Origin of the sequence: Ignatzschineria sp. RMDPL8A, assembly GCF_029815055.1 — a bacterium.
GTDB lineage: Bacteria > Pseudomonadota > Gammaproteobacteria > Cardiobacteriales > Wohlfahrtiimonadaceae > CALZBJ01.
In genome coordinates this window covers 173,015-230,685 of record NZ_JAPPWA010000002.1, presented here as the reverse complement: position 1 = coordinate 230,685, position 57,671 = coordinate 173,015, and the positions used below count along the sequence as shown (strand labels likewise).

Below are 57,671 nucleotides of genomic sequence, written 5' to 3'. Positions count from 1 at the left end.
CATGAGCTTTCCTGAAGAGGAATATCGCGCCTTTTCTGAGAGTTTCCCCTATGAGACCACCCCCGACCAGCAGCGCGCCATCGATGAGATTATTGAAGATCTTAAAGAGGGCAAAATGGATCGCATTATTTGCGGCGATGTGGGCTTTGGGAAGACGGAAGTGGCGATGCGAGCGGCCTTTGTAGCGGTGATGAATGGCTATCAAGTCGCGCTCCTTGCCCCAACAACCCTCCTTGCGGAGCAACATGGGGAGTCGTTCCAAGATCGTTTTGCCGATCTTCCAGTGAAAATTGCCGCGCTCTCACGCTTTCGTAAAACCAAAGAGACCCGCGAGATTTTAGCCGCTGCCGAAAAAGGCGAGCTCGATATCATTGTCGGCACCCATAAACTGCTCTCCGATGATGTGAAATTTAACAATCTTGGCCTTGTGATTATCGATGAAGAGCACCGCTTTGGCGTGAAACAGAAAGAGAAACTCAAATCGATGCGTGCGGAGGTGAACTTCCTAGCGATGACGGCAACGCCCATTCCTCGGACGCTCAATATGGGGCTTTCGGGGCTTAAATCGTTATCGATTATTGCAACGCCGCCGGAAAATCGGATCGCCATTAAAACCTTTTTAAATGAGTGGAGCGATGAGCTTGTGCTCGAAGCGTGCCACCGTGAATTTAAACGGGGGGGACAGGTCTATTTTCTCCATAATGAAGTGCGAACCATTGAGAGTGTGCGCGAACGATTGGAAGCGCTCTTCCCCGATATCACCATTGCAGTGGCGCACGGGCAGATGCGAGAAACGGAGCTTGAAAAAGTGATGCTCGATTTCCACAGTCACCGCGTCAATATGTTGCTCTGTACCACCATTATTGAGTCGGGAATCGATATTCCGAACGCCAATACCATCATTATCAATCGCGCCGATCACCTTGGCCTTGCACAGCTGCACCAAATTCGCGGACGGGTTGGGCGCTCGCATCACCGTGCGTTCTGTTATCTCATTGTGCCGCCTGCCAAAGAGATGACGAGCGATGCGAAAAAACGGATCGAGGCCATTATGAGTACCGATACTTTGGGTGCAGGCTTTATGCTCGCCAATCATGACCTTGAGATTCGCGGTGCAGGCGAACTCCTTGGCGATCAACAAAGTGGCGAGATTCATTCCATCGGGTTTTCCCTCTATATGGATCTGTTATCACGAGCAGTTAAAATGGTGAAATCGGGACAAAAACTCAATCTTGAAGAGCCTTTTAATCCCACTACCGAGATCAGTATTGGCGTGCCGGCACTGATTAATGAGCTCTATATTGGCGATGTATCCGTGCGTCTCTCATTTTATAAACGCCTTGCGAGCGCCGCGAATCAAGAGGAGATCGATAATATCCATATTGAGATGATCGACCGCTTTGGCCTACTGCCGGAAGAGACCAAATTCCTGGTGCGCTTAACGGAGCTAAAACTTCTCGCGCGTCCGTTAAATGTGAGCAAAATTGAAGCCTCGAAAGAGGGGATTCGCATCATCTTTGGCGATAATCCGCATCTTGATGCCGAGCGCCTCATTGAGCTGATTCAAAAAGAGCCGCACCTGTATCAACTCCAAGGGCAAGAACTATTGCGTTATAAAGTGCCGCTTGAAAATCCGGAGCTGCGCATCAATGCCATTGTGAAATTGATTAAAGCGCTGCTCCCAAAGCCCCATAAGGCCGACTCTGACGCTTAATCTGTCACTGCCTGTAACTGCCTGTAACTTTGAGACTTGAGAATTCCACGATGAAAGCAACCATTTTAGGCATCAGTGCCATCATTATTTGGGGCGCATTTACCGCGCTCATTCGCTCGGTGACCGAGAGTTTCGGCGTCTCTTTAGGCGCTGCAATGATCTATAGCGTCGCCTCGCTGATTTTGATGGCAACGCAAGGCATTCCTAAAATTAGCCGCTTTCCAAAGCGCTATCTCCTCTGGGGCGCGCTACTCTTTATCGGTTATGAGGTCTTTTTATCACTCTCCGTCGGCCTTGCGAAAGATCGCTATCAATCGCTCGAGATCTCGTTAATTAACTATCTCTGGCCGACGCTCATTGTGCTCTTTTCCCTCTGGATCAATCAGGTGCGCCTCTCCTGGATCGCCATTCCCGGCATTGGTCTTGCGTTTTTTGGCGTTCTTTGGGCGCTGATGGGCGATTCTGGCTTTGATGTAAAAGGCTTTGCCGCCAATATCGCTGAAAATCCAGTACCCTATACCCTTGTCTTTATTGCCGCGATCTTATGGGGGATTTATTGCAATATTTCCAAGCGCTATGGCGATGGTCAAAATGGCGTTCCACTCTTCTTTGGGGGCGTTGCCCTTGCGCTTTGGCTTAAATTTTTAATCGGCGATGAGATGCTTATTTTTCCGGATACCCCGCGTCCTTATATTGAGATGATCGTTGCCGGCGTTATTATCGGGAGCTCCTATTCGTTTTGGGAATATGGCATTCAACATGGCAATATGATTGTGCTTGCGACGCTCTCGTACTTTACCCCGCTTCTCTCCATTCTCTTTTCGAGCATTTGGCTTGAAGTTACCCCGACAATGAATTTTTGGCTCGGCGCGATTATGGTGACGTTGGGCTCATTTTTGGCCTATCTCTCCACACGCAAATATAGTGCTAGACAATAGCCCGCGAAAATCAAATTAAAATGGCTCTTTTATATTCAAAATTCGGCTAAACTCAAGGCAACTGGGCATTTATTTCCGCTAATCCTTGAAAATTCGCTATACTGAAAAAATAATTAAAAATCGCCACCGCTTACGGGGCATAATCAATGAAATAGAGAGACAATAGGAGTCTTATGAAACCGCTATCAATTGTTATCTTGGCCGCGGGTCTTGGGTCACGCATGAAATCTGAACTGCCTAAACCGCTTCATAAAATTGGTGGAAAACCGATGCTTGAGCATGTGCTTCAAAGCGCGCGAACGCTCAATCCTACCAAATTGGTGGTGGTGTTTGGTCATCGCGGAGAGGCGCTGAAAGAGGCCTTTAGTGACGCCGATGATATCACGTGGGCGGAGCAAAAAACCTTTGAAGGAACCGGGGATGCCATGCGTTACGCCCTGCCTTACTGCGTGCCGGAGAGCAATGTGCTAGTACTTTATGGCGATACGCCGCTCATCAATCCCAATACACTCACCGAGCTTGTGGGTAAGCTTGAATCGACAGACCTTGCGTGGCTCACCGCAACGATGGAAAATCCCTTTGGCTACGGGCGTATTATTCGCGATCATAACGATCATATGATCTCCATTATCGAAGAGAAAGATGCGAACGCAACGGAAAAGGCGATTTGCGAGATCAATACCGGAATCTTTGCTACCACCTTTACCTTTCTCTATAACGCGCTACCGAAACTCACCAATCAAAATCAGCAAAATGAGTATTACCTCACTGATATTGCCGGCATTGCGGTAGATGAATCGATTAATATTGAGACCATTTCTGAAGATCCTGAACGCATTCGCGGGGTGAACGATCGCATTCAGCTTGCCGAACTTGAAGCCTACTATCAACGTGAAAAAGCGAAAGAATTGATGCGGAATGGCATTACCCTCGATAAGCCGGAAACACTTACGATTAAAGGCACTGTGCAAAATGGGTTTGATTGCCACATTGAAGCGAATGTGGTGCTTGAAGGGCATATTGTCCTTGGAAAAAATGTCCATATCGGCACCGGATGCGTTTTAACCGATGTGGTGATTGGCGATAATACCGAGATTAAACCCTATACGGTGATGATCGGCGCGAGCGTTGGAAAAAATGCGAGCGTTGGGCCATTTGCGCGCATTCGTGAAAAGAGCCAATTTATGGATGAAACCCGCATTGGAAACTTTGTGGAAACAAAAAACACGCACCTTGGCCACGGCAGTAAAGCGAGCCATTTAACCTATCTTGGCGATGCAGAAATTGGCGAGCATGTGAATGTGGGCGCAGGCGTGATTACCTGTAATTACGACGGCGTGAATAAATTTAAAACCACCATCAATAATGGCGCTTTTATCGGTTCAAACTCATCGCTTGTGGCACCGGTTTCAATTGGCGTTGATGCGACGGTTGCAGCTGGAACGGTGGTTGCGAAAGATGTTGCCGATCATGCACTTGCCCTCAATAAGATCGAAGCGAAGCGCATTTCTGACTGGGAAAGACCCGCTAAGAAAAAGTCCTAAAAAATGCGCCTTTGGCTAACAATACGCTATAATAGGTGGTATGATAACCGTTCATGATCGTAGTTAAACTATATTTATCATTAAGGAGTTGAAATCATGAGAAAATTATTCGTTGCTGGTATGCTTGTTGCAGGTTTAATGACTTCTGCAAACGCTCAAGTAGACCCAGAACTCGCAACTGAATCAGGATGTTTCGCGTGTCACAGACAGGAAGTTGGAATTATCGGTCCTAGCTACGACGACGTATACGAAAAATACAAAGATGACGAAGATGCGGAAGACTACCTCGTACATAAAGTACAAAACGGTGGTGCAGGTGTTTGGGGTGATATCCCTATGGCGCCTAACTTCCACGTAGACGAAGATGATATTCGTTTAATGGTTGAGCAAATTCTTCACAAAGCTGAGTAATTTGTACTGCCATAACTCATCATCCAATTGAGTTATATTGATATTGAAGACCCTTTAGAAATGTTTCTAAAGGGTTTTTTTATGCCTGTAATTAAGGCCACTCCTCAAGTGTACCACTTCTAAATTCCGAGCAAATAAAACCCCTTTAGATCGTTTGACCTAAAGGGGCTTTTAGTGGAGCTTTACTTAAGATGTTAATTCGATTCAATTAAGCTTCATTACATTCACCGCACTCCATGGATTGAATGTTTTGTTACATCTATGCCTCTATTATGCGGGGTCTTGTCCCGGTGTGCAACCGATCTTTTCACCACATAGTTTAAAGAAGCATTCGATCACCTCATCATAGGTATCGACAATGTGAAATAAGGAGAGATCTTCTTCGGCAATGGTGCCTTCGCGAAGGAGTGATTTTTCAAACCATTCCACCATCGGTGCCCAAAATTTACGATCCACTAAAATGATCGGCATGGCTGGTTTTTTCTGCGTCTGAATGAGAGTTAACACTTCCGTTAATTCATCAAGCGTCCCAAATCCACCGGGCATACAAATAAACGCTTCCGAACATTCGATAAAGGTCGATTTGCGCGAAAAGAAATGATTGTAGTGAATTTCGATATCTTGATAAGGGTTTGGCACCTGTTCGTGAGGGAGCTTAATATTTAAGCCGATCGTTGGTGTACCGCCCTCTTGCCCACCTTTATTCGCCGCTTCCATAATGCCAGGACCGCCGCCTGAAATAATCATGTAGCCCGCTTCAGAGAGGCGTTTTGCAATCTTGACCGTCATCTCATAATAGCGAGAATCGGGCGCTAATCGCGCTGAGCCGAAAATACTGACCGCAGGACCCATGCCCCAAAGTGCTTTAATCGTATCTTCAAATTCCCGTACGATCTCCGCAATACTCCATTTCCGCGCGATGGGATTATTCACGCCCCACGCCGAAATTCTCGGTTTTTTTCCACTCATAGCGACATCTCACTCACAGATTAAATGATCTAAACGAAATCAGCTGCCCGTTTTGAGCATTTCACAGGAGTGTTTCGGCAAGACGCCATCAATAATCACTTGGGAATAGCCCGAAGAGCAGCATTCAACTCTTCCCTTTATACCATAAACTTCCGCCAAATTACAGGGTGTAATCACCTCGCACGGCGCGCCACTTGCCACATGTTTTCCGGCTTTCATCATGATGACGTGATCGGCGTGACGCAGGGCAATATTAATATCGTGCACCACCACAATGGTGATGATATTGCGCTTTTGCGTCGCTTTTTTCACCAGATCCATCACATGATATTGATAATTTAAGTCAAGCGCACTTAACGGCTCATCTAATAAGAGAAGATCCGGCTTACGAATGAGCGATTGCGCAAGGCCAACGAGCTGTTTTTGCCCGCCTGAAAGCTCATCTAAATAGGCAAATGCGAGATGCTCAATGCCAAGGCGTTCAAGAGTTTTCATCACGCGCTCTTCCGTTGCGTACTCAGCATTTCCCGTCGCTCTAGCGGCCACAATTACTGACTCAAACACATGAAGATGAATCCCCGATGGAATCGATTGCGGCAGATAAACCACTTTTTCTGCCCGCTGACTTAACGGCATGCTCATAATATCTTCTTCATCGAGATAGAGTTTGCCCTTAGCATTCCCTAAGCCCGCAAGCCCGCGCATCAGCGTCGATTTTCCGCATCCATTTGGCCCGAGTAACACGGTAACTTTTCCGCGCGGAATCCGATCGATATTAAGATTATCGATAATGCATTTTTTAAGATAGCCCACTGAAAGATTGGTGATCGACATATGACTCATATGCGCCCCCTATTACGTAAAACGATGGTTAAGAAAAATGGTACGCCCACGAGCGAGGTAACGATTCCCACCGGAATCACAACGCCGTGGAGAATGTTTTTGGAAGCGATCGAGGCGAGCGATAAAATCAATGCGCCAATGAGCGCGCTTCCGGGGAGATAAAAACGGTGATCTTCCCCAAATAAAAAGCGTGAAATATGCGGCGCCACTAATCCAATAAAACTGATTGGACCCACGAAAGCCACCGATACTGACGCCAAAATACTGATGCGGATTAAGGTGCTAAGGCGAAGTTTGCGGATATTGATCCCGAAACTTAATGCACGATCTTCACCAAGTCTAAAAGCTGTTAATTTCCAACTATTACTCATCGACCATGGGAAAATTAAGACCACTAACAGCGTTAAAATCCCCAATTGCGGCCACTCAGCGCGCATGAGATTTCCCATCGTCCAGAAGACTAATCCTTGGAGCGTATCTTCCGTTGCAATAAATTGCATTAAGGATACGAGCGCGTTAAAAGTAAAGACGAGCGCAATTCCGAAGAGCACAATTCCCGAGGTCATCGCCCGAGTGACGCGCGCGACAAGGTCGAGTAAAAGCGCGGACATCAGCGCAAAGATAAACGCATTTGCCGAAACAAACCATTGTGATGGAATCCCCGCAAAGCCAATGCCAAGCACGATTGCAAGCGCTGCCCCAAAGGAGGCGGCCGATGAAACCCCTAAGGTAAAGGGACTTGCAAGCGGATTATTGAGCACCGTCTGCATTTCAGCCCCGGCTAAACCGAGCGCGAAGCCAACGACGATCGCCATCAACGCTTTCGAAAGACGTAAATCCCACACAATGACCTGCGTTTTCGCATCCACAGCACTGGGGTTAAAGACGGCCGTCAAGAACTCCTTTACCGTAATTCCCGAGGGACCTAAGGTAAAGTCAAAAATCAAAGAAGCGATGATACACAGAATCACCGCTCCCATAAGTAAGAATCGCTTGCGGAGCACGCTTTGATAAAAGTCGCTATATCCGCTCACGTTTTTCGATGGTTCAGCTGCCTGCATAGCCCTTATTTAGACTCCAACTCAATCCAAAAGGTCCCTTCAAGATCCACAGGAAGGAATTGATCATAGAGACGTTGTTGTGTCTCGTTTGGATCTAAATCTTTAAACTCGTCCGGATAGAACCATTTCGCCATATTTTGGATCGCGATAATGTTGTAAGGCGAGTTGTAATAGGTGTGCCATAAGCCGTAGACGCGTTTGTTTTTGATCGCGCTAAGGGTTGAGATCCCATTACGATTTAAAACGCTTTCAAGGCCGCTACGCGCCTCGTCTTTCGTCGTTGTCATACCAAAAGGAACACCGCTTAAACCTTTATTCGGTAAAATTGAACCGCTCGCAATATAGACATCGGGGTCTGCAACGATCAATTTCTCAAGGTTGATTTTACCAAGCGCTGCCGGAAGAAGCGGTTTAGAGATATTATTCCCGCCCGCTAAATCAACAAAGTCGCCCATATTCCCGTTACCTGCGGTTGAGCAGCAATCATCGCTCGTACCCGCTTTAAGCTCGATAAATACCGAGGTTTTTTGATCTTCAGGAATTTTGCTAGTGATATCAGTCACTTTTTTGAGCTCACTTTCGTAAAACTCGATATATTTTTCCGCTTCTGCTTCACGCTGGATGGCTTTTCCGAGCGCGCGAATGCTGGGAACGGTATTTTCAAGCGGATGTGAACGGAAATCGATAAAGACTACCGGAACGCTCATCTTTTCAAAATATTTAACTAAGCCGCTCTCAATATCAGGCCCGTGCCCCGATACACCGAAAATCACCACGTCAGGATTGATGGTGAGCGCTTTTTCAGAACTCACGCTCTCGGGCGTTGAGTTACCAATTAGCGGAATGGTATCAATCTCCGGGAATTTCGCTTTATAGACCTCGTAGCTTTGTGGGTCGAGTTTTTTGAAATCGCCCTGCCAGCCTGCGATACGCGCAAATGGTTTATCCCCTTCTAAAAGAGCCACCGCATGCAAGAAGCGCCCTTCGCCAAGAAGAATGTTCTCAATTTTTTTATCATCAGGAATCGTCACTTCGCGTCCAGCAACGTCGGTAAAGGTCACCGCGCTCGCGCTACCCATGAAAAGTGCGCCCGCAAGTGCTACACCGAGTTTGGTCATGAACTTTTGCATTATTCGTGCTCCTTTTATAATGATTCTCATTTGTGATTGTTATTGGCTATGATAATGCAAATGATAATAGTTATCAAACATGATCGATCATTATTGATAAATTTCTTAACCCGTCTGCCCTTTTTAGCCGTGATTCATATAGACATCAAAGCGCGTATTGGGCGATTCTACGCTGTGATGCGGGGATTTTTCGCCCACAAATGGTGCATGACTTGGCCGTTTTACTACCACGCGTTTTGCCCCCGTCTGCAACGCTTTTTCCAGTAAGATCTCACTGTCATGATCCGCGCCAACTCGATTGCGAATGATGCGGAGCTCTTTTTTTACGAGTGCCGATTTCTCTCTCTCGGGATACATCGGGTCCATATAGATAAGGTCTGGCACGGATGCCTCGCTATTTAAATCACCGTTCACATTTTCCGCGATTAAACGCGTTAAATACGCGCCCGCATCTTCAGCGATAAAGGTAAGTCGACTTGCATCAACAGGTTTTTCCGCTTGGAAACGTTTTACCGCTTCACTGAGTAACACTTGCAATACCGGATCACGCTCAAACATCGTCACGGTAAAGCCCGCATGAAGGAGCATCAGAGAATCGCGCCCGAGTCCGGCGGTTAAATCAAAGAGCGTTTGCGGGGTTTCACTACGCCAATCGAGCGCACGCAGTAACGGTTCTTGCGCCCGATTAATGCGCTCATACCGCCATTTTAATTTCGCTGAGAGAAAATCGATCTCTAAATTCCCCGCCTCAAGATCCACCCATTTAAGCATCTCGCCATCCCATAAAAAATGATTGCACTCCTCTTTTTTATGCACCTCTTTCACGTTCACCGCAAGCGTCGGAAGCGTCTCGAGCATGCCCGATTTACGAAATTTAATGGGATAAAAAGCGTCATTACTATTATTAATAGGGGCGGTCATAATTTAAGGCTCAAAGATAAAGAAAGAAAGGCTCGACAAGTGGTTTTTAACTCAAAAACGGTCACAACTCCCGTATTATACAAGACTCAAGATGATCGTTCACCACCCCGATCGCTTGCAAATAGGCGTAGATGGTAATGCTCCCGATAAATTTAAATCCGCGCCGTTTAAGATCGCGACTAATGGTGTCTGAAAGCGGTGTAGTTGCCGGCACGGCATCGATCGATTTCCACGGCGTATCGATCGGCGTTCCATCTACAAAGCCCCAAAAATAATCATGAAAGCCACTTTTTCCAACCTCACCTTTTACCCCGGTAGAGTCTTGAATGGGAAACTCACTGAGATAACAGCGCGCATTGTGAATCACCGCTTCAAGCTTTTTACGGTGACGAATAAGCTCGGGATTACTGAGCCACTCATTTAAAATTGCTTCATCAGCACCGGCTAAAAAATGCGGATCAAACCCGCGAAACGCCTGCCAATACGCTTCCCGCTTTTGCAGCACCGTCCACCACGAGAGTCCTGCTTGTTGCGTCTCTAAAATAAAGAGCTCAAAGAGACATGCCTCATCGTGTTCAGGTCGCCCCCACTCCTCATCGTGATAACGAATATAGCGCGGATCGTTCGTACACCAATCACAACGGATCGGGGTTGCGGCTCCCTCTTTATGGTGCAAATCATTAAGCAGATCGAGCGGTTTTTGGGTCGGCTTTTTGATCGGCTTTTGGGTCAAGTTTGGTATGGACGACATCGGGCACCTCGAGTGCTTCGGGAAGATAACGGAATATCACAAATTTACCATATTTCCCGTGCCCATCATATGCAGGGATTTTTTTGGCGATGCGAAACGGGGTTTTCCGCGTAAGATACTGTTTAATCTCCGGAAGCGGGTAGTAGATCACAAGATCAATCGCCCGAGGATGGCTCTGCTTGGAGCGCCGTATATTCTTAATCACCTCTTTAAAAATCGTCAGTGAAAAGGGATTAAAAAAGTAAAAGCAATTATCGTTTTCACTCACATCGGTACTCTCCGCCTCCCCATACTCAAAGCGAAGCGGCGCCTTTTCATGCCCTTCTTGCCAGCGCTTTTTAAAGGTATAACGATAACTATCGAGATTGACGTAGGCCTCATCGAGCGTCGTTTCATTCACCTCAATCCCCCGCACCGGCACATTAAAACGCGAATGAATATAAAATGACACGCGCCCACGACCGGCACCAAAATCGACGATCTGCACATCGGGCTTTAAGCGATAACGTTTAAAGAGCTGATCAAGCGCCTCATAAGGCGTTGCCTCGTAACGATGATAATGCTTCTCCAGACGATGCCATTCCCTTAATCCTGCGGTACGAATCCCGAGTGCCTGATCGCGCAATTGCTCCTGCATAATGCTCTCTCCTTGATCTAAAATTCCATTTTTACTCGGCAATTTAACCAGTTACCGAGCCATCAAAAAAGGTCTATGCTATCAAATTGTCTACATTATTAAAAATTAGCCCCGATCGAGTGCGCGAAACGCGAGACTTTCTGTTAGATGCGGCGCGGATATTTTCGGTTCGCCGGCAAGATCGGCAATGGTGCGGGCAACTCGTAAAATCCGATGAAAACTCCGCGGGGAGAGATTCAGGCGCTGTTGCGCACGCTCCAATAAGGCCCACTCATTCTCCCCAAGGGCACAATCATCATCGATCTCAGAAACCTCAAGATGGGCATTGGCTTTCCCTCGACGCGCTAATTGAAGGGAACGCGCCGCATCGACGCGTGCTTTAATCGCCTCCGTTGATTCCCCGGTTTCACCGCTTTGTAAATCATCGGTATCGATTCGTGGCACTTCCACATGCAGATCAATTCGATCAAGGAGCGGGCCCGAAATTTTACTGCGATAACGGCGCACCGCAAATTCAGAGCAGCTGCACGCCTCCTCTTTATCCCCGTAATACCCACAGGGACAGGGATTCATGGCGGCAATTAGCTGAAATCGGGCGGGATATTCCACCTGCGACATCGCCCGAGAGATATGAATGCTCCCCGATTCAAGCGGCTCACGCAGCACCTCAAGCACACTGCGATTAAATTCCGGAAATTCATCTAAAAAGAGAATCCCATTATGAGCGAGCGAAATCTCACCGGGTTTTGGATGCGAACCGCCCCCAACGAGCGCAACCGATGAGGCGGTATGATGCGGCGCTCTAAAGGGACGAACGCCGTAATCTTCAGCATTAAAACCTTGCCGGCTGATGGAAGCAATCATCGCGCTTTCCACCGCTTCCTCTCGATTCATCTCCGGTAAAATACCGGCAAAACGGGACGCGAGCATAGTTTTTCCCGTCCCGGGTGGCCCCATTAATAAGATGTTATGACCGCCTGCCGCGGCAATTTCGAGCGCCCTTTTGGCAAAATGTTGCCCGCGGACTTCGGCAAAATCACGCCACTCCATCACCCGCTCTTTGGTAAATTCTTTCGGGGGCATCAGCGTCACATTTCCCTCTTGATCATTGAGATAATGCACCACATCCCGCAAAGTTTCGGCGGTAAAAAAGGCATCGTATTCTAAAAAACTCACCTCATCGGATTCCTGATAGGGCAAAATCAGTGCGCGCGATAACTGCATCGATTGAATCGCCGTCGGTAATAATCCTGCAATCGGCCGTAACTCGCCGGTTAATGCAAGTTCCCCGACCACATCGGTCTCCTTAAGGCGCGACGTATCGAGTTGCCCCGATGCTGACAAAACTCCAAGCGCAATGGGAAGATCGTAACGGCCGCCCTCTTTGGGTAGATCTGCCGGCGATAAATTGACGGTGATTTTACGATTCGGGAACTCAAAACCAGAGTTAATAATCGCCGCACGTACCCGATCTTTACTCTCTTTCACCGCCGTTTCCGGCATGCCCACAATCGCAAACGCCGGTAGCCCATTACTAATATGAACCTCTGCCCGCACACTCGGGGCATTGAGGGCATTTTGCGCCCGCGTATAGATCACCGCAACTGACATAATTCGCTCCTTTTTCGTTTTATAGGTCGTTGTATGGATTGCCTGATTGATCGTCTAATTAAATGCTTATAAATAATTAATCCAAAAATCGCTATTAATTCAACAGGTTAACCATTAGGCTGACCGCTCATCATGACGATATTTGCCTATAAAATCAAATGGATCGACTTTTTATACCGACTGGTCTATAATCAAATTCATTATTTATACCGATCGACCTAATTTAACCATGACTACCAAACGCTCCACCAAAGAAAAACTCCTCGAAGCGGCCGCAATCCTCTTTTACAATCAAGGCATCACCGCAACCGGAATCCAAGCGATTACCGAACGTGCGGGCGTTGCGAAAATGTCGCTCTATAATAATTTTGAATCAAAATCCGCGCTCGTTGCTGCCTATTTAGAGGCACGCCACAATGAATGGCTCGATCTGTATGAAAAACGCCTAACACTCAATAACACCTCCTCCCCAAACGAACGAATTTTAGCGATATTTGATGCGTATGAAGATCACGCGCGATGGGATTATGAGAATGGGTTTCGCGGGTGCGGTCTTTTAAATGCTGCGGCGGAATTTCCTGCGGGTAGCCTTGAGCGGGAGACCGTGCGCCGTCATAAAGAATCGATCGAAAAAATGATCTTTGAGGCACTTTTTGAGCTCACCCATGACTCCGAGCGTGCCCAATTACTCGCAAGACACCTCTCCTTTTTATTGGAAGGCGCCATTATGCGCGCCGGTCTTGAATGCAAAAGCGATAAAACCCATGAAGCCCGGGAGATCGCCGCAAGCCTCCTCGCCGAGATTAAAACGGCTTAACCGCTCTTAATCGCTGATCAACAATAAGGATTTCTATGGCTAAAACGCCCCCTATCGCCCCCACCCGCGCACTTGATAATCGCCTCGGCATTTGGGCCATTTTAATGGCGTCTATTTTATGGGGAACGACGGGAACGGCCGCCTCATTTGGCATTGAGCTAAGCCCGATTACCATCGGCGCGATTGCAACCGGAGGCGGGGGGTTATTACAAGCGATTCTTGCCTATCCCGCCATCAAAAAAAGTAGGAACGTCTTACGACAGCACCCTTGGTTTTTATTTCTTGGCATACTCTCAGTCGCGACCTATCCGCTCGCCTTTTACTCTTCCATGTATTTTGCGGGCGTGACGATCGGCACTGTAGTATCCATCGGCATTGCACCTCTTTTTTCAGCACTTTTTGAGATTGTATTTGAGAAAAAGCCGCTCTCGAAACTCTGGCTCATCAGCAGTCTGATCGGTATTTTGGGCATCACCTTATTAGCCCTTGCAAAAGCGCCCGCAACAGAGACCTTTATGCGAAGCGATCTTGATAAAATCATCGGCATTAGCCTTGGAGTGCTCGCCGGTTTCACCTATGCACTCTATTCGTGGATCGCCAAACAGCTCATCACCGCCGGCGTTCATTCAAAAGCGGCGATGGGATCACTCTTTGGATTGAGCGCTATGCTGTTAATTCCGCTCGCCCTAATAACGGGAAGCGGCTTTTTCGATCATGGAATCAATACCGCCATTGCACTCTATATGGTGTTGGTGCCGATGTTTCTCGGCTATCTACTCTTTGCCTTTGGGCTGCAAACCATCTCAACAAGCCGCGCTGTCACGCTCACGCTCTTTGAGCCATTTGTCGCGACATTACTTGCCATTATTGTAGTTGGAGAGCGTTTAACCGGTTTAGGGATCATCGGGCTGATCGCGATTTTCATCTCCATTGTACTGCTCTCACGCCCCGAACCATCACGAGCGAGTCGGCAGACGAATTAAGATAGACTAATCCAGATACGCATCACGGATTTTATCGAAATCCACCTTCATCTCGTCGCGAAGAAAATGCTCGATACCGCCATGATTTTCGATAATCTCTTTTTCCGCAGTAAGCAGATAATCCGGCTTCACAAATTGGAGCTCGCGATAAAATTCAGGCGCAATGCCCGATTCTTGAATATCGCTCTTAAACGCGCGATAGAGCCGATCGACATAGAGGTTAGATTCAAGATAATTCTCCATAATCGTATCCTCATCAACATTGAGCGCTGATAAAATAAGGTAGCTCGCCATGCCGGTGCGATCTTTGCCCGCACTGCAGTGGTAGATCAGCGTTTCGCCCGCCTCAAGATAATTGAAAAGACGACGATAAACAGTCGGATAATCATTGGGAAAGCTTTTATAAAGGAGATGGAACATCTCATTGGCGGCCTTAATATCGAGATTACGGATCGCCTCAAGCCGTTTTTCACTGAAGAAATCGCCCACATCAATCTCAAGCTCGGAACGGTTAAAAAGAGCATTTAAACGCTCTAACGGCGACTTAATTTTTTCCCCTTTTGAACGAAAATCCACCACCCGATCGATATTATAATTATGGATAGTTTGAAGGTCCTCATTCGATGCAAAATCAAGGGTTGCACTGCGGAATAGCTTACCTGGCTTAACTCGTGCATTATCGCGGGTTTTAATGCCGCTGAGCGTTCGAAAATTAAAGACAGTATCGAGCACAATATGATTCTGATTTAGGGTCATTCAATAGCCTCTTTGATCGCGTGATTCGGTTAACTCATTATAGTAGTTTATCCGCATAACAAAAGTCTGACACGAAAAAGTATGATTAAAGATTAATCAACGCTTGCATTTCAAAAAAGGAGCGTGTATTATCTCAACTCTACTAACGACACACATAGATTGCCTGGGTGGCGAAATTGGTAGACGCAGCAGACTTAAAATCTGCCGACCCTTATTACGGTCGTGCCGGTTCGATTCCGGCCCTAGGCACCATCACACAGTCTGAAAGCCCGCTAAACAGCGGGCTTTTTGCTATCTGGAAATAAGTTTAGCAGAATTTTAACGAGGTAGACTCTGAATTGTTAGATGTTGATTAGCTAGTTTTATAGAGAGCTAAATTAGATCAATCTATCTTTTTATATCAAAAATATTATGTGATGGCACTATGAGTACTGAAGCCTTTTATAATCTCATATAAATCAAACATCTAAATGATTGTTTTCAATGTGTTTTTGGTGTGCCTCATTTACTTCTTGCACAAAGATATTGCCGTACTTAATATCTTTCATACTAATTTCTACGCCTTTAGTGAATCGATGTGAAATTACCACGTAATATGAGTTGAATGCCCAACCTAAAAAGCCTGATGAATATAAAGCCTCATCTAAATCACGCCATTTAATACCATTGACACCCTTCCTCCATGGAAGAATGCCTGAAGAAAACCACACTCCCTCATTATCATAATAAAACATAATCTTGCGCATGGAAAAGAAAACAAAAATCCCAATAATAACTGTAACAATACCCCAAACAACTAGACCAATATAAACTACAATCATATTCTCACTCACACCCAATCTTGTTGGTAAATTCTCCATACTTGCGATCGTTTCGGGTGACAAATAACCTGAAATAAACGCTAGTGCGAAACTAAAAATAATCATCAAAATGAATGCTATGAAAATAGTGCCCAATGGCAAAAAGAAGAAGGCCTTTACATATGAAACCCATGAGAGTTTCCAAACTTTTTCATTTTTCAAAATAACTCCATAATTTTTTATCTATTATCTTAATAAAGATGATTGTATGTTTTTTTAAAGTTGAATGCTATAAAAAATCCTCTCTTTTACAAGCATTTAATTTGGTTGTATCTATTTCTTAGGTATTAACAACGCTTAATAAGCCATAAAGAACCTTCTACTTTTAAATGACCTTTAAAAAAAAGGAATTACAATCGACTTTTATTAACTCAGCCTTGATTGCCCTCCTATTGTGGATATTTAAATAAATATTGATCAATGAAAAGTTGCGCCTACAAATTGGAAATAGCTGTTGATATAGTTTCAACTCCATTTAGTAGAACTCCCAAAAAATGTAGCATGGCAAACCTCTTACCACAATAAATAACAGCGCGTTTTCTAATGGGATACGGGCTATTGCATATCTTTTCCAATCTCGTACAATCACTTAAAGCCCTTGGGGTTTGTAGATGGATTGATAACACGAAAGGAGGGCGCATGAGCAATTTTGATGATGATAATTCCAACGATGAATGGAATCTTTTACAAAAGCTCTTGCTGGTTGGCCTGTTATTTTATCTATTTAAAAAGCCAAAAAGGGGCTCGCGCCCGATTGTGGTGCTCTTTAAGCTGGCGCTATTGATCATTGCCGGAATCTTTCTTTATGATATCTTTCACGCGAGCATGAGCTAATCGAAACGCGGGAAATAATCTGTACGGGAAAGGCTAATTTGCTATGATAACCGAGCAGTTCATTCTTTTTTAACGTCTAATTTTGTAAGAATTTAATCTATGGCAACGAGCAATTTATCCCTTTTTTCCAAACAGACCATCGCTCTCGCGGGGGTTGCCCAAGCGGCAGCCATTGCCGATCAATTAGCGACGCGTGGCAGTGCCCCTGATGCCGAGCAACGCGCCCTTCTTGAGAGTATTTTGGTGACCGAACCTGATACGATTCGCGATATCTATGCCGATCCTGCCGATTTGACCATGGGATTAGAGCTGCTCGAACGGGGCGTTGCCACCCAATCGCGCTATGTGCAGGAATATTTTGCTAGCATGGTTCATCTCCCTTCTCCGCTGTTAGATCGCGATGATTATTGCCAAATTATTAGCCGCGGCATTGAAGATATTAAGGGGCGACTTAACTTTTTTGAGATCACCGATAATACGATTTTAGCGGCAATTGCCGATCTTTATACCCAAACTATTAGCCATCTTTTGCCTCGGGTGATGATTCGTGGCGAAAAAGATATTTTGCGTCAAACCGATGTGCAAAATCGCATTCGTGCAATTCTGCTTGCGGGCATTCGCTCCGGCGTTTTGTGGACGCAATATGGCGGATCACGCTTTAAACTTGGCTTTTCTCAACGAAAAATTGGCGATGAAGCGCGCCGAATTTTACAAAATTTATAAGAACACCAATTAACATTTTAAAAAGCACTCCTAATAGAGTGCTTTTTTACCTTCTCCTGCCGGGATTTCCTGAATAAGATGAGGCACACAAATGCCCGAGACCTTTTCCCGTAGCTCGTGAATGAGCGCAATCGCGCGAGCTTCTTCCACCACAAAATGGCTCGTTCCGCGTGCTAAATCCATCTGGTGGAGATAATACGGTTTAATGCCAAAATCAACGAGAGTGTACATCAGCTCCGACAGCGCTTTAAAATTATCATTCACCCCTTTTAGCATCACCGATTGAGAAATCAGCATCACCCGATGATCGAGTAGGCAATTTATCGCGTCCCGCACCGATTCACTAAACTCTGCTGCGTGATTGGCGTGAATCACTACTAAAATCTGCACTCCTTTTTCCGTACGGAGTGACTTTAAAAATTCGGCGAACTCACGGTCAACTCGCTCAGGATTTAAGATCGGAATTCGGGTATGAATTCGAATAACTTTAATATGTGGAATCTCCGCAAGACGGCGCATAATCGTCATTAAACGGCGATTGGATAAAATCATCGGATCCCCGCCGGTTAAGATCACTTCGCGCACCTCGGGATGAGATTCAAAATAGTGATAAGCCGTATCAAGTTCCGCTTGTGATAAATTCTCACCCTTATGGCCGATCATCTCTTTACGAAAACAAAATCGACAATAAACTTCGCACAGCTGCGTCACTTTTAGGAGCGCACGATCGGGATAACGGTGCACCACCCCTTCCACCGGCGAATGACGATGATCCCCGATAGGATCATCAAGCTCGCGCGGTAAAATGGTTTTTTCCTCAATGGCGGGAATAAATTGACGAGTGAGCGCGCGATACGCGGCGTCATCCACTGAAAACGAGGCGATCTGCGCTTGTAAGGGAGGACCGATCTTTGTCTGAAAATTCTTCTCAACCTCGGCTAATGGCTCGATCGATTCGATCATGCCGGCCGCTTGGAGGTCACTCAAATTCGTCCAATATCGTTTCATTACGCTATACTATCCCTTTTCATTCAGTCAAAACCGCGCACCATCAAACTATGCATAAAAAAGTGATTTGTCTAATGGGCCCGACCGCTTCGGGCAAAACGAGCACGGCACTCTTTCTCGCAGATCATCTGCCGCTCCATATTATATCCGTTGACTCGGCACTTATCTATAAAGGGATGGATATTGGGACGGCAAAGCCCGATAAAACCACGCTCGAACGCTATCCCCACGCCCTTGTGGATATCATCAATCCCCTTGAGCGCTATTCGGCGGCGCAATTTAGGCTCGATGCAACGCGTGAGATTGAATATGCCTTTAGCGAGGGGAAAATTCCGCTTCTAGTGGGCGGAACGTTTCTCTATTTTCAGGCGCTGTTAGAAGGAATCTCCCCGATTCCACAAACGCCGGACGCGATTTTAAATGAATTGCAACAAACGCTCGATACTCACGGTTCTGACTATCTCCACCAAGAGCTCGAAAAGGTCGATCCTGAGAGTGCAAAACGGTTAAATCCTAACGATAGCCAACGCATTATGCGGGCGCTCTCTGTCTATCGAGCTTCAGGCCAAACGCTGACGCATTTTTGGTCATTGCCGAAAAAAGAGGCTCTGCCCTATCCTGCGTTAAAATTGGCGCTCTCAAATTCGGATGTGACGTGGCGAAATGCGCTCATTGCGGAGCGTTATAAAGAGATGATTGAGATGGGACTCGTCACCGAGGTGGAAACGCTGATGAAAACCTACCCGGAGCTCAATCTTGATTATCCGAGCATGCGCGCCGTGGGCTATCGTCAAATCTACGAGCATCTTTTGGGCGATCATACGTTAGACGAGGCGGTGGAACTCGCGATTATTGCAACGCGCCAATATGCCAAACGCCAGCGCACGTGGCTACGCCGTGAAGAGAATCTCACCACCATTGAAGTGGCAAATAATGATTATAAAGGCGAGACACTCGCCAAAGTCACGGCGTTTTTAGAAGAAGACGTTTAGAAAAGAGCGTCTGGACAGACTCTTAGACTCAAATCACTCCTCATCGAGGGACGAGTCAAGATCAAGGGATTTAAGCGCCTCCGGGTCGATGCTATCGGTTTCATCAAAATCGATATCGGTCACAATGGTTTCACCCGGAATAAAGAGCCCAAGGAGCCACTTGCCCCGCTCGCTCAATTCACTTTGAGAGTTTTGGCGATGCTTTTTTAGCACCGTTAAGAGCCCTTTTTCCGCACGGGAATCGGCTTTCACTTCACTAAAGAAATGTTTAAAGAACTGCCCGAGCGCTTTTTTATCGCGGCTCTGCGCGCTGTGTTTACGATTATAGGCGAGATAATAACGCTCGCTCAAGGTTTCAAGATTTGAAGCGGTACGCCAATAAAAATCAGAATCGATGATCGCCTTATAGAGATAGCGATTGCGCTGAAAAAAGTTGGGCGGAAGATCGCTTGCAATCGGCACAATTTGCCCATCACAGAGCGTATTGAGTTTTCGCACGAGTGGATCGGGATGCGTTCCCATCACAAAAACCACATCGAGATCAAAATGGCAGAAATCCTCTGCTAATTCATCGCTCGAGAGTTTATCAATTTTAACGGAATTAATGGGAAGCCCCGCGGCGTTAAAGACATCGCCAACCCGCTCAAACTGGTCTTCCTTATCAAGAACACCAAAGGTATTATCGCGATTGAAAATCCCGGAAAAGCCTTCCCGATCAGTCCGGGCAATGGCGGTAAATGACTTTTCATAGAGCGGAAATAGGAGCTCGAAATCCCGCGTTAGATGGGCGTTATAGACCTGTTCAGAGAGGATAATGAAATCGTATTGCTGAAGCGTGGGCAAGGTTTTCCGTGAAATGGGTTCGGTGGCAATCTCGACATGACACTCATTAAAGGGATGCTCAAGCTCATAACTCAGACAGATAAAATCGGTGAGTTGCTGATTCATATTCGAGCTGGTAGACGCCAAAATCGACAGCCGTTGAGTGCTCGTTTCAGGCGCACTTGTGCCCACATGGCTAAGCGTACCAAACGCCATAAATGATAGCATGCACGCAGCGCCCCAGCGTTGAACCCTCTTTCTCATCAAACCTTTCCTTTTCAATCTGACATAGCGTTATGATATCGCAAAAAAATACCGGTAAGGAAATTTTAGACAAGAAAAAAGCCTAGTGAGATTTCTCTTACTAGGCTTTTAGGTCTGGCTCCTCGACCTGGGCTCGAACCAGGGACCCCTTGATTAACAGTCAAGTGCTACTACCAACTGAGCTATCGAGGAATTAAGGATTCACATTATAGCGTGATTTCCAAAGTTGTCAAACAAATTGATTGATGAAAGATTGATCACTCATCTATCTTAATCGTAAGCTCCACATAATTAAGGTAATTTCCCTCAAATGGAAGCACTTCAAAGGCGAAATGATCGATCTCAATGAGGTCACCCTCTTTCGGAAGCGAGCCAAATTGTTGCATCAAAAGACCACTAATTGTCTCAACATCTTCGGTATCGAAATCTACTTCGAAATATTCATTAAACTCTTTGAGCGAAATCAGCGCGTTGATGATATAGCGCCCATCGTCGAGCTTTTTAATAAAGACCTCATCACTTTGGGTGATATCGTGCTCATCATCGATCTGGCCGACAATCTGCTCAATAAGATCTTCAATGGTAATCAGCCCAGAAACCGAGCCATATTCATCAACCACAAGAGCAAGATGCGAACGCTTCGCGCGGAAATCATTAATCAGCGCCGCCACAAATTTACCCTCAGGCACATATTCAACGGGACGAATCAGGGGATAGATATCGATATCGGTTTCACCCACATGAGGGAGGAGATCTTTTGAGAGCAGAAGCCCCATAATCTCTTCATGATTTTCCGACAGAACGGGAAAACGGGAATGACCGGATTTAATGATTTTTGCGAGCATTTCAGAAAATGGCTCGTCAATGGAGAGCATCACCATTTTCGCCCGCGGAACCATGATATCGCGAACAATAAGATCAGAGCTTTGAACAATCGCTTTAATCATCCGTGCAGAGTCTTCACCAAGGAGCCCAGCTTCGTGCAATTTCTCGCACTTCTCTACCAGTGAGGAGAGAGTTAAATCATCTCCTTTATCAAAGCCTAAACGCCTCAGCCACGACTCACTCTTCTTACTACTATCATCTGCCATCGATTACTTTATTTCCTCAATGAATTAAGAGCTTTTTATTATACACAACTATTTTAGCGAAGATAACGTTTCTATGGAAAAACATTATTTCTCATTACACCGATTATCTTATATAATGACCCCGTATTTCGAACAGTCTAATCGTCTGTTTGAGAGTATATTTTACGTAAAATTAGAAAATAATATGAAATTCACCCCTACCCGATTAACGTTTGGCGCGAAAATTAATCGAGCCGTTCGCTATTTGCTTAGACTTTGTATCTATCTTGTTTTAGGGCTGGCACTGCTCGCTCTTCCGATCTTTGGATACTATGTTCAACAGGCAGACCAAGAGGTTACGCCTCAATTTAAAAATCGTAGCTGGGCACAGCCTGCGCGAGTCTATGCACGCCCGCTTGAAGTGTTTGAAGGCGCGCGCGTTAGCTTAAAAGATGTCGAAAAAGAGCTCGACGATATTCTCTATCGCCCTGAAAAACGGCTCAATCAGCCGGGAACCTATCGTATTCGCGACAATGAGCTTGATGTGTTTACTCGTCACTTTAGTTACAGTGATGGATTTGAGCCCTCGCAAAAAGTGACGATCACCTTTAATAAAGAGAAAAATCGCATCACCGGGGTGAAAAATAGTGAGTCAAATGACGCCATCGCCCTTTTACGCATTGAGCCGATGATTATCGCGTCGATCTATCCGGCGCACAATGAAGACCGAATTTTATTAAAACGGGAAGAGATTCCACAAATTTTAATCGATTCACTCATTGCGATGGAAGACCGTCAGTTCTACAGCCATCACGGGATCAATCCTAAAGCGATTATCCGCGCGATGATTGCGAACGCCAAGGCAGGCCACACCGTTCAAGGGGGCTCAACGCTCACCCAGCAGCTCATTAAAAACTACTTTTTAACCAGCGAACAGACCCTTGATCGTAAAATTAAAGAGATGTTCTATTCGATCGTGCTCGATTGGCGTTTTGATAAAGATGAAATTATCGAAGCTTATATTAATGAGATCTATCTTGCGCAAGATGGCGATCGTGCGATTCACGGATTTGGCCTTGCAAGTGAATTTTTCTTCGGAAAACCAATTGCTGACCTCACCTTAAGTGAGATCGCGACGCTCGTTGGCGTCATTCCAAGCCCAACCCGTTACAATCCGCGCCGAAATCCAGAGACCGCGCTAAAACGCCGCAATCTTGTGATCGATGTGCTTGTGGAGCAAAACCTTATTTCTCAAGAAGATGGCGAGATCGTTAAAGCCTCTCCTCTTGATATCATCAAAAAACCGGTATCGAGCAACACTAAATACCCGGCGTACATTGACGTTGTCTTTAAAGAGCTGAAAAGCCTCTACAGCAATGACGATTTAACGAGTGGCGGCCTCAAGATTTTCACTTCATTCGATCCGACCATTCAAGAATATGCTGAAAAAGCGCTGATCGACACCCTGCCCGTCCTTGAAAAAGAGAAACGTCACCCTGAAGGCACACTTCAAGGAGCGCTCGTTATTGCGAAAAATCAGACCGGTGAGATTGCTGCCATTGTCGGCGACCGTAATCCGCGAGAAGTTGGATTTAACCGTGCGGTACAGGCTCAACGTCAAATTGGATCGCTCATTAAACCCTTTGTCTATCTTAAAGCCCTTGAGGAACCGACCCGTTTCTCGCTGACGACGTTTTTAGATGATGAAACGCCTTTAGAGATTCGTGATAACGGTAAAGTTTGGGCACCGAACAACGTTGATAGGCGCCTCCATGGCTGGGTTCCATTGATGACGGCGCTAGCAAAATCATACAATATCCCCACCGTGCGCTTAGGGATGAGCGTTGGGGAAGAAAACGTGGTGGATCTTCTCTATCGTATGGGGATTGATCCGGCTAAACCGATCTCAGCCGTTCCAGCGCTATCACTTGGATCAGTTGAGATGTCGCCGCTTGAAGTCTCTCAAATTTACTCAACACTTGCGAATATGGGCTACCGTATGCCGCTTAATACCATTCGCGAAGTGACCACGATGGATGGACGAACCCTTGCTCGAAATGAAGTTGCCCCATCACAGGCCGCCGATTCTGCAGCAAGTTACCTTATCAATACGGCTATGATGGAGATTCCAGACTCCGGAACAGCCGGTCGCGTGCGCTGGCAACATGGCATCAAAACCAAACTGGGTGCTAAAACAGGAACCACCAATGGCTACCGTGACAGCTGGTTTGCAGGCTTCACTGGCAATTACACCACCGTCGCTTGGGTAGGACGGGATGACAATAAACCCACCGGTTTAACGGGCTCATCGGGCGCATTAAATCTCTGGGCGAATGTGATGAAAAAATTACCCTTAACGGATCTGACGCTGCCGCAATTAAACGATATTGTCGTAAAACGCGTCGATCTATCCACTGGATTACTTCCCCCTGCTGTACCGTGCGAATCGAGCGTTATCCGCTCTGTTCCATACATCAAGGGATACGAGCCCACGATCTCAACGGAATGTTATGACCCATCATTTAATGATGATTATGATGATTTCGAGATTATTTGGGACTAATACTTAATTAAAAATACCGTGATTTGGTAAGAACCGATCGACTCACGCCGATCGTCTTATCCTAATTTAAAGGACAGAAAGCATGAAAATGAAAAATATTGCAATACTTATTTCAGTATTACTTCTGACTGCTTGTGCTGGCACAACTCCACCGAACGGCCCACGCGTACGTCCAATGGATGGCGGCATTAGCTTCCCTGAAGAAGCTCCTTCCGTTAGCTATGGCTATGGCGCGAATAACGGCCCGAAAGTGCAAAATGAAAATGATTTCTTAGCCACAACACAAGCTTCCACCGCTGAACCGACGTTTTCGGCAGCACCGCCTGTATATCATCAGTCGCCTGACCGTGAATCTACTTGGAGCCCTGCACCGACGCCTGTAACCACAGCGCCTGCGCAACAACCCCAAGCGGCTTACAATCCAGCACCTGTACAACAGTCGGCTCCTGCAATCAAACCGAAAACCGAAGACAGCACCCCGATTCGTGCGTTACTCAATGAAGCGAATGCTGCCGTTAATAATAACGATTTAACCAAAGCGGCCAGTCTCCTCAATCGCGCTGTACGCATTGAGCCCACCAACGAGAGTATATGGTTCGACCTTGCCCAAATTAGCCTCCATCAAAAGGAGTACGCTAAGGCGGAGCAACTCGCTAGCAAATCGATCAGTTTTGCCGGCAACAACCAAGAATTAATTCGCAACAATTGGGAAATTATTGCCTTATCACGCGAGGCCCGTCATGACTACAATGGCGCCCGCGCTGCGAGAGAAAACAAATAAACGCTCAAAAGTTCTTTTGGCCTTTGAAATGAATAGCCCCTGCGATAATTCTCGCTCCGGCTACTCGTTTTGGCTACCTATAATCTTTTGATCAATTTTTACAATGTATATTTACAAAGATTAATGGAACGCCTTTTTCATCGCGACGCGCCTCCGCTCCATCGGTCTGCGTGTCCGTAAATTATGGAAAAAGGGTTCCTCCTACTGGGAGACACCATGAAACGAATGTTAATTAATGCAACTCAAGAAGAAGAGATGCGAGTTGCGCTGGTCAATGGTCAGCATTTATATGATTTAGATATCGAAAACATTGCCAATCGTCAGAAAAAATCCAACATCTACAAAGGGACGATTACCCGCGTAGAACCCTCGCTTGAAGCCTGTTTTGTCAATTACGGCGTTGAACGCCACGGCTTTTTACCGTTTAAAGAGATTGCCCGCGAATATTTAGCTGAAAGCAATAACCAAAACGCACCGCTCAAAGACCTCATCAAAGAGGGAACTGAGGTGATCGTTCAGGTTGAACGCGATGAACGCGGTAACAAAGGAGCGGCGCTCACAACGTATGTCTCTCTTGCCGGCCGTTATTTAGTCTTAATGCCCAATAACCCCCGTGCAGGCGGCGTATCACGTCGTATCTCTGGGAAAAACCGCGCCGATCTACGTGAGCAGATGGAAGATCTCGAAGTGCCGGAAGGCATGGGACTTATCGTCCGTACTGCCGGTATGGGCCGCGTTGCTGAAGAGCTTCAATGGGACTTAAACTATCTTGTGATGCTATGGGAAGCGATCCAAAACGCGAGCAAAGAACCTGCGCCTTTCTTAATTTTCCAAGAGAGTAATATCATCGTGCGTGCGCTTCGCGACTACTATCGCGGCGACATTGGCGAGATTTTAGTGGATAACGAAGAGGTCTATAAAGAGGCGGAAAACTTTATCGATAACATCATGCCGCAAATCCGCGACAAGATTAAACTCTATAAAGACAATATCCCGCTCTTTACTCGCTTCCAAGTGGAATCACAAATCCAAACGGCGTATCAACGCGATGTGAAACTCCCATCAGGCGGCGCGCTTGTATTTGACTATACCGAAGCCCTGGTGTCGATCGATATCAACTCAGGCCGTTCAACAAAGGGTGCGGACATTGAAGAGACTGCACTTAACACTAACTTGGAGGCCGCCGAAGAGATCGCGCGCCAACTTAAACTCCGTGACCTTGGTGGTCTGATTGTGATCGACTTTATCGACATGATCGAAACCAAGCATCAACGCGAAGTGGAAAATCGCTTCCATGATGCCCTAGCGTCGGATCGTGCTCGCATTCAAGTGGGACAAATCTCACGCTTTGGCCTTCTAGAGATGTCGCGCCAACGTCTTCGTGCATCCCTTGATGAAACCTCGCATATCAGCTGCCCACGCTGTGATGGTCAAGGTACAATTCGTAATACCAAATCGCTTGCCCTTGCGATTTTACGCCTCATTGAAGAGGAGTGCTTAAAAGAGAAAACCGCTGAAATTATCGTGCAGGTGCCGATCGATATCGCCATCTATCTTCTAAATGAAAAACGCGACGACATGCTCGATATTGAGACTCGTCTTGAAACGCGCGTCATCATTATCCCCAATAAAGAGATGGATACGCCGCACTTTAATATTACCCGTTATCGCACGAACGACAGCGGTACGATTGGGCAAGATAGCTCAACCCACGTCGTTGTTGAAGAGGTGACCACCGAAGATCTGCGCAATAAAGCGCTTAATCTTAATCGTCAAATTCTCTCAGCGCCCGCGGTTACCGGCATTAAACCCACCACGCCTCCACCAACGGAAGTGCGTGAAGGGGCCGAAAAACCCACAGTGTTGCAGACCATTATTAGCTTCTTAAAAGATCTCTTTGATAAAAAAGAGGAAAAATCCGGTAAGAAAGAGGCGAAAAAAGGCGATAACGCAAAAGAGGACGGCAAAAACAGACGCCGTAATCAGCAAAATGAGCGTCGCAACAATCGTCGTAACAACAATAACGCCAATCGCAATCGCAACGTACGCATGAGCCCAAATCGCAATAATACAATTGAAACCGTTGAGCGCAATGTGGACCAAAAAGCGGAGTTTATCCCAGCGGAAGAGAATCAAGCGCAAGATAACAACCGCCGTGATAATCGTCGCGATAACCGCAATGATGAGCGTAACGACAATCGCAATCAGCGCCAAAATCGTCGTGATCGTCAGGATAATCAGAACCGCCAAGAGCGCAATGATGCCCGCAGCGAACGCGGTGATAACCAAAAAGGTGAGCGCCAAGACAATCGTTCAAATCGTCAAGATCGCGATAATCGTAACGATAACCGCAATGACAATCGTCAAAATCAGAACGAGCGCCGTAATCGCCGTGATGATCGACGTGATGACCGTCAAGAAGGGGAGTCTCGCGATAACGATCGTCGTAACGAACGCAATGATCGCAATGAAGAGCGTCAAGAGCGCGACAATCGCAACGACAACCGTCAAAACAACCGCCGCAATCGCCAAAACGATCGCAATAATGAGGCAAATGAGCAAGAATCGAATGCAAATGCTCCTCAAAAAACCGAGCGTAAAGGTGAAGTGATCGTAGATGTTAATGGTGAAAAACGCACGCGTAAAATCCGTGACGGTCGCCCACGCATTGAAGAGACTGAAGCTCAAGCGCCCGAGACCAAAGGAGCTGACAAAGCACCGGTTGAAGCGGTGAAAGAGACGGCTAACGAGGCTCCAAAAGCGGATACTCCAAAGGCAGAAGATAAAGCGGCAAATGCAAATGCTGCTGACAATGCTAAAAAAGACGATGAGTCTCGTGGCAATCAAGAGCGTAATCGCAGACCGCGCCAAAACCGCAATGAGCGTCAAGAACGTCCTCAAGCGGAAGAAAAAGCGGTTAATGCGGAGAAAGCGGAAACCGCTGAACCTGCAAAAACTGAGGCGCCTAAAGCCGAGACAGCGAAGACAGAGGTGAAAACGGAAGAATCCTCACCGGCTGTTAAGGAATCGTCATCTAAAGCTGATACAACTAAAGAGGTGAAAGCGGCAGAGAAAAAGGTGGACGCGAATGATGCAAACGCCGATAAATCTGCTCAAAAACCTGCCCAAACCAATGAGAAAGCACCTAGCGCTGAACCAAGTCAGTCCGATGCGCCGGAAGCGAAATCATCAAGTCATGATGAGCGCACACCGGAACACGCTGAAAAACCAGCACAAAATGCCGAAACGCCTGAGAATAGTAAGCCACAACAGTAACTTATTAAAAAGGGTAATCAGCCTATTTTGTTAATTCAATAGGGGATTAGATTGAAAAAAAGCGATCTGACCCCTATTATAGAAAGGGTAGCGAGGAGATGAAATTTCCTCCTAAACAGTTTAGATCACAGCAACCAAAAAAGGAGTATCAAATATGACTTTTGATAATGAATTCACTTACGGTATCGCAAAAACAGTTGGCGATAAATTAGATCCATTTGAAGTAATTGCTGCAAAACCAGGTTTTAACGAACCCGAAGAAAACGGCGAATCAGCGTTTGAAACAATCACTGAAAAATCTTTCGAAGGCAAATGGAAAATCATTTACTTCTATCCAAAAGATTTCACATTCGTATGTCCTACTGAAATCGTTGAGTTCAACAAACTTGCTCAAGATTTCGAAGACCGCGATGCAGTATTAATGGGTGGTTCAGTGGATAACGAATTCTGTAAACTCGCTTGGAGACGTGCGCATCCTGATTTAGATAAATTAGGTCACTACTCTTTCGGCGACCCAGCAGGTAGCCTTCTTGACATGTTAGGTGCTCGTGACCAAGCGTCAGGCGTAGCACTTCGTGCAACGTACATCGTTGACCCACACAACGTTATCCAACACGTTTCTGTAAACCCAGATAGCGTTGGTCGTAACCCACAAGAAACTCTTCGTATCTTAGATGCGTTACAAACTGACGAACTCTGCCCATGTAACCGTGCAGTTGGTGGCGAAACTCTTTAATTTGAGTGCCCTGTAATGCCTTAAATAGATATTTATCGACATTACATTCTTAAAATAATAGAGAACGACAAAGCCCGCTTGAGTGATCAAGTGGGCTTTTTTATCGCCTGAACATTAACCAATATTTAAATCCGAAGTGAGAGGGGAAAAAACAAAAGGAGAGAGTTGTGAGATCTGAGATCGACGAATCAATCGTCCTCTTTTTTCTTCCGTGCCCGCGGGTGAGCCGCGTCAAACACTTTAGTGAGATGGCCAAAATCAAGATGAGTATAGACTTGCGTCGTGGAAATATCCGCGTGCCCCAATAACTCTTGCACCAAGCGAATATCTTGGCTCGATTCCAGTACGTGAGTTGCCATCGAGTGCCGTAACAGGTGAGGATGAAGATTAATATTCACCCCCGACTCTTCAGCGTAACGTTTGACTCGAGTACTGATCTGCCGGGCGCTTAACCGATTACCTCGCTCAGATAAAAAAAGCGCCTTCTCAAAGCCTAACACCCCTTTTTCTGCCATCCATTCTTGGCGAATCGGAAGCCACGCTTGAATGGCATCAATCGCTTTGCGTCCCACCGGAACAATGCGATCTTTATCGCCTTTCCCCGCAATGACGCGCACTTCATAATCATCAAAATCGATATGATGAAGATTGAGCGCTTGAAGCTCCGCAAGCCGTAAACCGCTTGAATAAAATAGCTCGCAAATGGCCCGATCGCGCACTTCATGCTCATTTGTGGGCGGGCGATTGAGAATCTTTTCCAACAGATCCACCTCCACAACCGATGGAAGCCGTTTTGACGATTTCGGCGGCTTAACTAATTTAGCCGGATTATGGGAAATGATGCCCCGCTCTACCAAATCATCAAAAAAGAGACGAATTGAAGCGAGCTGCGTCTGCATACTCGAGGATTTAAGGGGTTTTTGCCCAGAGGCGGGCGAGGTTTTAGAACGATAGATAATATAATTCCGAATGACCTTCTCATCGCAGAGCGTCCATTCGGAAATGCTATATTCTTGAAGATAGGTTAAAAATTGCCGGAGCGAATAGGCTTTAATCTCCGCGCTGTGCGGGCTATACGCTTTCCGGTAACGCTCAATATAATCCTCGATATCCGCAAGAAGCAAAGACCAAGGTGATCGGTTTAAATTGTGCGTGTTATCTCTCATAAAGGGCAATGATCGCGCACTCAATTAGTATCAAGCCCGCGATCACATTAACTATAAATCCTAAGGAAGGCCGACCGTACGGCGAAGCGCATCGAGGTTGAAGTATTCGTCGAACTCTTCTTCCGTCATCAGATTACGCTCGAGCACCACAGCTTTAACGCTTTTGCCAGTCTTAATACAGATGCGGCCGACGATATCACCCTCACCATGCCCAATCACAGGATTAAGGTAAGTGATAATGCCCACTGAGTTTAAGATGTAGTTGAGGCAGTATGCTTCGTTTGCGGTGGTGTCTTTTACACATTTATCTTGAAGGGATCGGCATGCATTTTTAAGCAACATAATCGATTCAAAGGTCGCTTGCGCAACGACTGGCTCCATCGCATTTAACTGCAATTGGCTCGCATCCGCGGCAGCAGTTACCGTCACATCATTCCCATATACCTTAAAACAGGCATTATTCACCGCTTCAGGTAACACCGGATTCACTTTTGCCGGCATAATAGAACTCCCCGCCTGAAGTTCAGGAAGGTTGATCTCTTTTAATCCCGCGCGCGGACCTGACGATAATAGACGTAAGTCATTGGCGATTTTGGAGAGTTTAACCGCAAGGTTTTTAAGCGTTGCGTGGAACTTCACAAAATCGGTGAGATCCGATGTGGCGGCAATGAGATTATCCGCTAAACGGCATGGATATCCGGTTACTCGTGATAACTCTTCAATCACCACTTTGCCGTAACCTTTTGGTGTATTGACACCGGTACCAATCGCTGTACCACTTAGGTTCACCGATAAGAGCGAACGGCGTGTTTCACGCACATCTTCCACCGCGGTGGTAATAAGATTTGCAAAGGCGGCATACTCTTGCCCAAGACTCATCGGCACGGCGTCTTGTAACTGTGTACGACCCATTTTTAATACCGACGCAAACTCTTCTGCTTTCGCCATTAATCCATCACGAAGATAGAGTGCGCTTTCGATCAAATCTTCAGAACATTTATACATCGCCAGACGCAATCCAGTTGGATAAGCATCGTTCGTTGATTGTGATTCGTTGACATGATCGTTTGGATTAATGTGAACATAATCCCCTTTAGAATATCCTGAAATCTCAAGCGCAACGTTGGCAACCACTTCGTTCACATTCATGTTGAGCGACGTACCCGCACCGCCTTGAAAGGCATCGATCGGAAATTGATTCAAGTATGAATCATCCGTTAATAAAATATCGCACGCCTTGATAATCGCATCTGCGACTTCAGGTTTTACCGTCCCTAGCTTTTTATTCGCAAGTGCGGATGCTTTTTTTACATACACAATCCCACGAATAAAGTCTGGGGTGTCACTATTCGTCTGGGTAGAGAGGGTGAAGTTGTTCATCGCGCGCACCGTGTGAATGCCGTAATATGCATGATTTGGAACGTTTAACTCACCTAAAAGATCTACCTCTTTACGATACCCCATTTAATATCTCCTTAAAATTTAATCAATATGCAAACCTTGTTTGACTCTGCGTAATTCTCGTTTTTCACGCTTGTCTGGCTTTTCTGGTCGGATGGTCGGCGCAAGACGTCTCAGTTCCCGCTCCCGATTACGCCGTTCAATGCTTTGAGGAAGCTCCTCATACATCGTCGCCGCAATGGACGCAGGCCCGCGATTCGGCAACAGTTTTAATACCGTCACCTCAAATATCATTTGCGCTTTACGCACGGTGATAACATCCCCCTCTGCGATCATGCGTGCGGGTTTTGCTAATTGTTCATTAACAAGGACTCGCCCTTTATTGATCTCATCGGTGGCCAGTCGCCGTGTTTTATAAAACCGGGCAGCCCATAACCATTTATCTAAACGCACAAAAAGACCTCCAATACTTATCTCATATTAGACGCTAATTTAGATGATTGCTAGACAATACAAGAAAAGAGCCACAAATATGTGGCTACTAGTCAATATACATAAATTGTTAAACGTTGCAAAATACTTTTTTAGTTTTTTTCATCTTGATCTGAAGAGACTTTTTTTGCTCCAGATTGATCAACGTTTTCAGAGACTTCTGAAGCCTCATCTTCATTATCAGAAAGAATGATGTTTAACTCTAAAACATCACACCCTTCTTCGCGATCCATTTCAATTTTCACCTGCTTGCCATCTACTGGAAGATATTTACGCACTACGTCTAAAATATCTTTCTGAAGATCCTGCATAAAATCAGGATGCGCATCTGCATTACGGATACGCTCATGCGCAACAATAATCTGCAGGCGTTCTTTTGCGATCGATGCCGTATTTGATTGGCGGCGTCGACCAAAAATACGCTTTAACATACTTTTCCTAGCCTCCAAAGAGTCGTCCGAAGAAGCCTTTTTTCTCAGCTTCGATGAAACGGTGTGGGCGATCTTCTCCTAAGAAACGATCCACAATGTCGATATACGCTTGGCCTGCATCGGACTGTTCATCCATAATGACCGGTTGACCTGCGTTTGAGCATTGAAGCACAGCTTCTGACTCAGGAATTGCACCTAAAAGCGGAATGCCAAGGATGTCGAGAATATCGGTTACCGTTAACATATCGCCTAGATCAGCCCGTTTCGGATCATATCGATTGATCACTAAATGTTGCGACACTTCAGAGCCCTCTTCCGCTTTGAGCGTTTTACTCGCTAAAATTCCTAAAATACGGTCAGAATCTCGTACAGATGAGACTTCAGGGTTGGTCGTCACAATGGCGTCATCGGCAAAATACATCGCAAGCTGCGCCCCTTTTTCAATCCCCGCGGGCGAGTCACAGATGATATATTCAAAATCCATCTTTTTAAGATCATCAATCACTTTACCTACGCCCTCTTTCGTGAGCGCATCTTTATCGCGTGTTTGCGATGCAGGCAAAATAAATAGATTATCTAAACGCTTATCTTTAATGAGCGATTGCTGAAGGCTCGCTTCCTCATTGACCACATTAACGAAATCGTAAACGACGCGGCGTTCACATCCCATAATAAGGTCTAGGTTACGTAAACCTACATCGAAGTCGATCACTGCAGTTTTATGGCCTTTTTTCGCAAGACCTGCTGCTAAGCTTGCACTTGTGGTGGTCTTTCCGACCCCACCTTTACCGGAGGTAACTACTACTACTCGTGCCACTCAATACTCTCCCTCTTAAAAAATTTTATTTAAATAAATTAAAAAATGCGCTCAATCTTAATTTCATCATGCTCTAGATAGATCTGTACTGCTTTCCCCGTCCAAAGGGCCGAGATCTCCTCATCAATCACCTTATATTGTCCTGCAATAGAGACAAGCTCCGCTTCCAGCGATTGGCAGAAAATACGTGCCGAACGGTTCCCATTAATCCCCGCAAGTGCACGCCCACGGAGCGGTCCATATACATGGATATTCCCGGTCGCTAAGAGCTCTGCGCCCTCATTGACGGTATTGATAATAATGAGATCACCACTTGGAATCGCAATTTGCTGGCCTGATCGAACTTGATGGGTGACCACCGTCGATGGCACAGCCACCTCTTTAATCACCTCAACCTCTTTCGTCTCCACAATGCGCTCCACAACAGGCGGACGCTCTTGCGGTTTTTGCACAGATTGACTGACCGTTTTCGGGGCATTCTGTTCTGGCAAAAAGGCCCAATCAGCTTTCATCGCCTTACTCTCAAGCGCCTCAGGCACCGAACGTAACGCAACAGGGATTATCCGATTGGAGATCAAGAGATTCTTGAGCCACGTGAAATCAAGATTATCACGGGCATCGATTTCAGAAAGATCGACTACCACAGGAATTTGATTAAAAAAAGCAGGAGAGATTTTTACTTTCGCAACTAACGCCTCTTCAACCGCTTTCAGATCGATCGTTTTAAGATAGAGAACGGTGGCCGTGAAGACCTCTCCTTTTAAATCAAAATACTTTGACATTTCTTAGCTTATTATACAAGTTTTCAGAAGATTAATGATCGTGTCCGTCGCTATGAACGTGACCGTGGTCAAGTTCTTGCGCCGTCGCGTTACGTACAGATACCACTTCAACGTCGAAATGCAATTGCTTTCCAGCTAAAGGATGGTTTCCGTCAAGTTTGATCATCTCTTCAGAGACTTCTAATACGCGGAACATATGCATACTGCCATCAGGCGCGCTACCGGTTACTTGAAGACCGACCGTGATCTCTTCATCTTCAGGAAACGCTTCTCTTGGCACATCGATAATGTTCTCTTCGTGATGTACGCCGTAGCCCTCTTCAGGTTCTACGGTGAAGGTAACTTCTTGACCCTCTTTTGCCCCTTCAAGTGCTTTTTCAAATCCAGGGATCATCATGCCGTGGCCGTGAATATACGCAAGAGGTTCACCGCCTACGTTGCTATCAAGAGTCGCGCCATTGTCGTCAGTTAAGGTATAATGAACCGCTACTACTTGGTCTTTTTCAATAATCATATTTATCCTTTATAGATTTCGAGGGTTTATTTCCGAATTCTACTATACAATAATATGAGAGTTAGATAAATAGACAATTCGCAAACTTCTTAGGGTTTACCCGATTTAGAGCTAATCAAAAATGGACATTTTAGAGCAAAAAAAATTGGTCGCAAAAGCGGCCTGTGAACTGATTCAACCCAACGAAATTTTAGGCCTTGGCACCGGCTCAACCGTCGACTGTTTAATCGCAGAGCTCGCCCCGATTGCCGATCAAATTAAGGGTGTCGTCTCAAGTTCCGAGCGCACAACGAAACAGATTATCGATCTTAACATCCCGATTATTGAACCTTCAGAGATTACCGAGATTAATCTCTATATTGATGGTGCCGATGAGATCAATCACGCGCTTGAGATGGTCAAAGGCGGCGGCGGCGCGCTCACCCGTGAAAAAATCGTGGCGGCCCATGCAAAATCCTTTATCTGCATTGCCGATAGCAGTAAACTTGTCGATACCTTAGGGGCTTTCCCGCTTCCGATCGAAGTGATTCCAATGAGTGCTCATTATGTAATGCGTGAAGTGGAAAAACTGGGCGGTCTTCCCTCCATTCGTGAAGGGTTTATCACCGATAATGGCAATGTAATTGTGGATGTCAAAGGACTCACCATCGAGAATGCCACCGAACTAGAATCGCACTTAAATCAAATTACTGGTGTGGTGACAAACGGTCTTTTTGCCATGCGCAAAGCGGACCTTTTACTGCTTGCAACGCCTCAAGGTGTAAAGCGTTATTCACTCGACTAATTGAGATGCCATGACACTATTTGCTCTCCTAAAACGGCTCGCTCTTCTGACCCTCGTGGGATTTTTAATCTATCTCACGTGGTATCTCAACACGCAAACCTTTGCCGATAAAGAGATTAAACCAGAAGAGCCCCAACTTGAGATGTATGGATACACCTTAAAGCAATATAACGCCGAAGGAGAGCTTGCATCGATCTTAACGGGCCCTTATCTTAAACATTTTGATGGCGAGATGGGCACGTTTCTCCAAGATCCGAACCTGATTCAATATGAATTACAGCCGGATCAAACGCGCATCATCAGCTGGACCGCAAAGAGCGATAACGCCCATCTTAACGAGGATAGCTCGCTCATTACCTTAAAAGATAACGTGGTACTCTATCGCCCGCCCCTTGAAAATCGCGATGAAGAGACGGTAACAACGGAGAAACTCCTTATTCACGATAAAGGGGAACGCATCTCAACGGATCTATTTATCCGCCTTGAATCGCCTAGTTATTTTACGGAAGGCATTGGATTAACAGGCTTCCCGAGCCGTGGCGAATATCGACTGCACAACGCAACTAAGAGTCAATATGAAACGAAGAAACCTTAAACAACGCTCTCTCTTTTTGCCCCTCCTTGCGGGATTATGGCTATTTCAAATGGCGTGGGCACTGCCTGAAGATCGCAATCTACCCGTTGATATCGTCTCCGATACTGGCGAATATTTCCAAGAGGAAGGCTACGGAATCTATACCGGCAATGTGGTATTAACTCAAGGCACGTTAGAGATTAAAGCCGATAAGGCCACCTTTTATCTTAAAGAGGGCGCGCTCGATTATGTGGTGGCTGAGAGCCTACAAAAAGGAAAGCTCGTTAAGATTAAATATCTCCCCAATCACGACGATCCGTGGGTCTTTGGTGAAGGGAAAACCTTGCACTATTACCCCAATAAAGAACTATTAACGCTTCTGACGAATGCAGAGGTGATTCAGGCGAACGATGTGGTCAAAGCTGAGCAGATCGATTATCGCCTCGATACCAAAAAAGTCACCGCGAGTCGCTCGAAAAAGGAACAGATTAAGATCACTATTCAGACTGGAAAAGGGGCGAAATAATGAAACTTGAAGCCAAAGAACTCGTTAAACGCTTTAAAAAACGAACCGTCGTCGATGGCGCTTCGTTTCATATCAGTTGCGGTGAAGTGGTCGGACTTTTAGGCCCAAATGGTGCCGGAAAAACTACCAGCTTTTATATGACAGTCGGGCTTATTACCCCCGATGAGGGCGCGATCTTTATTGATGATAAAGAGATTACCAAACTCCCGATGCATGAGCGCTCCCATTTAGGGATTGGCTATCTGCCACAAGAGGCGTCGATCTTTCGTAAAATGACAACGCGCGAGAATATTTTAGCGATCTGCCAAACGCGCAAAGATCTCTCTAAAAAAGAGCAGGAAGTCTTAACCGATGGCCTTCTTGAAGAGTTTAAAATCACCCATATTGCTCACTCGCTCGGGATTTCACTCTCAGGGGGTGAGCGTCGCCGGGTAGAAATTGCGCGAAGCCTTGCACTGAGCCCTAAATTTTTACTGCTCGATGAACCCTTTGCCGGCGTCGACCCGCTTTCGGTCGCGGACATTCAATCGATCATCCAAGACCTTGCGAAAAAAGGAATCGGCGTTCTCATCACCGACCACAATATTCGCGAAACCTTAAGCATTTGTGAGCGCTCCTATATCTTAAGTGCCGGACGCGTCATTGCGGAAGGCGACACCACCGCGCTCCTTGCCAATAAAGATGTGCGCCGTGTCTATCTTGGCGAAAATTTCTCGCTCTAATACGATTATCTTGAGGAAGCACGGCTTCCTCTTCTTCTATCCACCCATCCGATTCATCTTGTGACCCGTAGGCAACCTATGAAGCAGACTCCGAGCTATTTTTTTTATGATCTAGAGACCTTTGGGCTCGACCCAAAACAGGATCGCATCGCCCAATTTGCGGGGATTCGCACCGATCATAATTTCAATATCATTGGCGAGCCGGTCAATCTCTATTGCCAGCCCGCGCTTGATTATATTCCCAATCCGGAATCGATCTTAATCACCGGCATTACTCTTGAGGAGTGTGAGGAGAAAGGGCTTCCCGAGTCGGAGTTTGCAAGCGCCATTCACACACTGTTTTCAGTTCCCAACACCACTATTTTGGGCTATAACAATATTCGTTTTGACGATGAGATGATCCGTTATCTCTTCTATCGCAACTTTATCGATCCGTACGCCTACGCGTGGCAAAATGGCAATTCTCGCTGGGATCTTTTAGATGTGGTGCGCGCGACCTACGCCCTTCGCCCTGAGGGAATTGTGTGGCCGACAAATGAAGAGAATCCGAACATTGCAAGCCTTCGTCTTGAGCATCTGACAAAAGCGAATAACCTCCTACACGAAAAAGCGCACGATGCGCTGAGCGATGTCTATGCCACGATTGCCATTGCCAAACTCTTAAAAAGCCATCAGCCCAAACTCTTTAAGTTCTTTTTTGACAATCGCCTAGCGCGCGATCTAAAACGGCAGATCGATCTCGATAATCATACGCCCTTTACCCATGTTTCCGGCATGTTTGGGGCAGATAATCAATATCTCGCCGCCATGATGCCGATCGCGATGCACCCATGGAATCGAAATGGACTTATTGCGGTAAATCTCATGGGCAATGTTGAACAACTTTTGACGCTATCAAGCGCGGACATTCACGCCTATCTCTACACCAAAGATGAAGCGCTTCCTGAAGGCATTGAGCGGATGCCGCTAAAACTTATCCATCTCAATCGAACGCCCATTATTGCGCCTTTAGGGGTGTTAAAAGGGGTTGATCAAACCAGCGTCGATGTGGAAACGGTGATGCGAAATTTTGAAACGCTCTTTAAACATCGCTTTGAGCTAATGCAGAAACTCACCGAAGTCTACCGAGAAAAACGCGACTTTTCTGCCCTTGAACCGCAAGATCCCGAAGCTCAGCTCTATGATGGCTTTTTCCCCGATGAGGATAAGAAAGAGATGGAGCGAATTTTACGCCTCTCCTTTGATGAAATTGCCGAGACGGAGTTTTTCTTTGAAGATGCCCGTCTATCGCCGCTTCTCTTCCGTTATCGTGCAAAAAATGCGCCGTTTACCTTAAATAAAGTGGAACAAGATATCTGGAATCAGTTCGCTAAAGTTCGCCGTAATGGCTATAAAGAGGCGTTTCGCCCGATTTATGAGGCGCTCCTTGAAAGCGATCTCACCGAGGATCAACGCACACTGCTTGAGAGTTGCCGCCACTACTATTACGACTAATATTTTTCGATCATAAGGATTCAATGACTGACCTTTCTGTCGCTACCATCAATCTCGATAATTTAGGGGAATGGAGCCACGCCACACGCTTTGAGCGCTTAACGGAAGCCGTGAATACCGCACTCAAACGCCCGATGATTATTGCGCTCCAAGAGATCGGTGTCTTTGCTGAGGAGGAAAATGTCAATCTCGATGCGCCCCTTCCGGCAACCATTGATAAAACGCTACTGGATTATCTCAACGAGGACCAGCCACGCGAGGCGCAATATCACTATGCAGAAATTGCGCCAAAGCCCTTTACAACAGGCGGTGAACGCAATCATCATATTCGCTCCGCCTTTCTCTATCGTGCGCCGATTACACTCACCGATTTACGCACACTTGGCGAAGACTCTCCCTTTTTTACCGGTAACACACTTGAAGGGAAAGAGGCACTCTCCCCTTCCCGTCGCCCACTGCATGGCATATTTGACCTTAATGGCACACCTCTTCACCTCATCAATTGCCATCTTAAATCGATGAACGCGCCAACCAATGATCGTAAAAAGATCGCCCGGCGTCAGCGAAATGCCCAAGCGGAACAAATTCGACACGAGATTCAAATCTACAAAGAGGAACCGCTAATGATCCTTGGGGATTTTAATGATCTGCCTCAATCAAAAACCATCGAGATTCTGCGCGATCATCAAAGCTTAGCGTCGATCTGGAATGACACCCCGAAACCTTGCTATACTTATCGCTATAAAAACAAGCCGATTGTACTCGATTATATTCTTTACAATCATCATCTTACCTTGATTGAGGTGAGTGCACCACCACTCAATACGCCTCATTTAAGCCCAACGCGATTTAGTGATCATGACCCAGTTGTTGCCACGTTTAAACTTTAACAAACCGCTCATAACGCTCATTTTAATCAGCGTGCTCGGTGCGCCACTCAATGCTCAAACCTTTAAAGGAGCGATTGAGGCCTACGATCAGCAAAATTATAGCGAAGCATTTGCTCAATTTAGTGAGCTCGCCGCCCGCGGGCATGTCGATGCGCTCAACAATCTTGGCACACTCTATCAAACCGGCAACGGGGTGGAACGAAACTATCCTGAAGCGGTTCGCGCCTATAAACGAGCGGCGATTACCGGCCATATTAATGCCGCCTATAACCTTGCGAATCTCACCCGCCTTGGCATGGGTACACCCAAAAATATTCCAGAAGCATACGCATGGAGCATTGTTGCCGCCCGCCATGGCGCGAGTGATCTGATCGCATTTCGCGACGCACTTCGTAAAGAACTCACTCTTAACGAGATTAAACAGGCCCATGAGCTCGCGCAAAAAGTGCTAATGCGACTTGGTCAATATGAAGTAACACTTGCATGGATGCTCCCCTCTGAGCTTCGTAATCCGCTCTTCACGCCAGCCGCAAAAGTGAAAGATCCGGAAGCCAATCGCGCGTTTTCCAATACGGATATCCAAGGAGATACCCAAGGAAACACAAAAACTCACTCCAACTATCCCACTCTGGTGAAAGAGCCTAAGAAAGCACTTGCCTTTGAATCCGGCTATAAAAATGGCGAAAACACCCCCGCTCACACAGCGATGGCGCCGACAAAAGAGAATAGCTATAAGATCGACGGCGTCGAGATTCCTGCGGGATTCTCGCCCTTAAGCCGTGATAAATCGGCCTATACTGGCATTCAAGAGAATCCCACCCTCTCTGAATCAGACAGATCTTCCATGACTGATAACAGAGCCCAATCCATTGGGGGCGTCGATATTCCAGATGGGTTTTCACTGTTAAAACGCCGCTCTGAAACCGAAAAACTAACGAGCACACCGCTCAATGACGCGAGCGACTCGAACGCCTATGAGGACCACAATAAGCAACAAAATGAGCCAACGCTTGCGCCACCTCCTAAAGCCAAATCTCGCACCTATTCGACCCAGCTCGGGCACTCATCAACAACGATCTATCGCCCGCAACTAGAAACGTTGGGTGAATATGAAAACGCGACCATTTTGCGCCCGCGCCGTGTGATTCCGATTAAAGAGCAGAGCCTCAATCAACACAAACCCGTCAGTGAAACTGTTGAGCGCCTAGTCAATAGTCTCTCCACCGCCATGGGAACGCCGTTTGATAAAACCCTCGGCGCACTTATTCGCCTCAATCCCAACGCCTTTAAAGAGAGCGATGCCGGCGTAATTGAACAGATCAACCCCGAGCAATCCTTAAAAATCCCTTCAAAAGAGCTGATCTTAGAGTATTTTCATGAAGAATAGATCGCTTCGTTGGTTACAAGGGCTCTTACGTCACGCGCTTCCAAGCCACTGTACGCTGTGTGAGAGTGCGCTGATCGATGCGGTATCTCATCCACTTCTTTGTGATGATTGCGCGCACGATCTCCCCCTTGCAGACTCAGAGTGCCTGCTTTGCCAAGTCGCGCTTTCATTCCCATTAACCGTGAGACAACATCTTTGCCGAAATTGCCACGAGGAGAGCGCTCTTTCAAGTTTAGCAGTACGCTTTCATTACAAAGAGGGCATTAAATCGATCATTCAGCAATTAAAATTTAATCATCGCGCAGAACTGATCTCTCTGATTGCTTCGATCATGCAACCCTTTTTTGATCACAGGATCACGGAGCTCACACAAAAATATCGTACACCAATAACACTGATTCCCATGCCCTCCGACCGGTTTCGGCTAGCGCGACGTGGCTTTAATCCAACCCTTGAAATACTAAAAAAACTCTGCCAGGGAGCGCCCAATTCGCTGATCGCCTTTTTACCCAATTATCTGCACAAATATGCATTTTTTATACCCCAAAGCGAGCTGAATCGCAAAGAGCGCCTCGACAATCTTCATGGCGCCTTTTATATCAATCGAGCACTCCTGCCCCTTGTTGAAGGGAAAAATATTCTTCTTTTTGATGATGTAATTACAACAGGAACATCCCTTGAAATATCAGCAAGAACACTCATCAATAATGGCGCTAACTCCGTCCATGGCATGCTCATTGCCCGAGCTTAAGTTGATAAAACTGCGAATTTATGGCATATTGAGGCTGGTGCGTTCCTGTTATGTACGGGCATTTACACTATACACCTCTTGATCCTAATTTTTATATTTTGGAATGCCTTAATTGGCCTTTGGTGTGCAAGCTGATTTAATTCAGAAGCCTAAAGAAGTCCATCTAGGAATCCACTTGAACCTAAGCGTTCAAGAGTCTTAGTGTCGAGCCACGGCTATTATGGGGACGCATCCTTTTTTTCCTTCGTTTTAATCCCCCCGAATGTCATCATTGACAGCCCCTTCTTATTAACTCTCCCCACCAGCTCTCAAGCCTTCTCATCTCCTCTCTAATCTCCCCACTCTCCAAAAAAATCTACAACAACTTGTCAGCTTATAGCCGATGACGATCGCTCATTATTTTAGGCAATAAAAAACGTCTCTTTGATTCATCAACACGTGACGCTCAAAGAGACGTATCTGTTTTTACAAATATGGAGAGTTATTTGGTCTTAAACCAAATAAAATTATTTGTTTACCACTTCTTTCTTAACATCGATTAAGATGTCAACACGGCGGTTTTTCGCACGGTTTTCACGAGTATCGTTCGGTACCACAGGTTCTAATTCACCGCGACCTTCTGAACGAATTGCGTTTGCATCAACGCCTTGTGCAACTAAGTAATCAGCCACTGATTTTGCACGACGCTCTGAAAGACCTTGGTTATAGGCCGCAGGTCCGGTTGAGTCAGTATGACCAACAACTGCGATACCTTTAGTTTGAACGCGTTTTAACTCATCAACGATCTCGTCAAGCTTCGCTTTACCAGCTGGTTTAAGGTCTGCTTTGTCAAAATCAAAGAAAGTGTTGGTTTCAAACGAAAGTTGTTTTACTGTAACGCCACAGCCTTCAGTACCACCACGTGTTTGTACGCAGTCGCCTTGACGGTCTGTAATGAAGTTGCCCCAACGGTCAGTTAAGGTTTTATCTTCGGCCATTGCAGATGTGGAGAACACTAAAGAACCCACTAATAATGCAAACTTTAACTTATTCACTATATTATCTCCTCATAAGTATCTGTTTAGTACGAATTAATCTTACAATTACGCTTAAGTATAGTCAAAAAACTCTATCTAACGCAATCATTATTATCTATATTGTTCCTGTACTATACCAAATCTAAAATGATGACGCATAAAAAAAGCACAAAAAAACCCCTCCGAAGAGGGGCTTTTAGATCTAAAACTAGATCTGAATCACTAATTAACGCGGTTAGGCGTCTTTAATTAGTTGATTGTGATATCAACACGGCGGTTTTTCGCACGGTTTTCACGAGTATCGTTCGGAGCGATCGGTTGGTTTGCACCGTAACCTACTGCATTGATTAAGTTTGCATCAACGCCTTTTGATACTAAGTATGCTTCAACTGATTTAGCACGACGCTCAGAAAGACCTTGGTTGTAAGCAGCTGGGCCTGTTGCGTCAGTGTGACCTGCAAGGCTAATGCTGTTTACTTTTTTGTTGCCTAATTCTGCAACTAATTCGTCTAATTTAGCTTTACCAGCTGGTTTAATCGTTGCTTTGTCAAAATCAAAGAATGCGTCTGCTTCATAAGTTTTAACTTCTTGTACAGGTGCGCCACAAGCGTCCGCTGTACCACCGATAGTTAATACGCACTCGCCTTGACGGTCAGTAACGCCTTGTCCTTGACGATCAGTAAGGCCTTTTTGATCTTGAGCCATTGCTGATGTTGTAAGGATTAAGCCTGAAAGCATAGCGATTGTTAATTTCTTTTTCATAAATTCTCTCCAATTAATAAAAACAATATAGATAACAAATATACTGTAACCTTAACAGCTCAATTTGTTTCCTATAATACCCTATTTACAAGATAAAAACATATTTTATTTTCCCCCGGATTGGCCTAAATCATTCAATTTCCAACCCTTGAGGAAAATCGTTTTTTATCCACTCTAATCGGCACCTTCTTCAGAAACTCGATAGAGCTTTGAATAGTAACCATTTTTATCTAAAAGGGACTGGTGAGTCCCCTCTTCGACAATTTTTCCATGATCAAACACCACGATTCGATCGGCGTGTTCAATCGTACTTAATCGATGCGCGATAATAATCGTCGTCTTATTTTGGCAAAGCGTCACAAGTGCCTCTTGAATGAGACGTTCACTTTCGGTATCAAGACTGCTCGTCGCCTCATCTAAAATTAAGATTGGCGAATTTTTAAGGAGCGCCCGTGCGATTGCCACTCGTTGACGTTGCCCGCCTGAGAGCCTTGCCCCATTTTCTCCGATCATCGTATCGAAGCCTTCCGGCAATTCCATAATAAAATCATACGCGTTTGCCTGCTTCGCCGCTTCGATAATCGCCTCTTTTGTGACCTTTGATTGACCAAAGGCAATATTATTCGCGATGGTATCGGCAAATAAAATCACATTCTGCCCCACATAACTGATCTGATTGCGATAACTCTCTAGATCCACCTCCGAAAGATTCACCTCATCGACACAAATCTCACCGGAGGTTGGCTCATAAAAGCGCGCAAGAAGATTAGCAAAAGTACTCTTTCCACTCCCCGATCCACCGACAAGCGCCACCGTTTCTCGGGGTTCGATGGTGAGATTAATCCCACGGAGTGCTTTTCGCTCTTGGTCTTGATAATAAAATTCCACCCCATTAAAGGCGATTTTTCCCTCAAGATTAGTAAAGGCATGACCTTTTCGATTGGGTTCTTCAATGGAATCGATGAGTTCAAAGACCCCTTCTGCCCCAGCAAAGCCCCGTTGCAAGGCTTCATTTAAGCGGGTGAGCCGTTTAATCGGATTGAGAAGTGCGATCATCGCCGCTAAGAGCGATAAAAAGCCCCCTACGGTAAATTCATCTTGCGCCGCTTGATGCGAGGCATACCAGATCACCACCGCCACACAGATCACCAATAACACTTGCGAAAGCGGGCTCGATAATTCAGAGGCAGAGACAATTTTCATATTGAGATGGCGAATATCTTTATTCACCTTTCGGAAGCGATTCCGCATCTCTTTATAAGCAGAAAAGAGCTTAATTTCACGGTGACCCCGAATGGTCTCTTCGGTAATGTGATTGAGCGTTCCCATCTGTGATTGAATGGTTCGCGCCAGACGGCGGAGGCGATTTGACACGGTTTTAAGCACAAAATAGATAAAGGGCGCCATCATAAAGGCAAGCGCACTCACCTTCCAATTTTGTAAAAACATCACGCAGAGAAGCCCAACGATGATAAACGAATCTTTAATAAGCGTCACCAGCGCCATCGAACTGATAGTGAGCAGTTGATTGACATCATAAGTGAGCTTTGAGAGAAATGCGCCAGAGGATTTCTTATCATATTCCGCTTGCGGAAGCGTTAATAGCCGGTCATACATCTGATAGCGCAGTTTTTCAATCACTTTTTGCGCCACCCACTGCATGCCCACGTTTCCGGTAAACGAGAGCGTACTCATCGCCACATAAATGCCGATAATCATCCACGGCATCATTTTGATAAACGCCTCATTCTTCCCGACAAATCCTTCGTCAAGAATCGGTTTTAATAGCCAAAAGAGCCCCGCTTCAAGGAGGCCCGAAAGGGCAATCGCTATCATCGCTAAGATGAGCGTGCCGGGATAGGCCAGCGTATAAGATAATATCCGTTTATAGAGTGCTATGTTCTGCGTCTTCAATGATCCATCACCTAATCAGTTTGGAGAAATTCTCCTCTATTATGAACGAAAAAAGCACTCAATGGCATTTCCTTGAGTGCTTCTTGAGTTAAATTAACTCACTATCGAATGGGTAAACCGCTTAGTAAACAATCTCAACACGACGGTTTTGTGCCCATGCGCCTTCGTCGTATCCCGCTACTGCTGGTAATTCTTTACCGTAGCTACGTACGCGAATTTGTGCAGGATTGACCCCGTTTGAGATCATCACATCACGCACAGAGTTTCCACGGCGCTCGCCTAATCCCATGTTGTATTCGTGTGATCCACGATCATCGGTATGACCGTCTAACCATACGCCACGATTTGGAGTGCTTTTAAGAGCATCCGAATGCGCTTTTACCACACTGTAGGATTCTGAACGTAAGCGATCGGAATCGAAATCAAAGTAGATAACGCGATCCGCTGTGCCACGTTGACCGTAATTGGCATCGTGATAGGTACTCGCTTCTACACCGTAATATCCGCTCACATCATCGCCATTTTGTCCGCCTGCGTTACCCGAGGTGCCTGATCCTGTCGTTGTACACGCAGATAGAACCATGGTTGCCACAGCTAACGATACCCATTTTAAGTGCTTCTTGATCATTCTCTTAACCTCATTAATTATGAAAATTTATTTGATCGATGGTGACCAATCTGGCTTGCGAACGTCACGGCTGATGCCCGGGAAGTTCATAAGATTGTTGCCATCACTCGAGATAGTTTTTAACGTTCCACGCCCATCGGAGAAGATAAGCATATCCCCGTTGCTCGCGAAACTTGGAGATTCATCTTTCCCGCCATTGGTGATACGCTTAACCGCGCCTGTTTTCAGATCAATCACCGCAATACCAAATCCACGTTGATCGATGCGTTGCATCACCGCAAGCTTCCCTCCATCCCTAGAGATCGTTGCATTCCCATTATAGTTGCCTTGGAAAGTGACTCGAGTGGCATTCCCGCCATTTTCGTCCATTTTGTAAATTTGTGGATTTCCGCCACGGTCTGAGGTGAAATAGATCATTCCATCTGAAGACCAAACCGGCTCCGTATCAATCCCCCAATGATTGGTGAGTCGTTTTAAGTTCGAGCCATCAATATTAGCGGTATAGATTTCAGGATTCCCATCTTTCGATAAGGTAAAGACCAAACGGCGACCGTCCGGTGACCATGAGGGCGCTGAGTTAATCCCAGGCATGCTGATCACAACCGAACGTTTACCGGTATAAAGGTCTTGAATCATAATTTGGTTACGGCGACCTTCAAGCGACGCGTAGGCTAATTTTGAGCCATCGGGCGACCATGAAGGTGAGAGAATCGGTTCACGCGATTCTAAAATAACTTGAGGATTTGCTCCATCAGAATCGGCGATCACAAGGGAAAAGTGACGCCCTTTTTGCGACACATAAGCCATGCGTGAATCAAACGCCCCTTTTTTACCTAAGATGCTCTCATAGATATAATCGGCGATTTGGTGCGCTTGACGACGCTCTTCTGAGGAGTTTTGCGAGGTGAAGGTATATTCACGATTACCCCAAGCGCGATTGGTCATCCCATCGCTCACGCTAACGCGAAATGCACGGTTATTGACTTTATTAAAGTGCACCACATAGTTCACGCCATAGGTGCGCCAACGATCGGGGCTGATCGCATTCACATCACTAATATGACCCAATTCATAGGCGAGGTTTTTAGGCGAAAAACGGCCAGAACGCTGTAAGTCATTCATCACCACTTCAAGGGTCTTTGCTGAGATGCCTTCCGATTGAACCAGTCCCACCGGACGGCTCTTTTCTGACTCTTTTGAGACATCGAGCTTCAATTGCGCCTCTGCCAGGGTAAGCATCGAAATAGCAATAATAAAGACCTGAAAGAGTGATTGTAAATACGTTCGTTTTTTAAGGGTTGCCATCGTCTTGTTACCTCGCATATAGAGTCTTGTTTGGTTATTCTTTTAAGGCCCAGATCCCGGGTAGGTTGCGCCAATATTCATTATAATCCATACCGCAACCAAAGACATATCGATCGGGAACGTCTAACCCAATATAGTCTACTTTAAATTCTTTTGGCTTTCTATCATGAACTTTATTTATTAACGCCGCGCAATAAACTTTTTGTGCGCCACGCTCTTCTAAATTCTTCACAATCGCCGCTAACGTCGTACCTTCATCGAAGATATCTTCCACCACCAGCACCACACGATCTTTCACATCGATGCTCGGTTCTGCGATCCAAACGAGCTCATCTGACCCTTTTGTCTCACCGCGATAACGAGTCGCGTGCAGATATCCAATTTGGAAAGGGAAATTGAGACGTGGTAAGAGATTCCCCGCAGGAATCAGCGCCCCGTTTAATACAACAAACACCACAGGGTCCGCAAGCTCAAGATCGTAAGTGATCTGTTTTCCCATCTCGTCGTACGCTTTTTGCACTTCCGCAGGTGAGGTGATCTCTTCCGATTGGACAATGATCTCCTGAGCTTCTTCAAATGAAATCGACATAAAACTACCTAAAATTAAAAGAAAGATAAACCGCTTATTGTATCAGATTTGAACCGCTCGAATTAAATTACTTAAACTCGTCCTGAATCTTCTTAAGGAAGGCTTCATGAGTGTCATCATCGGCTTTTTTGAGATAACTCACAAGCGGATGAAGCACGCGCCCAAGCAACTGATTGGAGAGCTGATCGAGCACCTCATCTATACTATGCCCTGCCGCTAATTGACTCTTCGCACGGCGCACCCCTTGTGCCCGTTTCTCTTCGGCATACGCTTGGAGCGGCGTTAATACCTCGCCTAAATCCGAGAGCTCATACCACGCATTCCAGCGCGCAAGCCCATCGTGTAAAAAGGCTTTGGCTTCTTCAGCCGCCTCTTCACGGGATTTTTGGTTATCTTCCACAATGGAATTGAGATCATCGACGGTATACAGATAGATATCCGAGAGCGATCCGATCGCCGCTTCAATATCGCGCGGAACCGCAAGGTCGATCATTAAGATCGGTTTATTACGACGTTTTTTAAGCGCCGCTTTCGCCATCTCTTTGGTAATGAGAGCATGATTGGCCGCCGTTGAGCTCACCACAATGTCCGCACGACTTAAAAGCTCAGGAATTTCATCGAGGGTATGGGCATTGGATTTAAGCCCTAAATTCTCAATCATCGTTTCCGCACGATCAAGGCTACGGTTTGCCACATCGATTGACGTCACGCCCGCTTCTAACAGGTGACGCGCCACAAGTTCAGTGGTCTCCCCCGCCCCGACTAATAGGACGTGATGACGCTCTAAGCCATCAAAAATCTGTTTCGCGAGTTGCACCGCGGTAAACGCCACCGATACCGCAAAAGCACCGATATTGGTCTCCGTGCGCACCCGTTTTGCCACAAAAAAGCTCAGCTGAAAAAGGCGCTGGAGATATTTTGAAACCATGCCATGACGGACGGAATTGGCCAGCGACTGTTTTAATTGACCAAAAATTTGCGGTTCACCTAAAATAAGTGAATCGAGTCCCGATGCCACTTCAAAAAGGTGAAAGACCATCTCATCGTTTTTTAGCTCATAGAGATATTTGCGAATCTCGGACGCTTCCAGATTCGAGTGATTTGCCCACACCTCAATAAACTCATCATACGTTGAGCGGAGATTTTGGATATAAAACTCCGTGCGATTACAGGTCGATAACACAACGACTTCATCTGCAATTCCGTTTTGCTTAGCATGGTGAAGAAACGCTTCGATCTGCTCTGGCACGAGCGACGCTTTCTCCCTCACATCCACTGAAGCTGTTTTGTGATTTATCCCTAAAGCCAATAAACTCATTGATTATCTTTTAAAAAATTGTATACCGTAGAAACCCTAAATAGTATCAAATTATCTCCGATTCCGTATAGGACGATTCAAAAATAAAGCGATATTATACATAATTTAGGAAATAAAAGAGCGCCTACTCGTTTGACCTAACAACGATCCTTTGAGTCAGGTCAGCGCAGGCTCAATTATACACCTTGTTTCATTAGCGCCAAAATCCATATCCCGCTCCATAATAAGATGAGCACCCAAATGCGTTAAAACAAAATGGATCATCATCGCGCCATAATCGGTCTTCCCGTGGCCAGAAGCGATAGTATTCCGATTCGAGCATAATGAGCGTCTGTTTACGCCCCGCTAAGGTAACAAATTGGATATCAGTGATTTCGCCCACCGCAGAGAATCGGCTTCCCGGCTCATAATAATTTCGATTCATACGGGAATTGGCGACGCGCACCACCACTTTATGGCCATCTACCGGATTAAATCGCATCGGATACCCGCGCGTATTGAGCTCAAAACGGGTTAATTCAATGAGCGTATCACCATTTTCATGAGTGACGCTGGCGATCTCACCGCCAAAAAGACCTTTTTGTCCGATCAATTCCGCTTTGGTCGTTTCCGACACCTCCGCATCAAAATACGCATCGGGCGCATAATCGATGAGTGAGGTGCTCGCGCAACCTGTCACCCATAGCGCCATTCCCAGTAGTAATCCCAACCGTTTCATGCTGACTCCTTTTGCGTTTAAGCGGTGCCGACCGTTTTTTATCCCTTACTTAGATTTATCCCCTTGCTGAGGGTAAAAGAGCCCTTAAAAAGGACTCTCTATCTCTATCATTGATCTAATAAGTATAGTGCGACCCGCATTTTTTGAGGTGTTTTTGAGTTGTTTTTAAGGGGGGGCTAATCAAAAATCTTTAACTCATCCCACAGCGCATCGATCTTTTCGACCACATCCGGATTTTGCACAATCGGTGTCCCCCATTCACGGTCCGTTTCACCTTCCCATTTATTGGTGGCATCGAGCCCCATTTTTGAGCCAAGTCCTGAAATCGGTGAAGCAAAATCGAGATAGTCGATCGGCGTATTATCCACCATCACCGTATCGCGAATCGGATCCATTCGCGTCGTGATCGCCCAGATTACATCGTTCCAATCACGGCAATTGATATCGTCATCCACAATCACAATAAACTTGGTATACATAAATTGGCGTAGATAGGACCAAACCCCCATCATCACCCGTTTGGCGTGCCCCGAATATTGCTTCCGAATCGACACCACCGCCATGCGATAAGAGCACCCCTCCGGCGGAAGATAAAAATCCACAATCTCCGGAAATTGCTTTTTCAAAATCGGCACAAAGACATCGTTAAGCGCAACGCCAAGCACCGCAGGCTCATCGGGCGGACGGCCGGTATAGGTTGAATGGTAGATCGGGTTTTCACGATGCGTAATCCGCTCAACGGTCATCACCGGGAAAAAGTCGGTCTCATTATAATAACCGGTGTGATCACCGTAAGGCCCCTCTTCTGCCATATCCTCAGGATAGATATACCCCTCTAAAATGATCTCTGCACGCGCCGGCACCGATAATTCAGGATGGAGCGTCGCTTTTGAGACCTCGGTGCGTTTCCCCCGTAAAAGGCCGGCAAACGCATATTCTGAAAGTGGATCAGGAATCGGCGTAACCGCCCCTAAAATCGTTGCAGGATCAGCGCCAAGCGCCACCACTACCGGAAAGGGTTTGCCTGGGTTTTTAAGCTGGAAATCACGGAAATCGAGCGCCCCGCCACGGTGAGCTAGCCAACGCATAATAATGCGATTTTTACCGATCACCTGTTGGCGATAAATCCCGATATTTTGACGGCGTTTATGCGGGCCTTTTGTAATCGTCAGTCCCCAAGTAATGAGCGGCGCCGCGTCGCCTGGCCAGCAGTGCATCACCGGAAGTTTCGAAAGATCCACCGCCTCTTTGTCAATAATCACCTCTTGGCAGAGCGGTTTTTTCACCTGTTTCGGGCGCATCGATAAGACTTGCTTAAATTTTGGCACTTTATCGAGCGCATCTTTAAAGTTTTCTGGCGGCTCAGGTTCGCGTAAAAAGGCTAAAAATTCGCCGACATCCGTGAGCGCCTCGACGCTCTCTTGCCCCATCCCCATCGCAACGCGCTCAGGCGTTCCAAAGAGATTGGTCAGCACCGGCATCTCAAACCCCGCTGGATTTTCAAACAACAGCGCCGGCCCTTTTTTCCGCAAAGTCCGATCACTAATTTCGGTCATCTCAAGCACCGGATCGATCGCATGGCCAATCCGCTTAAGCTCCCCATTTTCCTCTAAATAGGCAATAAATTCACGCAAATCCTGAAACTGCATCATACTCTATACCGTCATTATGCTTGTGTTTAATAACGTTATCTTAACACAATTTATAGGGGCGATTCGACCAGCCACTCGCACCCAAAACCCTTACAATATTTTACCTATATCATTATAAAATTACCGTCAAAATCAACTTTCCGCTATAATTTCTTCCATTTGCGTCATTCATCTGAATAAGGATATTCTCCCCCATGCGAGTCTTTGGAAAAGTCGTACTGGTCGCGCTCTGTTTTTACTTCATTAACCAAGTATTTATTGAAAATCGCGCCATCTATTACATCAATATCGAGCGATACGATCGCCTTGCCGTCTACCTCCTCTCGCTTGTACTCGTGTTCGGGATTGTCGAGCTCCTGGCGTTTACCCGCATGAAGATTCGGATTCCGTTTTTAATCCTCTTTCTTGCAGGATCGATTCCCTATCTCATCTATTTTTATTCCACCTCCACAGAGCTCACCTACGAGGATTTTCGCACGCTCTTTTCCGCAAAAGCGATGGTGAGTGACGCCGCGCAAAGTTATCAGAGCGATATTATTAAAGTGGTGCTCATGCACATTCCCATCACCATTGCGATTCTTTTGATGCCCAAAACCTATCTCAATTGGAAGTGGACGGGGTTTGCGATCTTTCTCTACTGCGTCGGCATTGCGGCGATGCTTCACTTTATCTTTCATAAAAATGGTCGCGGAACATCGGGACGCGCCTCTTATCTTGTGCCCGTTGCCCAGGCGGTGACCTACGGCTATCTCAATCGCCCTGGCGCGGAAGATCGCAGCTTTATCTATTATCCCCGCGAAATTCTTACCGAAAACGATCTTGATGCCCCCATTAGCGATACCATCTTATTTGTGATAGATGAATCGATTCGCGCCGATATGATTGACCTCAATAACCCGCAAGGTACAACACCGGCGCTTCTTGAGTTTGATCCCGCGCACTACTTGAATTTCGGTTATACTATGTCCTTTGGAAACTGCAGTGAATCGTCAAATCTTGCGATGCGAAAAGCCCCGCGCCTTGGCAAAGAACCGAGCGATCTCTTTTTAACCAAGGAATCGATCTGGGAGATCGCCATCAATGCCGGTTACACTCCCTATCTAATCGACGCGCAACACAATGCCAAAGGCCACAATTTCTATACTGATGAAGAGTTAAAAGCGGTGAATGTGATTCCCGGCAGCCACCTTCAAAGCGATGGTGATATCGTTCCGGTGATCGAGGAGATTCTTCAAAAAGAGGCGGGCAACAAAACCTTTATCTATGTCAGCACGAAAGGCTCCCACTTCCCGTTTCAAAATTATGGGTTTGAAGAGCATTTCACCCCGGCGATGAAAAATACCAACTTCAAAAGCGCTGAGCCGATCGAGGTGATGAACTCCTATAAAAACCTCATTCGCGCCAACACTAACGAGTTTTTTAACAACATTCGCCCACTTTTAGAAAATCGCCCGAATATTGCGATGATCTACACCTCCGATCATGGGCAAGAACTCAAAGATCCGAAAGGTAAAAAAACCCATTGTGACCTCCGTGATACGACGCTTGAAGAGGGGACCGTTCCGTTTTTAATCTTTGGAGATGAGTCCATCTTAACAGCGCCGTTGGTTGAAAAAACGCACCGTAACTCAGGGATTCAAACCCAGATGATGGTCCCTTCCATCATTATGAATCTAATGGGCTATCGCGATGCCTCGATCGAGCGTTATACCGAATATTCTCAACTTCTCAATCAAGAGAGCGCGGTAGGGTTTGTCTATAAAAGCCCGGTGCCTCAATTTAGAAACGATGTGGAGCGCTACCCGATCACCCGCGAGGAACTTGAATATTTCAAAACGCACGGCAAATCTTTTGAGCGTGAACGCGCCTCAGAGTACGAGGATTAATGCCAAGCACATACAATACGAATGCAAAAGATCACTCCTAGTTTAAAAGGCCCTTCCGAGGGTCTTTTTTATTCACCCGCATGATCGGCGCTTGAAGGCTCTATTTTTGAGGCGTATATTGAATAATTATGCTGAAATTTAATTGATTTACTTTATAAACGTGCAAAAACCATGACTGTAATAACCAATATTGAAGACCTCCGCGTGATTGCTAAGCGTCGCGTGCCTAAAATGTTTTATGATTATGTCGATTCCGGTTCGTGGACCGAGTCGACCTATCGTGCGAATGAATCTGAGTTTCAGAAAATTAAACTCATTCAAAAAGTCGCACGCAATATGGAAGGGCGAACGCTAAAGCGGGAGATGCTCGGCGACATGATGTCGATGCCGGTCTGCATTGCGCCGACGGGACTTGTCGGTATGGTTCATCCCGATGGGGAGATTTTAGCCGCGCGGGCGGCGTCCAATTTTGGGATTCGCTACACCCTTTCCACCATGAGCATTGCCTCCCTTGAAGATATTAAACGCGAGGTCAATCAACCTTTTTGGTTTCAGCTCTATGTGATGCGCGATCGTGAATTTATGCTTAGCCTGATTGAGCGGGCAAAAGCCGCGGGGTGCGATGCGCTCGTGATTACGCTTGATCTCCAGATGATTGGGCAACGTCATATAGATCTTAAAAATGGGCTCGCAGTGCCTCCAAAACCGACAATTCGCAACTGGATTAATCTTCTCACCAAACAGCGCTGGTGCTGGAATATGCTCAAAACAAAACGCCGTCAATTTGGCAATATTGTGGGCTATGTGAAAGATATTGATGATCCGAGCTCCCTTGCCGCGTGGACGAGCCAACAATTTGACCCTACCTTAAATTGGGCCGATATCGAATGGATTAAAAACGCTTGGGGCGGGAAAATCATTCTCAAAGGGATTTTAGATGCAGAAGACGCGAAACACGCACGCGATGCCGGCGCTGATGCCATTGTGGTGAGTAATCATGGCGGCCGTCAGCTCGATGGGGCGCTCTCCTCGATTGAAGTGTTACCTTCCATTGTAGAAGCGCTTCGCGGCTCAAATACAGAAGTATTCCTCGATAGCGGGATTCGCTCGGGGCAAGATGTGTTAAAAGCGATCGCGCTTGGGGCAAAAGGGACGATGATTGGACGCTCTTATCTCTATGGTTTAGGCGCATATGGGGAAAAAGGCGTAACAAAAGCACTTGAAATTATCGCAAACGAACTCGATCTAAGCATGGCTTTCTGCGGGTTAACGGACATTAATCAAGTGGATGAAAAAATCTTAGTGCCTTCTACTATTCCCAATCCCTTCAAAATGAATTAAAATCAGGGCGCCATAAATATATATAGAGAGTAAATCCCCCGATTCATCGTTTCATGAATCACTTTGCGAAACCGAAAAGGGGGTTATTCTTCACATCGCTCTTAAATCCGCCCGGCGGCATTTGGTCTCAACCCGAGCGTATGGCAGATCGCGTAGGTCAGCTCCGAGCGATTGAGCGTATAGAAATGGAAATTCTTCACCCCCTCTTTATTTAGAACGCGCACCATATCAATGGCAATACTCGCGCCCACTAATTTCCGCGTTTCCGGATCATTTTCCAACCCCTCATAGCGTTTATGCAACCAGCTCGGGATTTTCACATTGAGCGATCCGGCAAATTTCATCAGCGCTTCATAATTCGACACCGGTAAAATCCCCGGCACAATCTCCGCCTCAATCCCCACCGCAACGCAGCGATCGCGAAAGCGTAAGTATGAATCGATATCAAAGAAAAATTGCGAAATTGCGATATCGGCCCCGGCATCGACTTTACGTTTTAAATGAATGAGGTCCGCTTGCGCATTTTTTGCATCGGGATGGGTTTCAGGATACGCGGCGACCGACACCTCAAAATCGTGCGTCTTTTTAAGCAATTTTACCAAATAATCGGCGTAGATATCCGGATTTGGCGAGCCTTTTGGTACATCTCCCCGAAGCGCTAAAATATGGCGCACGCCACTATTCCAATAATCCTGCGCAATCTCTACAAGCTCCGCTTCACTGGTATCAACGCAAGTAAGGTGTGGCACCGCTTCAATAGCGGTATGCTTCATAATATCGCGAATCACTTTATGGGTTCGATCGCGGGTTGAAGCGTTCGCACCGTAGGTGACCGAAACAAATTTGGGCGAGAGCACCCCGAGCCGTTCAATGGAGTTCCACAGGGTTTTGACCATCGCTTCACTATTGGGCGGGAAAAACTCAAACGACACCTCAATGGGCTGATTAAATTCCGCTAAACTCTGGTTTAAAATCTCTACATACTGCGAACTCATACGGGCTCCTTAGGCTTAATCGATCTTTTTTATTGATATTGTATTGTTGATATTCTTTATGGATTTAGTCGCTCTATTACCTGTGTTGGCGAGGCGAAAAAAAAGCCAGCACTCCTTAAATCTCATCAAGTCGTGTTGGCTTCACTCAACTTATCTTTCAAGCCTCAAAAACGACCGCTTGAAGGAATTAGCACCTTAATTATTCATCAGGTTGCTGGGTTTCGACGGGCCTTTCCCTCCACCACTCTTGATAAGATCGCACGATGCATTGGTAATCTACTTATCGTGTGCGACATTTCCACTATAGAACGGATCTTGAGTTAAAATCAAGCGCTAAACAAAATATATAATAATCTATCTTTAAATTAAGTGATAAGACGCCGAAGGGTTCTTCTGGCGGATCCTCATTAGAAGCCATGCCACAATGCCTGAAATCGCTTGGAATCTGCTATAATTAATGACCGATTTTAATCATTCAAACGCCTCTTTTATGCCCTTTTATTACAACCCGCCCTTTGAGCCGTGGCTCGATATTCTCTATGAAGATGACGACATTCTCGTGATTAATAAGCCGAGTGGATTGTTGTCGGTGCCGGGAAAAGGGATCGATAAACACGATAGCGTCATGGCGCGCGTACAGTGGCAGCATCCCTACGCAGAAGCGGCGCACCGGCTCGATATGGCAACGAGCGGCGTGATGGTGATTGCGATTACCAAAGCGGCGGAACGGGAGCTTAAACGCCAATTTCGCGAGCGGGAGACGGGGAAAGTTTACTACGCGAGCGTCTGGGGCCATTTTGAGCAATCATCGGGACTCATCGATCTACCGTTAATTTGCGATTGGCCAAATCGCCCGAAACAGATGGTCTCGTTTGAGCGCGGAAAACCGGCGCAAACACTCTATGAAGTAATCTCAGAAACCCATCAAAATCATTATCCGACAACGCTCGTCAAACTCACGCCGATCACTGGGCGCTCTCATCAACTTCGCGTCCATATGCTCGCCCTTGGTCACCCGATTTTGGGCGATAATTTCTACGCTCATCCAGAGGCCTTTGAGCTTGCCGAACGACTTTTACTGCACGCCGCCGTTCTTGAGTTTACCCATCCCATTAGTGGCAAAAAAATGCGTTTTGAAACGGTGATTCCGTTTAGTTAACTACACCGCCATATCGATGGTGAGGAGCGTCCACTGCTCGTTTTGCGCACTGCCAATAATCGCCTCTTGCACAAGACTTGGCATCTCAAAATAGAGTTTTTCCGTCTGCACCGGCATATCAAACATCACCGTAAAATGCATCACTTTCCCTCCGACAATCTGCTTTAAATGCACCTTAATGCGGCGCTCAGAGAGTGAAATATCGGGGTACGCCTCTTTTAAGCGGGTTTGAATGGCACGGCAAAGCGTTTCACTCACCTTTTTCGGCGTTACCGAAAGCGGATCGCACTCAATACTAAAGCTCACCGAGCGCGAATATCCGAGCGAAATATTGCGCGCTTTAAGATTCATAAACTCCATCGTCGGGTAGATAATATGGCTTCCTTGATGATCAAGATAGATCGCTTCCGGCGTTTGACGAATCACTTTAACCACCTTCCCATCAGGCAGAACGAGCGAATCCCCAACGCTCGACGGATACCAAATCTCATCATTTTTAATTGGGCGCGATTGGAGCTTATCCACCGCATCGACAGGCAAGCGCAGCTCCCCATTATCAAGGCGCGGATTGCTTAGAAAGATGCCATAGAGATGGATGCGATCCACTTTCCACGGAAGACCATTATAGATCAGGCGCTCCCC

General features: G+C 46.2%; 54 protein-coding genes, 2 tRNA genes, 1 other RNA gene, 1 pseudogene and 1 riboswitch (2 of these 59 running past the window's edge). Of the genes and pseudogenes, 26 read left to right on the top strand and 32 right to left on the bottom strand.

Annotated elements, in window-relative coordinates; all coding sequences use genetic code 11:
• The 4 genes from mfd to OXI21_RS02540 all read left to right on the top strand — a co-directional run.
• Positions 1-1,714, top strand: the 3' portion of a protein-coding gene (gene mfd / locus OXI21_RS02555) for a transcription-repair coupling factor (RefSeq protein WP_279617995.1). 1,670 nt of this gene lie to the left of the window's left edge; the window shows 1,714 of its 3,384 coding nt (coding positions 1,671-3,384); its start codon lies beyond the left edge, outside the window; its stop codon occupies positions 1,712-1,714.
• A 50-nt stretch (positions 1,715-1,764) separates the two neighbouring features.
• The gene (gene yddG / locus OXI21_RS02550) at positions 1,765-2,652 is read left to right on the top strand and encodes an aromatic amino acid DMT transporter YddG (protein ID WP_279617994.1); all 888 of its coding nucleotides are present in this window, start codon (positions 1,765-1,767) and stop codon (positions 2,650-2,652) included.
• 173 nt (positions 2,653-2,825) lie between these two features.
• Positions 2,826-4,196, top strand: coding sequence for a bifunctional UDP-N-acetylglucosamine diphosphorylase/glucosamine-1-phosphate N-acetyltransferase GlmU (gene glmU, locus OXI21_RS02545; RefSeq protein ID WP_279617993.1), 1,371 nt, complete (start codon positions 2,826-2,828; stop codon positions 4,194-4,196).
• Between the two features lie 96 nt (positions 4,197-4,292).
• A complete protein-coding gene (locus tag OXI21_RS02540) occupies positions 4,293-4,607 on the top strand; it encodes a c-type cytochrome (RefSeq protein ID WP_279617992.1) in 315 nt (104 codons plus the stop codon).
• Positions 4,608-4,877: 270 nt separating this feature from the next.
• Here the strand turns inward: OXI21_RS02540 and OXI21_RS02535 are convergent, their stop codons facing one another.
• From OXI21_RS02535 to OXI21_RS02500, 8 genes are all read right to left on the bottom strand, one after another.
• Positions 4,878-5,576, bottom strand: a complete 699-nt coding sequence (locus OXI21_RS02535) for a TIGR00730 family Rossman fold protein (RefSeq protein ID WP_279617991.1) — start codon at positions 5,574-5,576, stop codon at positions 4,878-4,880.
• Between the two features lie 39 nt (positions 5,577-5,615).
• Positions 5,616-6,419 (bottom strand): ABC transporter ATP-binding protein, encoded by an 804-nt coding sequence (locus OXI21_RS02530; protein WP_279617990.1) that lies wholly within the window; start codon positions 6,417-6,419, stop codon positions 5,616-5,618.
• Positions 6,416-7,480, bottom strand: a complete 1,065-nt coding sequence (locus tag OXI21_RS02525; protein ID WP_279617989.1) for an iron ABC transporter permease — start codon at positions 7,478-7,480, stop codon at positions 6,416-6,418. Before OXI21_RS02525 ends, OXI21_RS02530 begins: the two co-directional genes overlap by 4 nt.
• Positions 7,481-7,485: 5 nt before the next feature.
• The gene (locus OXI21_RS02520) at positions 7,486-8,610 is read right to left on the bottom strand and encodes an ABC transporter substrate-binding protein (RefSeq protein WP_279617988.1); all 1,125 of its coding nucleotides are present in this window, start codon (positions 8,608-8,610) and stop codon (positions 7,486-7,488) included.
• Between the two features lie 123 nt (positions 8,611-8,733).
• Complete coding sequence (locus OXI21_RS02515; RefSeq protein ID WP_279617987.1) at positions 8,734-9,531, bottom strand: class I SAM-dependent methyltransferase; 798 nt, start codon at positions 9,529-9,531, stop codon at positions 8,734-8,736.
• 61 nt (positions 9,532-9,592) lie between these two features.
• Entirely contained in the window at positions 9,593-10,282 is a 690-nt protein-coding gene (locus OXI21_RS02510; RefSeq protein ID WP_279617986.1) for a DNA-3-methyladenine glycosylase I, read from the bottom strand.
• Entirely contained in the window at positions 10,212-10,919 is a 708-nt protein-coding gene (locus tag OXI21_RS02505) for a hypothetical protein (protein ID WP_279617985.1), read from the bottom strand. Before OXI21_RS02505 ends, OXI21_RS02510 begins: the two co-directional genes overlap by 71 nt.
• A 105-nt stretch (positions 10,920-11,024) precedes the next feature.
• The gene (locus OXI21_RS02500) at positions 11,025-12,530 is read right to left on the bottom strand and encodes a YifB family Mg chelatase-like AAA ATPase (protein ID WP_279617984.1); all 1,506 of its coding nucleotides are present in this window, start codon (positions 12,528-12,530) and stop codon (positions 11,025-11,027) included.
• Positions 12,531-12,759: 229 nt separating this feature from the next.
• Between OXI21_RS02500 and OXI21_RS02495 the strand changes: the two genes are divergently transcribed.
• Together OXI21_RS02495 and OXI21_RS02490 are read left to right on the top strand one after the other, a co-directional pair.
• The gene (locus OXI21_RS02495) at positions 12,760-13,347 is read left to right on the top strand and encodes a TetR/AcrR family transcriptional regulator (protein WP_279617983.1); all 588 of its coding nucleotides are present in this window, start codon (positions 12,760-12,762) and stop codon (positions 13,345-13,347) included.
• 35 nt (positions 13,348-13,382) lie between these two features.
• On the top strand, positions 13,383-14,330 hold the full coding sequence (locus tag OXI21_RS02490) for a DMT family transporter (RefSeq protein WP_279617982.1): 948 nt from the start codon (positions 13,383-13,385) through the stop codon (positions 14,328-14,330).
• 6 nt (positions 14,331-14,336) lie between these two features.
• Here OXI21_RS02490 and OXI21_RS02485 read toward each other — a convergent pair whose 3' ends face one another.
• Positions 14,337-15,086, bottom strand: coding sequence for a tyrosine-protein phosphatase (locus OXI21_RS02485; RefSeq protein ID WP_279617981.1), 750 nt, complete (start codon positions 15,084-15,086; stop codon positions 14,337-14,339).
• Between the two features lie 161 nt (positions 15,087-15,247).
• Between OXI21_RS02485 and OXI21_RS02480 the strand changes: the two genes are divergently transcribed.
• Positions 15,248-15,338 (top strand) — tRNA-Leu (locus OXI21_RS02480).
• Between the two features lie 206 nt (positions 15,339-15,544).
• Here OXI21_RS02480 and OXI21_RS02475 read toward each other — a convergent pair.
• Positions 15,545-16,108 carry a hypothetical protein gene (locus tag OXI21_RS02475; RefSeq protein WP_279617980.1) on the bottom strand — a complete coding sequence of 188 codons (564 nt, stop codon included), beginning with the start codon at positions 16,106-16,108 and terminating at the stop codon, positions 15,545-15,547.
• 477 nt (positions 16,109-16,585) lie between these two features.
• Here OXI21_RS02475 and OXI21_RS02470 point away from each other — a divergent pair, with 477 nt between their 5' ends.
• The gene (locus OXI21_RS02470) at positions 16,586-16,780 is read left to right on the top strand and encodes a hypothetical protein (protein WP_279617979.1); all 195 of its coding nucleotides are present in this window, start codon (positions 16,586-16,588) and stop codon (positions 16,778-16,780) included.
• Between the two features lie 99 nt (positions 16,781-16,879).
• Positions 16,880-17,503, top strand: a complete 624-nt coding sequence (gene hflD / locus OXI21_RS02465) for a high frequency lysogenization protein HflD (RefSeq protein ID WP_279617978.1) — start codon at positions 16,880-16,882, stop codon at positions 17,501-17,503.
• A 30-nt stretch (positions 17,504-17,533) separates the two neighbouring features.
• On the opposite strand, the gene OXI21_RS02460 is transcribed toward hflD, so the two are convergent.
• Complete coding sequence (locus tag OXI21_RS02460) at positions 17,534-18,511, bottom strand: KamA family radical SAM protein (RefSeq protein ID WP_279617977.1); 978 nt, start codon at positions 18,509-18,511, stop codon at positions 17,534-17,536.
• A 50-nt stretch (positions 18,512-18,561) separates the two neighbouring features.
• Between OXI21_RS02460 and miaA the strand changes: the two genes are divergently transcribed.
• Complete coding sequence (miaA, locus tag OXI21_RS02455) at positions 18,562-19,503, top strand: tRNA (adenosine(37)-N6)-dimethylallyltransferase MiaA (RefSeq protein ID WP_347815482.1); 942 nt, start codon at positions 18,562-18,564, stop codon at positions 19,501-19,503.
• Between the two features lie 33 nt (positions 19,504-19,536).
• Here miaA and OXI21_RS02450 read toward each other — a convergent pair whose 3' ends face one another.
• From OXI21_RS02450 to OXI21_RS02440, 3 genes are all read right to left on the bottom strand, one after another.
• Positions 19,537-20,589 (bottom strand): hypothetical protein, encoded by a 1,053-nt coding sequence (locus OXI21_RS02450; protein WP_279617975.1) that lies wholly within the window; start codon positions 20,587-20,589, stop codon positions 19,537-19,539.
• A 115-nt stretch (positions 20,590-20,704) separates the two neighbouring features.
• Positions 20,705-20,781 (bottom strand) — tRNA-Asn (locus OXI21_RS02445).
• Positions 20,782-20,846: 65 nt separating this feature from the next.
• A complete protein-coding gene (locus OXI21_RS02440) occupies positions 20,847-21,680 on the bottom strand; it encodes a transporter associated domain-containing protein (protein WP_279617974.1) in 834 nt (277 codons plus the stop codon).
• A gap of 184 nt (positions 21,681-21,864) precedes the next feature.
• On the opposite strand from OXI21_RS02440, the gene mrcB reads away from it, so the two are divergent.
• From mrcB to OXI21_RS02420, 4 genes are all read left to right on the top strand, one after another.
• Positions 21,865-24,222 carry a penicillin-binding protein 1B gene (gene mrcB, locus OXI21_RS02435; RefSeq protein ID WP_279617973.1) on the top strand — a complete coding sequence of 786 codons (2,358 nt, stop codon included), beginning with the start codon at positions 21,865-21,867 and terminating at the stop codon, positions 24,220-24,222.
• Between the two features lie 82 nt (positions 24,223-24,304).
• Positions 24,305-25,003: a tetratricopeptide repeat protein gene (locus tag OXI21_RS02430; protein ID WP_279617971.1), complete on the top strand. Its 699-nt coding sequence runs from the start codon at positions 24,305-24,307 to the stop codon at positions 25,001-25,003.
• 216 nt (positions 25,004-25,219) lie between these two features.
• The gene (locus OXI21_RS02425; RefSeq protein ID WP_279617970.1) at positions 25,220-28,279 is read left to right on the top strand and encodes an Rne/Rng family ribonuclease; all 3,060 of its coding nucleotides are present in this window, start codon (positions 25,220-25,222) and stop codon (positions 28,277-28,279) included.
• A gap of 154 nt (positions 28,280-28,433) precedes the next feature.
• Positions 28,434-29,015, top strand: coding sequence for a peroxiredoxin (locus tag OXI21_RS02420; RefSeq protein ID WP_279617969.1), 582 nt, complete (start codon positions 28,434-28,436; stop codon positions 29,013-29,015).
• Between the two features lie 188 nt (positions 29,016-29,203).
• On the opposite strand, the gene OXI21_RS02415 is transcribed toward OXI21_RS02420, so the two are convergent.
• The 7 genes and pseudogenes from OXI21_RS02415 to OXI21_RS02385 form a co-directional block, all read right to left on the bottom strand.
• The gene (locus OXI21_RS02415) at positions 29,204-30,181 is read right to left on the bottom strand and encodes a tyrosine recombinase XerC (RefSeq protein ID WP_279617968.1); all 978 of its coding nucleotides are present in this window, start codon (positions 30,179-30,181) and stop codon (positions 29,204-29,206) included.
• 60 nt (positions 30,182-30,241) lie between these two features.
• On the bottom strand, positions 30,242-31,645 hold the full coding sequence (locus OXI21_RS02410) for an aspartate ammonia-lyase (RefSeq protein WP_279617967.1): 1,404 nt from the start codon (positions 31,643-31,645) through the stop codon (positions 30,242-30,244).
• A gap of 18 nt (positions 31,646-31,663) precedes the next feature.
• Positions 31,664-32,035 carry an RNA-binding S4 domain-containing protein gene (locus tag OXI21_RS02405; RefSeq protein ID WP_279617966.1) on the bottom strand — a complete coding sequence of 124 codons (372 nt, stop codon included), beginning with the start codon at positions 32,033-32,035 and terminating at the stop codon, positions 31,664-31,666.
• A 218-nt stretch (positions 32,036-32,253) separates the two neighbouring features.
• Positions 32,254-32,505: pseudogene (gene minE / locus OXI21_RS02400) on the bottom strand (cell division topological specificity factor MinE); the annotation flags it as partial.
• A gap of 7 nt (positions 32,506-32,512) precedes the next feature.
• Complete coding sequence (gene minD, locus OXI21_RS02395) at positions 32,513-33,322, bottom strand: septum site-determining protein MinD (protein WP_279617964.1); 810 nt, start codon at positions 33,320-33,322, stop codon at positions 32,513-32,515.
• A 38-nt stretch (positions 33,323-33,360) separates the two neighbouring features.
• Complete coding sequence (gene minC / locus OXI21_RS02390) at positions 33,361-34,104, bottom strand: septum site-determining protein MinC (protein ID WP_279617963.1); 744 nt, start codon at positions 34,102-34,104, stop codon at positions 33,361-33,363.
• Positions 34,105-34,135: 31 nt separating this feature from the next.
• Complete coding sequence (locus tag OXI21_RS02385) at positions 34,136-34,618, bottom strand: peptidylprolyl isomerase (protein ID WP_279617962.1); 483 nt, start codon at positions 34,616-34,618, stop codon at positions 34,136-34,138.
• Between the two features lie 121 nt (positions 34,619-34,739).
• Between OXI21_RS02385 and rpiA the strand changes: the two genes are divergently transcribed.
• From rpiA to ssrS, 9 genes are all read left to right on the top strand, one after another.
• On the top strand, positions 34,740-35,402 hold the full coding sequence (gene rpiA / locus OXI21_RS02380) for a ribose-5-phosphate isomerase RpiA (RefSeq protein ID WP_279617960.1): 663 nt from the start codon (positions 34,740-34,742) through the stop codon (positions 35,400-35,402).
• A 10-nt stretch (positions 35,403-35,412) separates the two neighbouring features.
• Positions 35,413-35,997: an LPS export ABC transporter periplasmic protein LptC gene (gene lptC / locus OXI21_RS02375; protein ID WP_279617959.1), complete on the top strand. Its 585-nt coding sequence runs from the start codon at positions 35,413-35,415 to the stop codon at positions 35,995-35,997.
• On the top strand, positions 35,978-36,502 hold the full coding sequence (gene lptA, locus OXI21_RS02370) for a lipopolysaccharide transport periplasmic protein LptA (RefSeq protein WP_279617958.1): 525 nt from the start codon (positions 35,978-35,980) through the stop codon (positions 36,500-36,502). Before lptC ends, lptA begins: the two co-directional genes overlap by 20 nt.
• On the top strand, positions 36,499-37,224 hold the full coding sequence (lptB, locus tag OXI21_RS02365; protein ID WP_279619392.1) for an LPS export ABC transporter ATP-binding protein: 726 nt from the start codon (positions 36,499-36,501) through the stop codon (positions 37,222-37,224). Before lptA ends, lptB begins: the two co-directional genes overlap by 4 nt.
• 78 nt (positions 37,225-37,302) lie before the next feature.
• A complete protein-coding gene (gene sbcB, locus OXI21_RS02360; RefSeq protein ID WP_279617957.1) occupies positions 37,303-38,718 on the top strand; it encodes an exodeoxyribonuclease I in 1,416 nt (471 codons plus the stop codon).
• A gap of 23 nt (positions 38,719-38,741) precedes the next feature.
• Positions 38,742-39,608, top strand: a complete 867-nt coding sequence (locus tag OXI21_RS02355) for an endonuclease/exonuclease/phosphatase family protein (RefSeq protein WP_279617956.1) — start codon at positions 38,742-38,744, stop codon at positions 39,606-39,608.
• Positions 39,577-40,995 carry a tetratricopeptide repeat protein gene (locus OXI21_RS02350; protein WP_279617955.1) on the top strand — a complete coding sequence of 473 codons (1,419 nt, stop codon included), beginning with the start codon at positions 39,577-39,579 and terminating at the stop codon, positions 40,993-40,995. Before OXI21_RS02355 ends, OXI21_RS02350 begins: the two co-directional genes overlap by 32 nt.
• A complete protein-coding gene (locus tag OXI21_RS02345) occupies positions 40,985-41,746 on the top strand; it encodes a hypothetical protein (protein ID WP_279617954.1) in 762 nt (253 codons plus the stop codon). Before OXI21_RS02350 ends, OXI21_RS02345 begins: the two co-directional genes overlap by 11 nt.
• A 39-nt stretch (positions 41,747-41,785) precedes the next feature.
• Positions 41,786-41,977: non-coding RNA, 6S RNA (ssrS, locus tag OXI21_RS02340), on the top strand.
• Between the two features lie 275 nt (positions 41,978-42,252).
• Here ssrS and OXI21_RS02335 read toward each other — a convergent pair.
• The 9 genes from OXI21_RS02335 to ubiD all read right to left on the bottom strand — a co-directional run bounded on the left by OXI21_RS02335 (position 42,253) and on the right by ubiD (position 51,645).
• Positions 42,253-42,780, bottom strand: coding sequence for an OmpA family protein (locus OXI21_RS02335; RefSeq protein WP_279617953.1), 528 nt, complete (start codon positions 42,778-42,780; stop codon positions 42,253-42,255).
• 231 nt (positions 42,781-43,011) lie between these two features.
• Positions 43,012-43,524 carry an OmpA family protein gene (locus OXI21_RS02330; protein WP_279617952.1) on the bottom strand — a complete coding sequence of 171 codons (513 nt, stop codon included), beginning with the start codon at positions 43,522-43,524 and terminating at the stop codon, positions 43,012-43,014.
• 174 nt (positions 43,525-43,698) lie between these two features.
• Positions 43,699-45,438: a lipid A export permease/ATP-binding protein MsbA gene (msbA, locus tag OXI21_RS02325; protein WP_279617950.1), complete on the bottom strand. Its 1,740-nt coding sequence runs from the start codon at positions 45,436-45,438 to the stop codon at positions 43,699-43,701.
• 121 nt (positions 45,439-45,559) lie between these two features.
• A complete protein-coding gene (locus tag OXI21_RS02320) occupies positions 45,560-46,066 on the bottom strand; it encodes an OmpA family protein (protein ID WP_279617949.1) in 507 nt (168 codons plus the stop codon).
• 27 nt (positions 46,067-46,093) lie between these two features.
• On the bottom strand, positions 46,094-47,371 hold the full coding sequence (gene tolB / locus OXI21_RS02315) for a Tol-Pal system beta propeller repeat protein TolB (RefSeq protein ID WP_279617947.1): 1,278 nt from the start codon (positions 47,369-47,371) through the stop codon (positions 46,094-46,096).
• Positions 47,372-47,405: 34 nt separating this feature from the next.
• On the bottom strand, positions 47,406-47,960 hold the full coding sequence (locus OXI21_RS02310; protein WP_279617945.1) for a hypoxanthine-guanine phosphoribosyltransferase: 555 nt from the start codon (positions 47,958-47,960) through the stop codon (positions 47,406-47,408).
• 67 nt (positions 47,961-48,027) lie between these two features.
• Positions 48,028-49,278, bottom strand: coding sequence for a glutamyl-tRNA reductase (gene hemA, locus OXI21_RS02305; RefSeq protein WP_279617943.1), 1,251 nt, complete (start codon positions 49,276-49,278; stop codon positions 48,028-48,030).
• Positions 49,279-49,471: 193 nt separating this feature from the next.
• A complete protein-coding gene (locus tag OXI21_RS02300) occupies positions 49,472-49,996 on the bottom strand; it encodes a Slp family lipoprotein (RefSeq protein ID WP_279617941.1) in 525 nt (174 codons plus the stop codon).
• A gap of 176 nt (positions 49,997-50,172) precedes the next feature.
• Positions 50,173-51,645, bottom strand: coding sequence for a 4-hydroxy-3-polyprenylbenzoate decarboxylase (ubiD, locus tag OXI21_RS02295; RefSeq protein ID WP_279619391.1), 1,473 nt, complete (start codon positions 51,643-51,645; stop codon positions 50,173-50,175).
• 197 nt (positions 51,646-51,842) lie between these two features.
• On the opposite strand from ubiD, the gene OXI21_RS02290 reads away from it, so the two are divergent.
• Together OXI21_RS02290 and OXI21_RS02285 are read left to right on the top strand one after the other, a co-directional pair.
• Positions 51,843-53,534: a sulfatase-like hydrolase/transferase gene (locus OXI21_RS02290; RefSeq protein ID WP_279617939.1), complete on the top strand. Its 1,692-nt coding sequence runs from the start codon at positions 51,843-51,845 to the stop codon at positions 53,532-53,534.
• Positions 53,535-53,705: 171 nt separating this feature from the next.
• Complete coding sequence (locus OXI21_RS02285) at positions 53,706-54,875, top strand: alpha-hydroxy acid oxidase (protein WP_279617938.1); 1,170 nt, start codon at positions 53,706-53,708, stop codon at positions 54,873-54,875.
• A gap of 101 nt (positions 54,876-54,976) precedes the next feature.
• On the opposite strand, the gene metF is transcribed toward OXI21_RS02285, so the two are convergent.
• A complete protein-coding gene (metF, locus tag OXI21_RS02280; protein ID WP_279617937.1) occupies positions 54,977-55,870 on the bottom strand; it encodes a methylenetetrahydrofolate reductase in 894 nt (297 codons plus the stop codon).
• A 147-nt stretch (positions 55,871-56,017) separates the two neighbouring features.
• Positions 56,018-56,127, bottom strand: a riboswitch (SAM riboswitch).
• 233 nt (positions 56,128-56,360) lie between these two features.
• On the opposite strand from metF, the gene rluA reads away from it, so the two are divergent.
• Positions 56,361-57,029 carry a bifunctional tRNA pseudouridine(32) synthase/23S rRNA pseudouridine(746) synthase RluA gene (rluA, locus tag OXI21_RS02275; RefSeq protein WP_279619390.1) on the top strand — a complete coding sequence of 223 codons (669 nt, stop codon included), beginning with the start codon at positions 56,361-56,363 and terminating at the stop codon, positions 57,027-57,029.
• Here rluA and OXI21_RS02270 read toward each other — a convergent pair whose 3' ends face one another.
• On the bottom strand, positions 57,030-57,671 hold the 3' portion of the coding sequence (locus tag OXI21_RS02270) for a hypothetical protein (RefSeq protein WP_279617936.1). 1,029 nt of this gene lie beyond the right edge of the window; the window shows 642 of its 1,671 coding nt (coding positions 1,030-1,671); its start codon lies off the right edge, out of view — the gene reads right to left on this strand; the stop codon is at positions 57,030-57,032.

What these genes read in the sequence shown, in the direction of transcription:
- OXI21_RS02500 (WP_279617984.1), bottom strand. Translation starts at nt 12,530, where the DNA reads ATGTCAGTTGCGGTGATCTATACGCGGGCGCAAAATGCCCTCAATGCC.
- OXI21_RS02355 (WP_279617956.1), top strand. Translation starts at nt 38,742, where the DNA reads ATGACTGACCTTTCTGTCGCTACCATCAATCTCGATAATTTAGGGGAA.
- OXI21_RS02440 (WP_279617974.1), bottom strand. Translation starts at nt 21,680, where the DNA reads ATGGCAGATGATAGTAGTAAGAAGAGTGAGTCGTGGCTGAGGCGTTTA.
- tolB (WP_279617947.1), bottom strand. Translation starts at nt 47,371, where the DNA reads ATGGCAACCCTTAAAAAACGAACGTATTTACAATCACTCTTTCAGGTC.
- OXI21_RS02425 (WP_279617970.1), top strand. Translation starts at nt 25,220, where the DNA reads ATGAAACGAATGTTAATTAATGCAACTCAAGAAGAAGAGATGCGAGTT.
- OXI21_RS02540 (WP_279617992.1), top strand. Translation starts at nt 4,293, where the DNA reads ATGAGAAAATTATTCGTTGCTGGTATGCTTGTTGCAGGTTTAATGACT.
- OXI21_RS02450 (WP_279617975.1), bottom strand. Translation starts at nt 20,589, where the DNA reads ATGAGAAAGAGGGTTCAACGCTGGGGCGCTGCGTGCATGCTATCATTT.
- OXI21_RS02460 (WP_279617977.1), bottom strand. Translation starts at nt 18,511, where the DNA reads ATGAAACGATATTGGACGAATTTGAGTGACCTCCAAGCGGCCGGCATG.
- ubiD (WP_279619391.1), bottom strand. Translation starts at nt 51,645, where the DNA reads ATGCAGTTTCAGGATTTGCGTGAATTTATTGCCTATTTAGAGGAAAAT.
- OXI21_RS02495 (WP_279617983.1), top strand. Translation starts at nt 12,760, where the DNA reads ATGACTACCAAACGCTCCACCAAAGAAAAACTCCTCGAAGCGGCCGCA.
- OXI21_RS02530 (WP_279617990.1), bottom strand. Translation starts at nt 6,419, where the DNA reads ATGAGTCATATGTCGATCACCAATCTTTCAGTGGGCTATCTTAAAAAA.
- yddG (WP_279617994.1), top strand. Translation starts at nt 1,765, where the DNA reads ATGAAAGCAACCATTTTAGGCATCAGTGCCATCATTATTTGGGGCGCA.
- OXI21_RS02415 (WP_279617968.1), bottom strand. Translation starts at nt 30,181, where the DNA reads ATGAGAGATAACACGCACAATTTAAACCGATCACCTTGGTCTTTGCTT.
- minC (WP_279617963.1), bottom strand. Translation starts at nt 34,104, where the DNA reads ATGTCAAAGTATTTTGATTTAAAAGGAGAGGTCTTCACGGCCACCGTT.
- hflD (WP_279617978.1), top strand. Translation starts at nt 16,880, where the DNA reads ATGGCAACGAGCAATTTATCCCTTTTTTCCAAACAGACCATCGCTCTC.
- OXI21_RS02350 (WP_279617955.1), top strand. Translation starts at nt 39,577, where the DNA reads ATGACCCAGTTGTTGCCACGTTTAAACTTTAACAAACCGCTCATAACG.
- OXI21_RS02485 (WP_279617981.1), bottom strand. Translation starts at nt 15,086, where the DNA reads ATGACCCTAAATCAGAATCATATTGTGCTCGATACTGTCTTTAATTTT.
- OXI21_RS02535 (WP_279617991.1), bottom strand. Translation starts at nt 5,576, where the DNA reads ATGAGTGGAAAAAAACCGAGAATTTCGGCGTGGGGCGTGAATAATCCC.
- lptC (WP_279617959.1), top strand. Translation starts at nt 35,413, where the DNA reads ATGACACTATTTGCTCTCCTAAAACGGCTCGCTCTTCTGACCCTCGTG.
- OXI21_RS02510 (WP_279617986.1), bottom strand. Translation starts at nt 10,282, where the DNA reads ATGTCGTCCATACCAAACTTGACCCAAAAGCCGATCAAAAAGCCGACC.
- OXI21_RS02420 (WP_279617969.1), top strand. Translation starts at nt 28,434, where the DNA reads ATGACTTTTGATAATGAATTCACTTACGGTATCGCAAAAACAGTTGGC.
- lptA (WP_279617958.1), top strand. Translation starts at nt 35,978, where the DNA reads ATGAAACGAAGAAACCTTAAACAACGCTCTCTCTTTTTGCCCCTCCTT.
- OXI21_RS02515 (WP_279617987.1), bottom strand. Translation starts at nt 9,531, where the DNA reads ATGACCGCCCCTATTAATAATAGTAATGACGCTTTTTATCCCATTAAA.
- OXI21_RS02470 (WP_279617979.1), top strand. Translation starts at nt 16,586, where the DNA reads ATGAGCAATTTTGATGATGATAATTCCAACGATGAATGGAATCTTTTA.
- OXI21_RS02490 (WP_279617982.1), top strand. Translation starts at nt 13,383, where the DNA reads ATGGCTAAAACGCCCCCTATCGCCCCCACCCGCGCACTTGATAATCGC.
- OXI21_RS02320 (WP_279617949.1), bottom strand. Translation starts at nt 46,066, where the DNA reads ATGATCAAGAAGCACTTAAAATGGGTATCGTTAGCTGTGGCAACCATG.
- OXI21_RS02330 (WP_279617952.1), bottom strand. Translation starts at nt 43,524, where the DNA reads ATGAAAAAGAAATTAACAATCGCTATGCTTTCAGGCTTAATCCTTACA.
- hemA (WP_279617943.1), bottom strand. Translation starts at nt 49,278, where the DNA reads ATGAGTTTATTGGCTTTAGGGATAAATCACAAAACAGCTTCAGTGGAT.
- OXI21_RS02285 (WP_279617938.1), top strand. Translation starts at nt 53,706, where the DNA reads ATGACTGTAATAACCAATATTGAAGACCTCCGCGTGATTGCTAAGCGT.
- rpiA (WP_279617960.1), top strand. Translation starts at nt 34,740, where the DNA reads ATGGACATTTTAGAGCAAAAAAAATTGGTCGCAAAAGCGGCCTGTGAA.
- OXI21_RS02525 (WP_279617989.1), bottom strand. Translation starts at nt 7,480, where the DNA reads ATGCAGGCAGCTGAACCATCGAAAAACGTGAGCGGATATAGCGACTTT.
- OXI21_RS02385 (WP_279617962.1), bottom strand. Translation starts at nt 34,618, where the DNA reads ATGATTATTGAAAAAGACCAAGTAGTAGCGGTTCATTATACCTTAACT.
- OXI21_RS02310 (WP_279617945.1), bottom strand. Translation starts at nt 47,960, where the DNA reads ATGTCGATTTCATTTGAAGAAGCTCAGGAGATCATTGTCCAATCGGAA.
- OXI21_RS02505 (WP_279617985.1), bottom strand. Translation starts at nt 10,919, where the DNA reads ATGCAGGAGCAATTGCGCGATCAGGCACTCGGGATTCGTACCGCAGGA.
- OXI21_RS02345 (WP_279617954.1), top strand. Translation starts at nt 40,985, where the DNA reads ATGAAGAATAGATCGCTTCGTTGGTTACAAGGGCTCTTACGTCACGCG.
- OXI21_RS02290 (WP_279617939.1), top strand. Translation starts at nt 51,843, where the DNA reads ATGCGAGTCTTTGGAAAAGTCGTACTGGTCGCGCTCTGTTTTTACTTC.
- OXI21_RS02410 (WP_279617967.1), bottom strand. Translation starts at nt 31,645, where the DNA reads ATGGGGTATCGTAAAGAGGTAGATCTTTTAGGTGAGTTAAACGTTCCA.
- rluA (WP_279619390.1), top strand. Translation starts at nt 56,361, where the DNA reads ATGCCCTTTTATTACAACCCGCCCTTTGAGCCGTGGCTCGATATTCTC.
- sbcB (WP_279617957.1), top strand. Translation starts at nt 37,303, where the DNA reads ATGAAGCAGACTCCGAGCTATTTTTTTTATGATCTAGAGACCTTTGGG.
- glmU (WP_279617993.1), top strand. Translation starts at nt 2,826, where the DNA reads ATGAAACCGCTATCAATTGTTATCTTGGCCGCGGGTCTTGGGTCACGC.
- mrcB (WP_279617973.1), top strand. Translation starts at nt 21,865, where the DNA reads ATGAAATTCACCCCTACCCGATTAACGTTTGGCGCGAAAATTAATCGA.
- OXI21_RS02430 (WP_279617971.1), top strand. Translation starts at nt 24,305, where the DNA reads ATGAAAATGAAAAATATTGCAATACTTATTTCAGTATTACTTCTGACT.
- metF (WP_279617937.1), bottom strand. Translation starts at nt 55,870, where the DNA reads ATGAGTTCGCAGTATGTAGAGATTTTAAACCAGAGTTTAGCGGAATTT.
- OXI21_RS02520 (WP_279617988.1), bottom strand. Translation starts at nt 8,610, where the DNA reads ATGCAAAAGTTCATGACCAAACTCGGTGTAGCACTTGCGGGCGCACTT.
- OXI21_RS02300 (WP_279617941.1), bottom strand. Translation starts at nt 49,996, where the DNA reads ATGAAACGGTTGGGATTACTACTGGGAATGGCGCTATGGGTGACAGGT.
- miaA (WP_347815482.1), top strand. Translation starts at nt 18,562, where the DNA reads ATGCATAAAAAAGTGATTTGTCTAATGGGCCCGACCGCTTCGGGCAAA.